Annotated in this window: 47 protein-coding genes and 1 tRNA gene; 45 read left to right on the plus strand and 3 right to left on the minus strand. The window is 31.8% G+C overall.

From position 1 onward, the window contains the following. The 32 genes from B5D16_RS09855 to B5D16_RS10010 form a co-directional block, all read left to right on the plus strand. The coding region (locus B5D16_RS09855; RefSeq protein WP_143405100.1) for a vWA domain-containing protein at positions 1-1,633 on the plus strand (1,633 nt) is incomplete at its 5' end. Between the two features lie 14 nt (positions 1,634-1,647). After that, positions 1,648-2,244 carry a hypothetical protein gene (locus B5D16_RS09860; RefSeq protein WP_078766821.1) on the plus strand — a complete coding sequence of 199 codons (597 nt, stop codon included), beginning with the start codon at positions 1,648-1,650 and terminating at the stop codon, positions 2,242-2,244. Between the two features lie 38 nt (positions 2,245-2,282). Continuing rightward, positions 2,283-2,885 carry a hypothetical protein gene (locus B5D16_RS09865; protein WP_078766822.1) on the plus strand — a complete coding sequence of 201 codons (603 nt, stop codon included), beginning with the start codon at positions 2,283-2,285 and terminating at the stop codon, positions 2,883-2,885. Further along, a complete protein-coding gene (locus tag B5D16_RS09870; protein ID WP_078766823.1) occupies positions 2,878-3,480 on the plus strand; it encodes a hypothetical protein in 603 nt (200 codons plus the stop codon). The genes B5D16_RS09865 and B5D16_RS09870 overlap by 8 nt, the downstream gene beginning before the upstream one ends. A gap of 140 nt (positions 3,481-3,620) precedes the next feature. Beyond that, the gene (locus tag B5D16_RS09875) at positions 3,621-5,099 is read left to right on the plus strand and encodes a nitrogenase component 1 (RefSeq protein ID WP_242943033.1); all 1,479 of its coding nucleotides are present in this window, start codon (positions 3,621-3,623) and stop codon (positions 5,097-5,099) included. 1 nt (position 5,100) lies between these two features. Continuing rightward, positions 5,101-6,387: a nitrogenase component 1 gene (locus B5D16_RS09880; RefSeq protein WP_078766825.1), complete on the plus strand. Its 1,287-nt coding sequence runs from the start codon at positions 5,101-5,103 to the stop codon at positions 6,385-6,387. 180 nt (positions 6,388-6,567) lie between these two features. Next, on the plus strand, positions 6,568-7,020 hold the full coding sequence (locus B5D16_RS09885; protein WP_078766826.1) for a LytTR family DNA-binding domain-containing protein: 453 nt from the start codon (positions 6,568-6,570) through the stop codon (positions 7,018-7,020). A 4-nt stretch (positions 7,021-7,024) separates the two neighbouring features. After that, positions 7,025-7,732: a LiaF transmembrane domain-containing protein gene (locus B5D16_RS09890; RefSeq protein ID WP_078766827.1), complete on the plus strand. Its 708-nt coding sequence runs from the start codon at positions 7,025-7,027 to the stop codon at positions 7,730-7,732. A gap of 118 nt (positions 7,733-7,850) precedes the next feature. Further along, positions 7,851-8,453, plus strand: a complete 603-nt coding sequence (locus B5D16_RS09895; protein ID WP_078766828.1) for a DUF6088 family protein — start codon at positions 7,851-7,853, stop codon at positions 8,451-8,453. Beyond that, entirely contained in the window at positions 8,453-9,454 is a 1,002-nt protein-coding gene (locus B5D16_RS09900) for a nucleotidyl transferase AbiEii/AbiGii toxin family protein (protein WP_078766829.1), read from the plus strand. The genes B5D16_RS09895 and B5D16_RS09900 overlap by 1 nt, the downstream gene beginning before the upstream one ends. A 54-nt stretch (positions 9,455-9,508) precedes the next feature. Continuing rightward, entirely contained in the window at positions 9,509-9,811 is a 303-nt protein-coding gene (locus B5D16_RS09905) for a helix-turn-helix domain-containing protein (protein ID WP_078766830.1), read from the plus strand. 77 nt (positions 9,812-9,888) lie between these two features. Then, complete coding sequence (locus B5D16_RS09910; RefSeq protein ID WP_078766831.1) at positions 9,889-10,182, plus strand: hypothetical protein; 294 nt, start codon at positions 9,889-9,891, stop codon at positions 10,180-10,182. 176 nt (positions 10,183-10,358) lie between these two features. Beyond that, positions 10,359-11,177, plus strand: coding sequence for an Rpn family recombination-promoting nuclease/putative transposase (locus B5D16_RS09915; RefSeq protein WP_078766832.1), 819 nt, complete (start codon positions 10,359-10,361; stop codon positions 11,175-11,177). A gap of 486 nt (positions 11,178-11,663) precedes the next feature. After that, positions 11,664-12,875, plus strand: coding sequence for an HNH endonuclease domain-containing protein (locus tag B5D16_RS12580; protein ID WP_242943034.1), 1,212 nt, complete (start codon positions 11,664-11,666; stop codon positions 12,873-12,875). 199 nt (positions 12,876-13,074) lie between these two features. Then, on the plus strand, positions 13,075-13,293 hold the full coding sequence (locus tag B5D16_RS09930) for a helix-turn-helix domain-containing protein (protein ID WP_078766834.1): 219 nt from the start codon (positions 13,075-13,077) through the stop codon (positions 13,291-13,293). Next, a complete protein-coding gene (locus B5D16_RS09935; RefSeq protein ID WP_078766835.1) occupies positions 13,294-13,902 on the plus strand; it encodes a DUF1819 family protein in 609 nt (202 codons plus the stop codon). It abuts the gene before it with no gap. A 26-nt stretch (positions 13,903-13,928) separates the two neighbouring features. Next, positions 13,929-14,507, plus strand: coding sequence for a DUF1788 domain-containing protein (locus B5D16_RS09940; RefSeq protein ID WP_078766836.1), 579 nt, complete (start codon positions 13,929-13,931; stop codon positions 14,505-14,507). A gap of 24 nt (positions 14,508-14,531) precedes the next feature. Then, positions 14,532-18,143, plus strand: coding sequence for a BREX system P-loop protein BrxC (gene brxC, locus B5D16_RS09945; RefSeq protein WP_078766837.1), 3,612 nt, complete (start codon positions 14,532-14,534; stop codon positions 18,141-18,143). Positions 18,144-18,163: 20 nt separating this feature from the next. Further along, positions 18,164-21,889 (plus strand): BREX-1 system adenine-specific DNA-methyltransferase PglX, encoded by a 3,726-nt coding sequence (gene pglX / locus B5D16_RS09950; protein ID WP_078766838.1) that lies wholly within the window; start codon positions 18,164-18,166, stop codon positions 21,887-21,889. Positions 21,890-21,998: 109 nt separating this feature from the next. Further along, the gene (locus B5D16_RS09955) at positions 21,999-23,444 is read left to right on the plus strand and encodes a hypothetical protein (RefSeq protein ID WP_159444360.1); all 1,446 of its coding nucleotides are present in this window, start codon (positions 21,999-22,001) and stop codon (positions 23,442-23,444) included. Between the two features lie 26 nt (positions 23,445-23,470). Further along, entirely contained in the window at positions 23,471-25,987 is a 2,517-nt protein-coding gene (gene pglZ / locus B5D16_RS09960) for a BREX-1 system phosphatase PglZ type A (RefSeq protein ID WP_078766840.1), read from the plus strand. After that, positions 25,971-26,498, plus strand: a complete 528-nt coding sequence (locus tag B5D16_RS09965) for a hypothetical protein (protein ID WP_078766841.1) — start codon at positions 25,971-25,973, stop codon at positions 26,496-26,498. Before pglZ ends, B5D16_RS09965 begins: the two co-directional genes overlap by 17 nt. Before the next feature lie 2 nt (positions 26,499-26,500). Then, positions 26,501-26,665 carry a hypothetical protein gene (locus tag B5D16_RS12485; RefSeq protein ID WP_159444361.1) on the plus strand — a complete coding sequence of 55 codons (165 nt, stop codon included), beginning with the start codon at positions 26,501-26,503 and terminating at the stop codon, positions 26,663-26,665. Between the two features lie 3 nt (positions 26,666-26,668). Beyond that, the gene (gene brxL, locus B5D16_RS09970) at positions 26,669-28,780 is read left to right on the plus strand and encodes a protease Lon-related BREX system protein BrxL (protein WP_078766842.1); all 2,112 of its coding nucleotides are present in this window, start codon (positions 26,669-26,671) and stop codon (positions 28,778-28,780) included. Between the two features lie 181 nt (positions 28,781-28,961). Beyond that, positions 28,962-31,811 carry a hypothetical protein gene (locus tag B5D16_RS09975; RefSeq protein ID WP_078766843.1) on the plus strand — a complete coding sequence of 950 codons (2,850 nt, stop codon included), beginning with the start codon at positions 28,962-28,964 and terminating at the stop codon, positions 31,809-31,811. Positions 31,812-31,892: 81 nt separating this feature from the next. After that, the gene (locus B5D16_RS09980) at positions 31,893-33,593 is read left to right on the plus strand and encodes an ATP-binding protein (RefSeq protein ID WP_078766844.1); all 1,701 of its coding nucleotides are present in this window, start codon (positions 31,893-31,895) and stop codon (positions 33,591-33,593) included. Positions 33,594-33,758: 165 nt separating this feature from the next. Further along, positions 33,759-34,553 (plus strand): hypothetical protein, encoded by a 795-nt coding sequence (locus B5D16_RS09985; protein ID WP_078766845.1) that lies wholly within the window; start codon positions 33,759-33,761, stop codon positions 34,551-34,553. Positions 34,554-34,611: 58 nt separating this feature from the next. Beyond that, a complete protein-coding gene (locus B5D16_RS09990; RefSeq protein ID WP_078766846.1) occupies positions 34,612-35,286 on the plus strand; it encodes a DUF3267 domain-containing protein in 675 nt (224 codons plus the stop codon). A 97-nt stretch (positions 35,287-35,383) separates the two neighbouring features. Then, a complete protein-coding gene (locus tag B5D16_RS09995) occupies positions 35,384-35,701 on the plus strand; it encodes a DMT family transporter (RefSeq protein WP_078766847.1) in 318 nt (105 codons plus the stop codon). A gap of 157 nt (positions 35,702-35,858) precedes the next feature. Further along, positions 35,859-36,143, plus strand: coding sequence for a hypothetical protein (locus B5D16_RS10000; RefSeq protein WP_078766848.1), 285 nt, complete (start codon positions 35,859-35,861; stop codon positions 36,141-36,143). A gap of 159 nt (positions 36,144-36,302) precedes the next feature. Next, positions 36,303-36,896 (plus strand): type IV toxin-antitoxin system AbiEi family antitoxin domain-containing protein, encoded by a 594-nt coding sequence (locus B5D16_RS10005; protein ID WP_078766849.1) that lies wholly within the window; start codon positions 36,303-36,305, stop codon positions 36,894-36,896. After that, the gene (locus B5D16_RS10010; RefSeq protein WP_078766850.1) at positions 36,887-37,786 is read left to right on the plus strand and encodes a nucleotidyl transferase AbiEii/AbiGii toxin family protein; all 900 of its coding nucleotides are present in this window, start codon (positions 36,887-36,889) and stop codon (positions 37,784-37,786) included. The genes B5D16_RS10005 and B5D16_RS10010 overlap by 10 nt, the downstream gene beginning before the upstream one ends. A gap of 11 nt (positions 37,787-37,797) precedes the next feature. On the opposite strand, the gene B5D16_RS10015 is transcribed toward B5D16_RS10010, so the two are convergent. After that, positions 37,798-38,676, minus strand: coding sequence for a LysR family transcriptional regulator (locus tag B5D16_RS10015; protein WP_078766851.1), 879 nt, complete (start codon positions 38,674-38,676; stop codon positions 37,798-37,800). 192 nt (positions 38,677-38,868) lie between these two features. Here B5D16_RS10015 and B5D16_RS10020 point away from each other — a divergent pair, with 192 nt between their 5' ends. The 4 genes from B5D16_RS10020 to B5D16_RS10035 are packed head-to-tail and all read left to right on the plus strand — an operon-like array spanning position 38,869 to position 41,278. Beyond that, on the plus strand, positions 38,869-39,105 hold the full coding sequence (locus tag B5D16_RS10020; protein WP_078766852.1) for a hypothetical protein: 237 nt from the start codon (positions 38,869-38,871) through the stop codon (positions 39,103-39,105). A 1-nt stretch (position 39,106) separates the two neighbouring features. Next, the gene (locus B5D16_RS10025; RefSeq protein WP_078766853.1) at positions 39,107-40,108 is read left to right on the plus strand and encodes an alpha/beta hydrolase; all 1,002 of its coding nucleotides are present in this window, start codon (positions 39,107-39,109) and stop codon (positions 40,106-40,108) included. A gap of 33 nt (positions 40,109-40,141) precedes the next feature. Beyond that, complete coding sequence (locus tag B5D16_RS10030) at positions 40,142-40,714, plus strand: cyclophilin-like fold protein (protein ID WP_078766854.1); 573 nt, start codon at positions 40,142-40,144, stop codon at positions 40,712-40,714. 12 nt (positions 40,715-40,726) lie between these two features. Beyond that, positions 40,727-41,278: an NAD(P)H-dependent oxidoreductase gene (locus B5D16_RS10035; RefSeq protein ID WP_078766855.1), complete on the plus strand. Its 552-nt coding sequence runs from the start codon at positions 40,727-40,729 to the stop codon at positions 41,276-41,278. Between the two features lie 72 nt (positions 41,279-41,350). On the opposite strand, the gene aroA is transcribed toward B5D16_RS10035, so the two are convergent. Both aroA and B5D16_RS10045 read right to left on the minus strand, forming a co-directional pair. After that, positions 41,351-42,634 (minus strand): 3-phosphoshikimate 1-carboxyvinyltransferase, encoded by a 1,284-nt coding sequence (gene aroA, locus B5D16_RS10040; RefSeq protein WP_078766856.1) that lies wholly within the window; start codon positions 42,632-42,634, stop codon positions 41,351-41,353. Between the two features lie 144 nt (positions 42,635-42,778). Further along, entirely contained in the window at positions 42,779-43,876 is a 1,098-nt protein-coding gene (locus B5D16_RS10045; RefSeq protein ID WP_078766857.1) for a prephenate dehydrogenase, read from the minus strand. A 385-nt stretch (positions 43,877-44,261) separates the two neighbouring features. On the opposite strand from B5D16_RS10045, the gene B5D16_RS10050 reads away from it, so the two are divergent. The 9 genes from B5D16_RS10050 to B5D16_RS10090 all read left to right on the plus strand — a co-directional run bounded on the left by B5D16_RS10050 (position 44,262) and on the right by B5D16_RS10090 (position 57,408). Beyond that, positions 44,262-46,349 (plus strand): elongation factor G, encoded by a 2,088-nt coding sequence (locus tag B5D16_RS10050; RefSeq protein WP_078766858.1) that lies wholly within the window; start codon positions 44,262-44,264, stop codon positions 46,347-46,349. Next, a complete protein-coding gene (locus tag B5D16_RS10055; RefSeq protein ID WP_078766859.1) occupies positions 46,264-47,991 on the plus strand; it encodes a L,D-transpeptidase in 1,728 nt (575 codons plus the stop codon). Before B5D16_RS10050 ends, B5D16_RS10055 begins: the two co-directional genes overlap by 86 nt. Before the next feature lie 78 nt (positions 47,992-48,069). Next, positions 48,070-50,484: a leucine--tRNA ligase gene (leuS, locus tag B5D16_RS10060; protein ID WP_078766860.1), complete on the plus strand. Its 2,415-nt coding sequence runs from the start codon at positions 48,070-48,072 to the stop codon at positions 50,482-50,484. A gap of 266 nt (positions 50,485-50,750) precedes the next feature. After that, positions 50,751-53,129 carry an HAD-IC family P-type ATPase gene (locus tag B5D16_RS10065; RefSeq protein ID WP_159444362.1) on the plus strand — a complete coding sequence of 793 codons (2,379 nt, stop codon included), beginning with the start codon at positions 50,751-50,753 and terminating at the stop codon, positions 53,127-53,129. Between the two features lie 173 nt (positions 53,130-53,302). Beyond that, positions 53,303-54,511, plus strand: a complete 1,209-nt coding sequence (locus B5D16_RS10070) for an NADP-dependent isocitrate dehydrogenase (RefSeq protein WP_078766862.1) — start codon at positions 53,303-53,305, stop codon at positions 54,509-54,511. Positions 54,512-54,728: 217 nt separating this feature from the next. Further along, entirely contained in the window at positions 54,729-55,697 is a 969-nt protein-coding gene (arcC, locus tag B5D16_RS10075) for a carbamate kinase (protein ID WP_078766863.1), read from the plus strand. 137 nt (positions 55,698-55,834) lie between these two features. Further along, positions 55,835-56,332 carry a cysteine hydrolase family protein gene (locus B5D16_RS10080; RefSeq protein ID WP_078766864.1) on the plus strand — a complete coding sequence of 166 codons (498 nt, stop codon included), beginning with the start codon at positions 55,835-55,837 and terminating at the stop codon, positions 56,330-56,332. 21 nt (positions 56,333-56,353) lie between these two features. Next, complete coding sequence (locus B5D16_RS10085) at positions 56,354-57,274, plus strand: magnesium transporter CorA family protein (protein WP_078766865.1); 921 nt, start codon at positions 56,354-56,356, stop codon at positions 57,272-57,274. Between the two features lie 61 nt (positions 57,275-57,335). Then, a tRNA-Thr gene (locus B5D16_RS10090) sits at positions 57,336-57,408 on the plus strand. Positions 57,409-57,671 lie beyond the last annotated feature (263 nt).

Genomic DNA, 57,671 nt, shown 5'->3' on the forward strand with positions numbered 1-57,671 from the left:
TACAGTTTTAACTGTAGATTGTTCAGGTAGTATGCTTTTAAAAGATTGGATTGATTCGGGATATAAATACGGACTTATTCCATTGGATGAATATGTCACGACTCGTGATAAAACATGTAATAGAATTAAGGCTATAACTGGATTTGTTGAAAATATGGGTGATATGGATAAGGCAGCCATAGTATTTTTTAATGATAAGGCATATAAAAAGACAGAAATGACAAATGATAAGGATACCTTGTTAGATGCTATGCAGGAACTTAAAGATGGAGGAAATACAAGTTTCAATAATGCTTTATCTGCATCAATAGAAATATTTAATACAGAAACCTTTAGTGGTAATAACAGAATTATTTTATTATCAGATGGAGAAGCAGCCTATAGTAAAAAGATTCTTGATTCAGCAAATGCTAAAGGAATAGAAATAGATACAGTTGGATTGGGAGAAGAAGCAGGAGATGAATTATTAAAGGAAATCGCAGAGTATTGTAATGGTGATTTTTATAAGGCATATGAGGCAGAAGAATTGATAAATATATATTCCGTCCTTGGCTTCGGAGATGATTTTGATAAGACGGATAATGATCATGATGGCTTATATGATGCAGTAGAAGCGGCAGGTATTAGATTACAGAATGGAAGTATTTTGTATGGCTGTGATCCTACGAAATCAGATACAGATGGAGATGGGATAGAAGATGGAGAAGAAATAAATCCTATGCCTGTATGTAATGATATAACAGAGTATGGAAGTTATGAGGCTGACGATAGAATAAAAGGTTATTATTTTTCAATGAAATCAAATCCATGTAAAAAAGATACAGATGATGATGGATATGAAGATAAAGTTGAGAGAGATGAGTACAATTCATCTCCGTTATATAGTGATGTTATAAAACATAGATGGGGAAAAGATTATATAAATATTTTGGAAAAAAATGGTGATACTGAAAAAATATATTTTGGAGGGAATCAAGATTTTTTTGATGATTCGTATGTATTAACTCCAGAGTATATTATAAATCGTTATGGCTGTGGATTAATATCTGCATGTGATATTATTCTTTATATGACAATAAAAAATCCAGATAAAGCAAGTACTTTTACAAGAATAGCTACAGAGAATTCATCGGGATTAATAATAGATAAGCCTGATTATATGAAATATGTAGAAGAAATGGATAGAAATGTTATTGGAACAGTAAGATGGTTAGGTGTTAACGGATTATCTATGCAAAATTGTGTTAATGCATATTTTAAAGCCTACTCTATAGAGTTAAGAGCTAAGTGGGGGGTGACTTTTTCTAATTTAAAAAAGTCAATAATTAAAATGTTGGATGAAGATATTCCGGTGTGTTTGGCTATAGGAGATTCAAAGAAAAAATTAAAGATGTATATACCTAATGATGAAACTATGTTACATTTTCCTTTGCAGTATGATAAATATTTCGAAACTAATAGTCATTATGTTACTGTAACTGGACTTGTAGAAGATAGAATTTGCAATAAAACATTTTTACAAATATCAACGTGGGGAGTAAAATGTTATATTGATTTTGATGAATATTGTTCATTTGTTGAAGGGAATGGACTGTTAAATACAACTTTAAGTAATATTTTATATATATATTAGGATAAGGTGAAAAAATGAGAAAAAAAATAGGATTGTTATTAATTATATTTTTGTTGATTGGATGTTTTATTTTTAATAGATATAATTCTTTGGAACGTAGGCTTATTTTAGGTAACATTAATCATTTGTTTTATGCTAAAGTAGAACAGGCAAATATAAATAAAAAAACAAAAATAATAAATATAGAATTTAAAGAGTATGCTGTAAAAAAAGAAAGGTATAAAATTATTAAAGATATAGAAAATAATTGTATAAAAACAATACAAAAAAAGAAATCTTACGATGGTTACAAAGTTATACTAAAAGTTATTAAATCGTCATGTATAGAATACGCTGTTACATTTGATGAAAATATGGAGGCGGAATATTTGGATATTACGCCTATGAGTAATCGTGATATTGATGCATTTAATAAAATTATACGAAATCATCCAAATGTTAGGGTGATTAGAATTGATAATTATATTTCTTCGAATAGTGAAGAATGCTGTAAAATAGATAATTATAATGAGTTTGAAAATTTGGAAAAAATACAATTTGTAAAAAAACCAAGTGACGAAATAATAAAGTATTTAAGAGAACAAGTACCACAATGCGAAATTGAATTTTAATTTGTGGAACAGAGTTTTAAATAGCATGGGTGTTTGATATGAAGAAAAAAATATCAATAGTTTTGTTGATAATTTTATCAGTTGTTTTACTAAAAATAATTAGTTATAGTTCCTTAGAACGAAAAATAATTCTAGCAAATATCAATCATTTTGTAGAAATAGATTTTGGTTCAGTTTATGTGAATGAAAAGGAACATGTGATAGAGGTAACTTTTAAAAGATTAGAAGGAAGAGGAAAAGAGAATAAAATTGTAAAAAAATTGGTTAATAACAGTTTTAATATTATTTTTAAAAGAGATAAATATAAAGACTATAAAATGAAGTTTAGAATTACAAAAGCTTCGAGACCTGAGTTTGTTGTTATAAAAGACTCACAAGGACATACAGAGGAAGTATATTTTGCAATTAATAGATATCGAAAACGTATGGCTTTTTCATATATCAGCCAATATTATTCAGATGTAAAAATATTGCGTTTAGATGATATGTATACCATATACGATGAATATTGCGATGTGAATAATTATAAAAAATTTACAAATTTAGAAAAAGTAAGTTTTAGTAAAAAACCAAGTGATGAAGTTATTAATTATATAAAAGAAAAATTTCCAAATTGTTTATTGGAGTATGATAATGAATAAGAAACGAAAAAGATATATCGTTATTTGCATAATAATATTATTACTATTTTCATATTGGATGCTTAGATATAATTCATTAGAAAAGAAAATTATTATAGGAAATATTAATCATTTTTTTGATGTGGACTTTGATAAAATATATGTGGTGGATGATGATAAAGAAGTATGTATATGTTTTAAACATTTAATTGAAACAAAAGATACACATAAAATTATAAAAGATATTGCTAAAAAATGTAAGAAAATAGTATGTGGTAATAAGAATTATGTTGATTATGATGTTTGCGTATACTATACCCATGCACATAGAACTATGTTTTCAATAAGAATTAAACCAGATAATGAAGTATACAGTATATATAGTTCGATTAATATAAATAAAAAAGTTGTAATACCATTTTCGACAATTAGTAAAGATTATCCTGATATAAAAAAATTAGTTCTAGATGATTATTATCCTGAAAGTGAATTGAATGATATAAAGAATTATAAAAATTTTAACGAATTAGAAGTTGTTGAGTATAGTACAAAACCAAGTGATGAAGTTATTAGGTATTTAAAGGAAAAATTCCCAAATTGTAAAATTGAGTATTAGATAAATTTGGTATATAAAAATGTATTATAACGTACAATAAAGAATATGAATTAGAGTTTAAATGCTTAAGATGTTATATTAATTATAATGTTTTATGCAATGAACGGGTAAACTAGAGGTATAAAACCTCTGGTTTTTCTATGTTTATTAGAAAGAGGTATGATATGGCATCTGTTACATATTCAGGTGTGCGTGAAAGCAGACCGGGTAGAATAAATGATTTAGGTACAACAGGTAAGGAAGTAGAAGAAAAGTTTAGAAAAGGCTGTTTAAAAAGAGCAGATAGGAGTTTTGCACAGGGACTTCAGTGTCAGCAGATTAATAGTATGGCAGCTCTAATGTCATTAGAGGATTCTGTTTTTATATCACATTCACCACAAGGTTGTGTTGGATGCTCAATTATGGCTGTTGATATGTACCGTGTTGGACAGATTCATAGAGGTGTTAAGAATATTAAAAATCCAAGACTTATCGTAACAAATATTGATCAGAAAAGTGTTGTGTTTGGTGGAGAAAGTAAACTTCGTGAAGCTGTTAAAAAGGCGGTAGAAAGATATAATCCAAAACTTGCTTTCGTATATGCATCATGTGCATCAGGTATTATTGGTGATGATATAGATGCAATTTGTCAGGATTTACAAGGAGAATATCCTGATACATTAATTATTCCAATTCATTGTGAAGGATTTAAGTCAAAGATTTGTGCATCAGGATTTGATGCAGCATTTATTTCAATTAATAAATATATTTTAAAGAAAGAAAAAGTTGAAAAGCAAAAAGGTCTTGTTAACTTGTTCGCTCCAACAACAATTAGTTATGCTGACCAAAAAGAAATGGAAAGAATGTTATCTTTACTTGGAGCAGAGGTTAATTATATTCCATTTTATAGTTCACTTGAGAAGATAAAGAAGATTCCTGCAGCAGAGGCTTCAACATCAATTTGTAAAGTATTTGCTGATGAGTTTATGAAGACTTTATGGGAAGATTATGATATTCCATATTCACATACTGTTATGCCTATTGGTATTAGAAATACGGATAAGTGGTATAGAGGAATTGCCAAAGTGATTGGCAAGGAAAAGGAAGTTGAAGAGATTATAAGCAAGGAGCATGAAAGAATAGAACCTCTTGTTGCAAGAATAAGAGAAAGACTTCAGGGCAAGAGAGTTTTCATATGTGGCGGAACTGGAAGGTCATTCGCTGCAGCTGCTTTAATTGATGACTTTGGTATGGAACTTGTGGGACTTGAAACACCAACATATGATGATGATGCTCAGATTGATATTGAATATCTTAACGGAATTCATAAGGATTTTATTGTAGATATAGCAAATATGCAACCATTTGAACAGGTTAATTTGGTTAATAAATTAAAACCAGATGCTTTTATCGGTGTGCCTGAATGGGCTGCTAAACTTGGTGTTCCAACAACTCATGTTCTTGATGGAAAGAGACCAACAATGGGATATGATGGTTTGTTATTCTTAGGTAATAAAATTGCAGACCAGTTAGAAAATCCTGGATTTAATAAAAAACTTGCTGAACATGTAAAACTTCCTTATAAGGATTCTTGGTATAAGGAAAATGCATTTAAGTATATTACTGAAGGAGGAAACTAAGATGTCAGAAATTATGGAAAATCCTAAGGGTGGATGTGTGCTTGCGGGCATTAATTCTGTACTTGGTGCTATAGATAAGGTTTGTCCTATATTACACTCTGGACCAGGATGCTGTATGCAAACTACGGCAGCAGATCAAGGTCAGTCAGGACATAAATCTTCATGCTTTGTTAGTAGCGTTTCGATACCATCTAGTAATATGCTTGAAAAAGAAGTAGTTTTTGGAGGCGTTAATAAACTTAGAACAACTATTCAAGGTTCTGTTGATATTATAGATGCAGATGCGTATTTTGTATTAACAGGTTGTACAGCAGGTATAATAGGTGATGATATAGTTAGTGTAACGAATGAATTTGCTCAAAAAGGTATTCCTGTTTATCCTATTGATACTCCGGGATTCGCTGGAGATAGTAACTTAGGTTATGAAACAGTTTGGAATACATTTATAGATCAGGTTATAGAAGAAGCACCTAAGGATGAAAAGTTGGTAAATATATTCGGAATTATTCCCTATCATGATCCATTTTGGAGTGGAACATTAGAAGAGATTGACCGAATTCTTTCAAGACTTGGCCTTAAGGTTAATACTTTTTTCACTAAGGGACAGGGAATTGAAGATATAAAGAAATCTTCAGCAGCAGCACTTAATATCATAATTAACCCATGGCTATTTAAAGGACCTGCTAAAAAGTTTGAACAGAAATTTGGTGTTAAATCAATTAGATTCCCAGGTTTGCCAGTAGGTGCTACTGATACAACAAGATTCGTAAGAGAAGTAGCAAATGCTCTTAACCTAGATAGCAAATTAGTTGATGCTGTAATAGCTGATGAAGAAAGATATGTTTATAATTACCTTGCACAGGCTATTGGTGTGGTTAGTTGGAAGAGATTCGCTGTTGTTGCAGATGCAAATAATGCAGTTGGATTTACAAGATATTTAGCAAATGATTACAGCTTTTCACCAGTACTTGTTATTATTTCTGAACCTATTTTTAGAAAAGAAGATAAGGAAAGAATTATAAATGAAATCCAGAATTTAGAGTATGCTAAACCACCTAAGGTATTATTTATTACTGATCAATATGAAATAAATAAGGCTATTAGGGAAGAAGAGGAAGAGATTACTCTTCTAGTTGGTAGTAGTAATGAAAGAGAAATAGCTCTAGAAAAAGACATACAGTTTATATTAGGCGCATTCCCTATGAGTGAAAGACTTATTTTTAATAGAACATACGCAGGATATAGAGGAAGCTTAACATTTACTGAAGATATATATGATAACAATTAATGTATAATAAAGATAGCAGATTTGAATTGACATTTGCCAATACAAATCTGCTTTTTTGTATGAAAACATAATTATAAATTATAAAATATACCTCTTACATTAAAATATTTACCTGATACTGAAATTGGGTTTACAAATGGATTCATAATAAATATAATGATGGCATAAGGAGTTGATGCAATGAAAATAACTATTGAAATTGATGAAAATTGCATAGAGGATGAAGTGATAATTCGATGTAGAGAAGTCAATGAATCTATTAGTAAGTTAAATAAGATGATTGCGGATGTATCTAAAAAAGATAGAAAACTGACTCTTTATAAACAAGAAAAAGAATTCTACATAGAAGTTTCAGAGATTTTATTCTTTGAATCAGAATCAGATGGTGTTAGGGCCCATACAAAGGATGATGTTTTTATAGCGAAGTACAAGCTATATGAACTGGAGAATATTCTGCCGAGTGAGTTTTGCAGAATTTCAAAATCCACTATTGTAAATGCAATGAAGATATATGCAATTACAAGAAATATTACAGCATCTAGTCTTGTGGAATTCGAGAATACAAATAAAAAAGTTTACGCATCAAGATCATATTACAAAAATTTAAAAGAAATCATGAATGAAAAGAGGTAGAAAAATGAAGAATAAATTCTGGGGATTGTTATTTATATTAGCAGCAGTATATATATTATTTGGTTCAACTGAACTATTTGAAGGAATTGGACTTGGAACTATAATTTTGACAGCAATATTTGCTGGAATGTTAATTAAAGGTTTGATGAATTTAAGTTTTGGTGGAATTTTATTCCCATCAGCATGCCTTTCAATCATATGGGATAAACAGCTTGGAATTGAAGATTTGACACCATGGCCAGTTTTATTTGCTGCATTACTTGGAACGATTGGACTTAATATGATATTTGGCAAATCAAAAAACCATATTAACATAGATAAAAAAATAATAAAGTTTAATAACGAAAGAACAAATTATGCGACAATAGATAGGGAAAGCGGACAGTATGTTACAGCAAATGTAAAGTTTGGGGGCCTTGAAAAATATATTGAATCAGAGGATTTAAGAAGAGTGGATTTGACAGCTCATTTTGGTGGAGCAGAGATTTATTTAAATAATGCAAAAATTCCTAGTGGTGAAGCAATTGTTACACTAGATTGTAAGTGCTCAGGTGTTGAACTTTATGTTCCAAAAGAGTGGAATGTTATTAATAAAGTCGACGTAACTATGGGCGCTGTTAGCTTAAATGGTAAATCAACAGGTGAAAGTGGCGTAAATCTAATACTTATTGGAAATGCTTCATTATGTGGCGTGGATATTAAGTATGTGTAGTTAAAGGAGCACTCCGTGAGGGGTGCTTTTTTGGTGTGGATAGATTTATCAAAAAAGAATGCTACTTGATATTTCGTCAGAAAAAGTGTATAATATATCTGACGAAAGGAGTGGATGTATGAGGGAAAAATATCAAAAAGAAATACAAGAAAAGATAGAAAATTTTGATGATGGATATGTATTTTCGACAATTGATTTTGTAGAGATAGCAGGCACAGACCCGACAAATAAGGCATTATCAAGGCTTAATGAACTGGGAGTAATACGTAGAATAATGCAGGGAGTATATTATAAGCCAGTTTATAGTAAGTTATTGGATGAATATAGTTCTCCTGATATAAGTAAACTTGCAGAAGCTTTGGCTAGAAAATTTAATTGGACGATAGCTCCAGCAGGAGAAACTGCTTTGAATTATTTGCATATGTCCACACAAGTACCAAATTCATGGTGCTATATAAGCGATGGACCTTATAGAAAATATGAAATAGAGTTACATGAGATAGAATTTAAACATTGTGCAAATAAAGAAATTTCTGGAAGAAGCTATTTAACTATTTCTATTATCCAAGCAATAAAGTATATAGGTAAAGGAAAGATACAGAAAGAGGATATAGAGAGGTTGGCTAGCAATTTGTCTGATGGAGATAAAAGTAAAATTCTAGAAGAAGCCAAAACAACGACTTCATGGATATATCAGACTATTAAGGAGGTTTGTGCATAGTGAAGAAAATTATCCAATTAGAAAAAAATGATAGAGAAGTTTTGTTTTCTCGTACATCAGAAAAGAAGGGGTTAAATCTATCAATAGTTGAAAAAGATTTTTGGGTTTGCTTTATGCTTGACCATTTGTTTCATGATTGTAAGTATAAAGATGCATTTGTTTTTAAAGGTGGAACAAGTCTTTCAAAATCTTATCATGTAATAGAAAGATTTTCAGAAGATATTGACCTAATATTTGATTGGAGAAAGATAACTATAGATACGGATCCATGGGAAGAACGTTTAAAAACAAAACAAGATAAGTATAATAAAATGATAAATGAGTATGCTGCAGAGTTCTATAAAAATAGTCTAGTACCAGCTTTGAATGAAGAATTGTCTATAAAACTTGGAAAAGGAAATTGGGTAGAAGTAGACCAATATGATCCAATGGTTGTAAATTTCTTGTATCCAAGGGATTATGATACAGATTATATTGTTCCTGTTGTACGTTTGGAGATTGGACCACTTGCTGAGTGGATGCCTTCACATCTTACAGAGATAGTTCCGTTTGTAGCTGAAGAATACCCAAATGTATTTGAGCAGAGTATGACGGAAGTGTTAACAATAGATGTTGAAAGATCTTTTTGGGAGAAACTAACTATATTACATAAAATGGCTAATTTTCCAAGAAAAAAGAGTTTACCTAGAAGATATGCGCGACATTTGTATGATGTCTATTGTATGGGTAATAGTTGGGTTAAAGATGCAGCGTTTTTAAAAAAGGAATTGCTAGAAAAAGATGTGGTATTTAAACAGAAGTTTTATTATACCCAAAGTGCACATTATGAAACTGCTACCTTAGCAGAAATACAACTTATTCCTGCTGATTATATTATTGAAGCGTTACGAGATGATTATAAAGCGATGCAAGATATGATATATGGAGAATATCCTGTTTTTGAGGATGTAATAAAGTACTTAGAAAAACTACAAATAGAGATTCATAGTTTAGAAAATTAGATTGACAAGATGAGATATATCTCATATACTGTAATCAGAGAGAAGGTGAATAGTATGATTAAGTTAAATGATTATTTAGATGAGCGAAAAAAAGATCCTGAATTTTTAAAAGCTTATGAAGAAATTCAACCTGAAATGAATATTATCAGAGCATTGGTTGATGCAAGAAATTCAAAACAGATAACTCAAAAAGAATTATCCGAAAGAACTGGAATTGCACAAACTGAAATTAGTAAGATTGAAAATGGGACAAGAAATCCGTCTATAAAATTGTTACAAAGATTAGCAGATGGCATGGATATGGTACTTAATATATCATTTACACCAAAGTCATCTTCTACGAATATAAAGAAATAATCGCATTATTATAAGATGATGGCTTTTAAAACATTTAAAGTTGTCATATAATTGCTTTGTGTGAAGGAGGTTTGAGTATGACATTAGGTGAAAAGATTGAGTTGGAAAAAAGATATTATTTTGAAAAAGGATATAAAGAAAGATGTGCTAAAAATAATATAGAATTTTCTGAAGAAGAATGTGAAAAAGCCTATAAGGAATCAGAAGAAAGATCAAAATTGTATTTTGGTACATTACGAAAACTTTGTGAATTGATAAATGAAGGAAAATTAACCAAAGAAGATGTATTGAAAGTCTTTGATTATAGTGAAAAAGAGATAGATGTTTATACTAAAGTGGTAAAATCAGACTTGGATATTTTTAAAGAATAATTGGAGCACTCCGAGTGGGGTGCTATAAAAATTTTTATGCTGTGTCAAAAATATAATGTGGATAAATCCGGTTATAAGTTGTGTATAAAATATATAGACTTCGCTGTTTGTTAAATATATAATGACATTAAATATATGTCGACAATATTAATAACATAGTGGAGGAAACGTAATGTATGGAAATAAAAAATATACGAGATGATAAAGTACTTATAACAAGTGATACAATGTTCGCATATATAATGCAAGATGAAGAAATATGTAAGGGAATTGTAGAAAGAATTCTTGGTAGAGAAATAAATAAAATTAATTATCCTGAAGGTCATAAAGAAATCAGAGAACTGCTAACTGATAAAAGCGTTATTTTAGATGTTTATTTTACCGATGAAGAAGGAGTAAAGTATAACGTTGAGATGCAACGAGCAAATGTTGGAAACATTCCAAAACGTAGTAGATACTACCATTCAAAAATAGATAGCTTAAAAACAAAAATAGGAACTCCGTATAATAAGTTAGAAAAAAGTTATGTGATATTTATATGTGGATTTGATTTGTTTAAGAAGGACAAACCTCTTTATACTTTTAGAAAAACATGTTTGGAAGAACCAGAGTTAATATTACAAGATGATCAGATTACTATATTTGTAAATCTAACTTCGATGGAGCTGGATTCAGTTGATATTAGTTTAAAAAATATGATATTATATATGCGAGAGGAAGTGTTGAATGATGATTTCACAAGACTTCTTGATTCAAAAGTTGAAGAAGCTAATATCAAAGATAAGGCTGAAGGAGGTAATCTTATGACCCTGGAAGAAAAGATAAATGAAGAATTAAAGCAAAAGGAAGAAGAAACTAGAGAAGAAGTTAAAGCAGAAGAACGTATGAATTTTTTAGTTAAAGTAGTTAATTCAATAAAAAAAGGAACCTTATCAAAAGAAGTGGCAATTGAAGAATTAGGTTTTACTGAAGAAGAAATAAACAAATTTCTATAAATTATTTAAGTTAGAAAGAAGTAGAAAACTATTATGAGTTTTCTACTTCTTTTTGTGAGCAGTGCAAATTCGCCAAAACGTAAATTCACCCGTAAATCTAACTTGCTTTTGTAGGTGGTGGGCAGTGTAAAAGAAGGATATGGCCAAATGCACTGCTGGGAAGCAACTTGTGGTGGACGGAAGAGCAGTGCAAATCCGCCAAAACGTAAATTCACCCGTAAATCCAACTTGCTTTTGTGGGTGGATGGCAGTGCAAAAGAAGGATATGGCCGAATGCACTGCCGGGAAGCAACTTGTGGTGGATGAAAAGGCAGTGCAAATCCGCCAAAACGCAAATCCACCCGTAAATCCCAAAAACAACAAATCCCCAAACCAATAAATCCGCAAAATCACCCAAAAGTAAATCCCCAAACCAAAACCTAATTAGTGCATTTCCCCACCCCAAAGTGCTATAATATACTTAAATCCTAAAAGGAGCGGAATAATATGGAGAGTGAGGTACCGCCCATGCAAAATGATTTCACAACAAACCTAACCAACCAAACCGATTTCACACTAAACCTATCGGGGCATTATCACAACACACTAGACATCGAAGGCTTCTCTAGTATGATGAAAGATCCATCATATTGCTACAAGTTTTACTGGCTGGAAGCCATAGTAAAGCTAATAGCCGAAGATGTAAGCGAAGCAACTTTTGGAGATGTGATAGATGAGATGATAGCAAATGCCTGGTATTCAGTCAGAGAATTCCATATACATCTTAGTGGAATGCAAGCGGATGGGCAGGTTAGGGACGGCCTGGAGCGAGCAGTGCTAAAACTTACAGAAATAAGCAACCTTGCAGCTCATGCATCAAAGGTCGAAATAAAGAACGCAATCAAAGAACATGAAAGAGAGCTAAAAACATATAAAGTACAATTAACCAATATGGTACCATATAGAGCACTTGCAGGATTCTTCAGAAATGCAACGCAGGCCAGACCGTGGGAAAGTGCAAAACGAATGACAGCATATATCGAAATGATAAACAAAGACGTAGTATTGCTGCCATACACACTGGGAGAATCAAGCAATATAAACAAGGAAATCTACTTCAATGAATCATGGCGACGCATGATCCAGGAGAATACAGTAGCAATCCTAGGCTGGATACAGTATGAAAAGATAAAATGGCTACAGAACAACAATCCAGAAGTTCCAGGACTAGTATATAAGTTAGCGCCAATGGACGAGAAGATGCGCAAACTAGCAAATGTCCGCAACCTTTGGAATGAAGTCCTTGTGCTTACAGAAGTAAGAGATGTATTCACTGGAAAAATAGTCGACCCTAAAAAGTATGAAGTTGATCACTTTATACCATGGTCATATGTCATGAATGACGAACTATGGAATCTAATGCCAATGGATTCATCACTTAATTCAGCAAAGAGTAACAAGCTGCCGATATGGGATAGGTTTTTCGGAGCATTTGCTGAGAATCAATATATGATGTATGAGTTTATATATGAGAATGAAAAGGTTCATATGCAATTTGAAAAATGCTATAAGGATAACCTTCATTCGATCTGGGCAGGACAGGAATTATACCGCAGGGGAAACACGAAGGATGAGTTCGTTGGGATTCTTATGAAGAACATGCAACCAGTGTATGATTCGGCGAAAAGACAGGGTTATGAGGTATGGAGGAACATATAGCGTGAACGCAGCAAATGCTATATAAAATATGAGAGGTGAACTGTAAAAAGTTTGCCTCTTTTTTGATGAAGTTGAATGTCGATTTTTTAAAGAAAAAATACAAGAAACTGTAGTTTGTTTATTGTAAGGTTAGGGCAAATTATGGTAAAATATAAGTGTCGTTTTTTAGTGTTTTTTCAAAGAAAAAAGAGGTAAATTAATGATAATAAGTTATAACAAATTATGGAAAAAACTCATAGATAATAAAATGAATAAAAAAGATATTATTGACTCTACGGGAATGAGTCCGAGTACTATGGCCAAAATGGGGAGAGATGAGTTTGTTTCATTGGATGTATTGGTCAGGATATGCGAGATATTTAATTGCGATATAGGGGACATTATGGAAGTAATTAACGAGAAAGTTGAGGAAAAATAGTTGAAAAGAAATACATACAGTGCAGCAGCAGTTTCATCGTTATTATGGTTTATGGAATTTAAAAAAGAGATAATGCTTCTTAATGATGGTAAGTCTTTTGATGAAATAAAGTCAATGAGTGAAAAAGAGAATATATTTGGAGCAGCTACACCAGCACGAGCGAAAAATATTTATTCAAAAACAACATCAAGAATAAAGTCATTGGATGAGAGTATTTATGGAGTGTTTTGTAATGCAGATATTTCAAATCAAAAGTTGATTACGCTTATTGCAACTATGGCACAAGATACATTGTTCTTTGATTTTATGTATGAAGTATTTAGAGAAAAATTAATAATTGGAAGTAATGAAATTAGTAAGACAGATATAAGAGTGTTTTTCAAGAATAAAGCTTCTCAAGATGATAATGTTGCTAAATGGACAGATGAAACATTAAAAAGACTTGAAAGAACATATATCGGGTATATGTCTGATGCGGGAATAATAGATAATAAAAAGAGAGCAGAAAAAAGGAAAATTACAAGACCTATTCTTGATTATGATTTGAAGAATTGGCTTGAATTATATGGATACGAAGTTATAGTGAAGATTCTTGAAGGAGTTAGATAGAAATTTATAGTATTACAGGAGGTAATATGCAAACATTAAGTGAAAGGCTTGATAAGATGGAGGAAGCAATAAAGAATCCATCTTTTAGACAAAGTATAGGAAAAGCTAACGAAGTAAATTATTGGATATTTGATTATGAGCCAGAAGGGGAATTAGAAGTAAGAGAACGAATCAATTATCTTAAGAATAAAAATAGTAAAGGTCATGAAGATTTTACGTTAGTTGTATTTGATTTATATGATATTATTATTGATTTTTTGAAGGAAAATAACTTCTTAGAAAAATGTTTTCAATTTGAAGAGAAGAAAGGGATTTCAAAGATTACAACTGCGGTTAATAACGCAATGAAAATAAATGATGATGATAGTTATATTGTTGAATACATAAAAAAGAATACTCCAGATAATGCTGTTGTATTTTTGACTGGTGTTGGAAAATGTTATCCGATTTTAAGATCGCATAAAGTGTTGAATAATCTTCATCAGGCGTTTGTTAAATCGCCTGTAGTTATGTTTTTCCCAGGAGTTTACAATGAACAGGAATTAATTCTTTTTGGAGAAATAAAGGATGATAACTATTATAGAGCGTTTAGATTAGTAAAGTGATAATAGGTGTTTTGGAGGTGCGGTATGTTATTAAAAGATATGTTTGTAAAACCTATTGATAGAGAAATTCAAGGTGTTATTATTGTTGGTCAGGGCGAGGAAACAAAGGTTTCTCAAGAATTAGAAGAGTATGTAGTAACAAGAGAACTTCAGAAGAGATTCGCTGAGTTTTTTGAAGCATATAAAAAAGGAATTGTTGGAAATACAAATGAAGTTGGTGTTTGGATTTCGGGCTTTTTTGGAAGTGGTAAATCACATCTTTTAAAAATATTATCATATATTTTAGCTAATGAAACTATAGATGGTAAAAAAGCTATTGACTATTTTATTGATGATAATAAGATTGCAGATGCTATGGTTTTAGCAGATATGAAGCTTGCAGCAGAAACACCTACGGATGTAATTTTATTCAATATAGATTCAAAGAGTGATGCTACTAGTAAACAAAATAAAGATGCAATTATAGAAGTGTTTTTAAAAGTGTTTAACGAAATGCAAGGATTATGTGGTAAGTATCCATACCTTGCTGATTTAGAAAAAGAACTCATTGATGCTGGAAAGTATGATGCTTTTAAGGAAAAGTTTAAGGAAAACTATGGAAGCGAATGGGAAGAATCCAGACATATGTTTGATTTCATATATGATGATGCTGTGGATTCTCTTGTTGAAATAGGTTTTATGAGTGAAGATGCAGTTAGAAAGTATTGTGAAAAAGCAACTGATCCATACAAGATAAGTATTGAGGAATTCGCTAAGAGAGTAAAGAAATATATTGATGATAAGGGAAACAATCATCATGTTGTATTTATGGTAGACGAAGTTGGTCAGTATATAGGAGCTGATCCTAATCTTATGCTAAATCTTCAAACAGTTAGAGAAGAATTAGGTAAGGAATGTAAAGGTAAAGCTTGGGTGATAGTAACTAGTCAGCAGGATATTGATAAAGTTACAAAGGTTATTGGTAATGATTTTTCAAAAATTCAAGGACGTTTTGCGACAAGAATTTCTTTATCATCTGCAAATGTTGATGAAGTTATAAAGAAAAGAGTTTTGGAAAAGAATGAAACCGGAGCGCAGACGCTTCGAGTACTTTATGAACAAAATGAAACATCTATAAAAAATCTTGTTGATTTTAAAGAAGGTGGAGCTGAAAAGAAAAAGTATTCTAGTGCTGAAAACTTTGCAGTAGTTTATCCTTTTGTACCATATCAGTTTGATTTGTTAGCAAGTGTTTTGACATCTATACGTACGCATGGAGCTTCTGGAAAACATCTTTCAGAAGGTGAACGTTCAATGTTAGCGCTTTTTAAGGAATCGGCGGTTAAACTTATGAATGAAACAGAAGGAGCTATCGTTCCTTTTTATATGTTTTATGATGCGTTAGAAAGTTTTTTGGATCATAGTCATAGTAGTGTTATTATTCGAGCATATGATAATAGTGAAATTAATCCAGAAAAAAAGACAGATGATGTTCTAGCAATAAATGTATTAAAAGTACTTTTCTTGATTAAGTATGTTAAAGAAGTTGATGCAACTATAGACAATATTACAACTCTTATGGTTAGTAATATTGATGATGACAGAATTAAATTAAAAAATGATGTAGAAGAAGCATTAAAGATTCTTGAGAGACAGACACTTATTCAGAAAAATGGAGAGTTATATATTTTCCTTACAAATGAGGAACAGGAAATAAGTAATGAGATTAATAATATAAATGTTGAAATTGGTGAAGTTATAAATAAAGTATCAGAAATGGTATTTGAAGATATATATCAAGATAAGAGATATAGATATCCTGAATTTAATGGAAGATATACATTTGCGTTTAATCAGGTAGTTGATGATAGACCTTATAAAGTAAATCAAGCCAATTCGTTTGGCCTTAGAATAATAACACCATGGTATGAGGGTGGAACAGATGATACTACTTTAAAACTTTTATCAGGACAAAATAACGAAGTGGTAGTTTTACTTCCTAATGATGCTGCGTTTTTAGATGAGTTATTAGTTTATCTTAAAATAGAGCGATTCTTACGTTTGAATACAAATAATAGCGTATCTAAGTATGAAGAGATTAAAAATGCCAAGCGTAAAGAAATGTTAGATCGTGGGAAAAATGCAAAGCTTTATTTAACAGAAGCTTTAAAGGATTCGACTATATATGTAAATGGTGACATTCCAAAATTATCATCTAAGGATGAAACATCAAGGATAAATGAAGCGTTAGGAAAAGTGGTTCAAACAGTATATAACAAACTTTGTTATATCGAATTTGCTGCTACAGAAGCTCATATTAAAAAGCTTTTTACAAAAACAAATCAGATTGGATTAGACTTATCTGGGGTTGAGACTTCAAATAGTCATGCGCTTGATGATGTTTTACAATACATAAAAGGTAATACAAATATCCATATGAAGACTTCTATGAAAACAATAAAAGACAGATTTATGAGCGCTCCATATGGTTTTGTAGAGGATGATATTTATTGGTTAGTTGCATATTTATTTAAGAATGGTGATTTGAGTTTTACAGTAAACGGTGAGTCAGTGACATTACTCAATAGAAATGAATCAGAGTTGTTTGATTACATTACTAAGAAGCAATTTGTTGAAAAACTATTAATGGAAGTTAGACTAAAAGTTTCAGATAATGAAAAGAAGACACTTCATAAAATAACAAAAGAACTCTTTGGAAATTCTCTTGTAAATGATGACGAAGATTATGGAATGAAAGAGTTTGTAAGATGTGCTGATAATAGAATTCGTGAGATGGAAAAGTTATCATACAAATATACAACGTATGCTTATCCAGGGAAAAATATAATTGAGAATGGTAAAAAACTTTTAGACGAAATTGTAAAGATAAAAGAACCTAGAGAGTTTTATGCAAGAGTGTATAAAAAACAGGATGAGCTTCTCGATTATGCTGATGATTATGAACCTGTAAAAAAATTTTTTGATGGCGAACAAGCTACTATTTTTTCTAGAGCATTAGATATGTTGGAGATATATGATGATAGTAAAACGTATATAGTAAATAAGAAATTAGAGGAAATAGTTGCTAATATGAGAAGTATAGTTAAGAGTAACAATCCTTATAAAGATATTCCTAAGTTACCAGATTTGCGTCAAAGGTTTATTAATTCTTATCATAATATATTAGTTCAGGAAGCTGAACCTGTTCAAGAGGCTATTAATCAAGCTAAAGAACGTGTTGTGGAAGTGGTTGAAAACAAAGAATATGCAGAAGAAAAGAAGCCCGTTTATATAAGATTATTTATAGAGATTATAGATAGTGCGAAGGAATGTAATAATATTTCGGTGTTAAGGAGTTACGCTGATAAGGCAGAAGCACTTAAAATGAGACTTTTAAATGAAATGGATGATCTTGATGCTGAGTTGGCGAAGAAAAAAGTAGAAGAAGAAGCTAAAAAAACTAATGGTGGTTCAGAGGTTGAGATTGTTATAGATATACCAGTTAAGAAAACTAAAAATGTGACTATAAAAAACATCACGCATACATCATCATGGAGAATTGAAAGTAAAGATGATGTTGAAAAATGCATATCAAATTTAAGGAATTCTTTAATTAAAGAATTGGAAGATAATGATATTGTAAATGTTGAGTTTTAAAAATGTAAGGAGAAGTGCACATGAATAAAATTGCAATAAAAAACTTTTCGGTATGGGCAAGAAATAAGCTTATATCTGACATAACATATAGAACGGGACTTTTGGGAATAACGGAAGAAGGTATAGCGAATCCACTTCCGCAGTCTACAAATGACACAGCATTTTTTGATATAGGTACAAAGGAACCATATGCAATAAATGCGTATCAGATGAAACAGAGAGAAAGTCTTGTTAATGAGATAAATCAAAAAGCGGAAGAAGTTGATTATATAAAAGCTTATAAATATGTTATTGAAAATGTTGCATATACATGGTTTAACAGATTAATAGCCATAAGGTTTATGGAGGTAAATGATTATTTACCTTCACATATTCGTGTGCTCTCATCTCATACAGGTAAAGCAGAACCAGACATGGTTACAAATCCATTCGATATGGATGTAGATTTTTCTGATGAGGAAAAAGAAAGAATCATATCATTAAAAAATGATAATCAAACAGATGAATTATTTCAGTTTTTATTTATTAAAGAATGTAATGCATTAAATCAATATTTGCCAGAACTTTTTGAAAAGACAGCAGACTATACAGAATTGCTTTTAAACTTATCGATTATAGATAAGGATGGGGTTATCTCTCGATTAGTAAATGAGATACCAGAAGAAGATTTTGATATAGAAAAAGGCGGACAGGTAGAAATTATAGGCTGGTTATATCAGTACTATAATACAGAACCCAAAGATGCTGCTTTTGCAAAGAAAGGGAAAATTACCAAAGAAGAGATCCCAGCTGTAACTCAGTTATTTACGCCAGACTGGATTGTAAGATATATGGTTGAAAACAGCTTAGGAAGACTCTGGCTTGAAAGAAATGCTGGAAAGGCAGACAAGGAAGTAAATGAAGTATTCGAAAATACATCTATAAAAGCAAACTGGAAATATTATCTTGATGAAGCGGAACAGGAAGAAGACGTAAAAAAACAGCTAAAAAGTATACGAAAAGAGTATGCCAGTTTAAATCCAGAAGACATACATTTCATAGATCCGTGTATGGGAAGTGGACACATACTTGTGTATGCTTTTGATTTGCTAATGCAGATATATACATCAGTAGGATGGACAGAAAGAGATGCAGCTAAAAGTATAGTAGAAAATAATCTTTATGGATTAGACATAGATGATAGAGCATATCAGCTTGCTTATTTTGCAGTAATGATGAAGGCAAGACAGTATAACAGAAGAATACTATCATCAGAGGTAAAATGTTATCTTTATTCCATAAAGGAAAGTAATAGAATTAATAGAAATCAGATAAAGTATCTTGGAGCTGGACTAAGTGACATAGAAAGAAATCTTGCACAGGGACAGTTAGAAGGATTGTTAGATACATTTATTGATGCAAAGGAATATGGCTCAATCTTAAACGTAGAAAAATGTGATTGGAATTTACTACGTTTTTTTGTGATGGATGATAACACAAGTGGACAACAGATGTCACTTGAAGCAGTAGGAATCGATGAAACAAAGGAAAAGATTCTTGAACTCATAGATATCGGAGAAGTAATGGCGAATAAATATGAGGTTGTTGTTACTAATCCGCCATATATGGGTGGTAATGGAATGAGTGCTAGATTAGTTTATTTCCTTAAAAATAAATATCCTAATAGTAAATATGATTTGTACTCTGTATTTATTGAAAAATGTGGGAAAATGGCCAAACAATATTATGCAATGATAACACAACATTCTTGGATGTTTTTGGCAACATTTGAAATATTAAGAAGTATTATTTTAAGAGATACGATTGCAAATATGGCTCATTTAGGAGCTAGAGCTTTTGATGAAATAGGTGGAGAAGTAGTGCAAACTACTACTTTTGTGGTTAATAAACATTTGATTGATGGATATAGTGGAAACTATGTTAGATTACTCAATGTAAATGGAGAAAGAGAAAAAGAGAAAAAATTCTTATCTGGTGTAGATAGATATTCAGCGAATCAGTTTTCTTATGATAATATTCCTGGCAAAACGTTTGCATATTGGGTAAGCAAAGATATGTTTAAAATATTTGCAAATAATAATAAGCTTACATCATACGCATATACAAAAGGAGGAATGGGAACATCTGATAATGATAGGTTTCTAAGACTTTGGTATGAAGTGGAATTAAATAATATTGCTTTTGGAGTGAAAAATCATTCTGATGCTGACAATCGTCGTGAAAAATGGTTTCCATATAATAAGGGTGGTTCTTATAGAAAATGGTATGGAAATAATGATTATTTAGTTAATTGGCAGAATAATGGAAAAGAAATTAAAGAATACGCTGCAAAATTATATAAATCATATTCAAGAACAGTAAAAAATATAGATAGCTTTTTTTTAGAAGGAGCTACGTGGAGTTCTCTTGCAAATAAGTTTTCTTTGAGGTATTCGGAAAGTGGTTTCATTTTTGACTCTAAAGGATCAATGCTTTTTACATATAAAAAAGAAGATTTGTTTCCTATTATTGGATTCTTAAACAGTAAAGTGTCGGATAACTTTTTGGCAATACTTTCGCCTACATTAGATTTTTCAGGTGGTTCTTTATCAAAGTTAACTGTATTACCAGAAATCTTCAAAAAAGAAGTCAGCGAGTTGGTGGCTGAAAATATTAAATTAGCTAAGGAAGATTGGGACGATTTCGAAAAATCATGGAACTTTAAATATCATCCATTTTTTAAGTTTACAAAAGCTATAATGAATTATTCAGATTTACTAGAGAGTATAAGGGAAGAATGTGGAGAAAACATTGAAGATTTTTGCCCAATCAAGGTGAATTATTTGATGTGGAAAAAATATTGCAATAAACGTTTTGTTAAAATGAAAGCAAATGAAGAAAGATTAAATAGCATCTTTATTGGATTATATAAATTAGAATATGAAATAGATTTTACACTCGAAGATGATGATATATCGGTATATAAGGCAGACATGGAACGTGATATTAAAAGTTTTATTTCATATGCAGTAGGTTGTATGTTTGGACGATATTCTTTAGATGTTGAAGGCTTAGTCTATGTTGGTGGAGAATGGGATAGTAGTAAGTATACAACATACATTCCTGATTATGATAGTATTATCCCTATAACGGATGAAGAGTATTTTAAGGATGATATAGTAGGATTATTATGTGATTGGCTTAAAAAAGTATATGGAGAAGATACTCTTGAACAGAATCTGGATTTTATTGCATCAGCTTTATCAAATAAAGGTAATACATCGAGAGAAATAATTAGAAATTATTTTGTAAATGATTTCTATAAAGATCATTGTATGACATATTCAGTAGCAGGATCAGGTAAAAGACCAATTTACTGGTTGTTTGATAGTGGTAAGCAGAATGGTTTTAAAGCATTGATTTATTTACATCGATACAATGCAGATACAATTGGGAATTTAAGAGTAGATTATTTGCATAGAATGCAGAAAGTGTATGAATCAGAAATTGATAGGATGCATGATGTAGTGAATCATAGTACTAATAATCGCGAGGTAGGTGTGGCTAGAAAGCGTATTGAAAAGCTCCAAAAGCAGCTTAAAGAATGTAAAGATTATGATGAAAAGATAGGTCATCTTGCATTATCAAGAATTGAGTTGGATTTAGATGATGGTGTGAAGGTTAATTATCGTAAAATTCAAACAGCAAATGATGGAAAATTTTACGAGGTTCTTTCAGATTCAAAGAAAATTATGAGTAAAGAATAGTACTATATATTGGAAAGTGTGATATGAATATAATTTTGGAAAAAATTTCAATATGGAAAAAATGAGATTTATGTGAGATTTCTTGGGATTATAAGAAACATCTATTGAAATGGATAAATTAGGAGGAGAAGAGATGTTTATAAAGAAACCAAAAAAATTATTAGGATACTTAAAATACGATGATATGGATTATCCTTTTGAATTTATAGAAGAAGATTTTTCTATTGTTTTATATCCGCCCACAAAAGAAAAATGGGATGATGCGGCAGATTTTTTTCGTTTTTTTGAAGATTTGAAAAAACCAAAACCAGACGGATGGGTAAAAAGTATAAAATTAGAAGGAGTAACTTCTGAACATTATAAAATAATATTTTCGGTAAAGGATACTCCATCTAATTATCATGGATTTAAAAGTTATGAGGTTGATTGGTTTTATTATTGCAGACAGGAGTATGATTGGGAAAAAATTGATGGATTAAAGGTTTCGGGTAGAGAAATTAATTACTTTTTTCCACCACAAATAGCACTTCAAAATGAAGTTAAATTTAGTGAGGATAATATAATAGAAAAAATGATAGTATCCACTACTGATGAAGAAACAAAGAGAATGTGTGGTAGTTATTCTGTGAGAAGAGGATTAAATGCAGTAATAGAATTAAATGCCTATGCGACTATTCATTATAATACTGCTCTTAATCCAATAGATGCAACTAGCTATTTATATTATATCTTTTCAAAACCGACTGGAATTGATGATATTATAATAGCTGTTTATCATTTGAAATGTTTTATTAAATATATAACTTATAGAAGTAATATATATATCGATGCTATAGAAACATTTTATGAAAGAGAGGGAAAGCGTGACTATGCTGGCACTATAGTTTTTCCAAATCGAATGAATGGTGAAGATAATAAAAAGGCATCAGATCGAATTATTGGGTATGATGTTTTAGGAAATAAAACAGCTAATATTTTTAAGGCAATTAGGAATGGGAAAATGGGATATGCTCATATTTGTAAATCTATTGATGGTCGTAGGCATTATTCTTCGGGAAGGATGATTATGATTATGTCTGAATTTGAACGTGAGTTTAGAGATATATATGGACAAGATTTTGGACGTTCTGAAATCTATATTTCAACAAAACAAGAGATAGTGGATTTGATTGAGAATTATCGAGAAACTCATACAGGAGATGTAAAGAAATATGCTTCAAGTATAAAAAGAACAATACAGAATCTAGATAATAGTTATGCACAAAATGTAGAAAAAGCGATACTGGATTGTGAAACTATTATGAAACCATTTATTTGTAGGAATTATAAAGGATATACAGATGAAATAGTGAAAGGAATATGCGATAGAGTTGGAGAAATAAGAAATGGGATAGCGCATAGTAAGATGGATTTCACATTAGATGCTGTCCATCTAACGGATACCAAGATAATCGAAGAACTAACATATGCGATACGTCTCAAAAAGGCTAGGATTTCCAATGAACTAATTAAAAAGGGAATAAATGCATTATTTAACGAAAATATAGCTTTATAGAATTACATAATAAGGATGGATTAGAAATGGTAGAATTAAATTTAAAACAAATAATAGATAGGTTAAACCAAGAATTTACAGGAGAGGTACGAAAACTAATATTTTGGTATGATGATAATGCAGACTTTAAAGATGATATATCTTCAGTAGAATTGGAAAATGCAAAAATTTATTATCTTAAAGAAGATAATCAGTTTTATACAAAGTATTATTTGGAAAAAGAGGATACTATAACAAATTATTTGATTTATGCTCCTTTTTCCAAACCTGATGTTAAGGATAATCATTTAGAAGATATTCTTTTATATTCTAAGCGCTTTTATGCAGATAGAGCATCTCTTTTATCAGTAGATTTAGGAATAGATGAAAAAAATAAACATGTAATAGAAAAGCATATTAAATTTTTTGCCAATAAAGAAAGAACACAAAGATTTTATGACCTTGAAATAGAAAACTTTAATAGAAAAAATATACTTGTAGGTTTACTTAGTGCTATATGTAAAACTAAAATTTGTTCATTTGAAGAAGTTTTAAGAATTGTTTTAACTGATGGAGAAATTGAGGATAACAAATTCCTTAAAGAAATGGCTAAGTATGATTTAGTAGAAGATTTTTGGAGACTTTGTGAACAACAATTTGGTTATGTAGATGATAATCCTACATTAGAAAAACTAATAGTTACTTTATTTATTACATATACAGATAGGTTTATTGATGGTGAAGTTCCAGTTCCATGGAGAAGTTTTGTTTCGTCAAAACAAGGTAATATAATAGCGTTCTTAGATGGATTAATGAATAATATTATGTATCACGATTATTATAATAGTCTTTCAGAAAAAATATCTGTTGGTTTAAAAGTAGAAAATAGCTTTTCTAAGAATGAAGCTGAAAGATTAGTTAAATGTGATACGTTTAAGCATTTTGACAAAATCATAATAAGTTGGATCATTGGTAGATTAATAAACGAGGATGTTGGGGCTAAATTAAATGATTTATCTATACCAGAATTATGTGATGTAAGAAAAAAGATGCATTTTGGTGATTGCTTTAAAAATGATTATGAAATGCTTGAAAATGCATATTATATAATTAGTAATGTGAATTATAATGTATCAGATAGTTTAGATAAAATTATTGAACAGTATAAGGAAAGTGATTACATAATAGATAGTTGTTATAGAAGATTTTATTATTCTTTAGATATGATTGAAGATACGACTGAGTATGAATCATTACAATCATTGATTGAAAATATATATACAAATGAATACTTAAATGAATTATTACCTAAGTGGAATAAATGCTTTAGTGGAAAAGATGGATTAAATGTAATAAAATTACAACGAAACTTTTATAGAAATTTTGTTAATAATACAAAGGAAAAGACAGTTGTTATTATTTCAGATGCTATGAGGTATGAGGTTGGAAAGGAATTGTTTGATATTATGTCTGATGATCCAAAGTGTAAGGCGTCAATAGATATGATGATGAGTGTATTACCATCTTATACAAGATTAGGTATGGCAGCATTACTTCCTCACAGTGAACTGGAAATGACTAATGATTATAAAGTATTAGCAGATAATGTATTATGTAATGATTTAGCTGGTAGAGCACAGGTTTTAAAGAAATATGATCCAGAGTCTGCTTGTGTACAGTTTGATGATATAAAGTCATTAAAGAAACAAGATTTAAGAGATATATTTACTGGTAAACAGGTTGTATATGTTTATCATAATCAAATTGATGCTAGAGGTGATGAATCTAAGACAGAGGACGAGGTGTTTAATGCTTGTAGAGAAGCGGTAGATGAAATAAAAACATTAATTAATAGAATTTCAACTAATGCGAATACTTATAGATTCATTATAACTGCTGATCATGGTTTTATATATAAGAGAGACAAAATAACAGAGAGTGATAAGATTAGTGGAGTAAATGGCAAGGAGGCATGGATTAATAGAAGATTTATCGTTTCAAATGATGCGATAAATGATACTGGAGTATGCAATATAGGTTTGGGATATATTTTAGGAAATGATGATCAAAAAGTAATATCATATCCTCTAAGCAGTAATGTATTTAAAGTAGCAGGTGGAGGACAAAATTACGTTCATGGTGGATCTTCACCGCAGGAGATGCTTATACCAGTTATTGATATTAAGATGGAAAAAGGACATATGGAAACAAAATCCGTGTCTATTTCACTTGTAAGTATGATTCAGAAAATAACAAATCTTATTACAAGCATGGATTTTATACAGTCGGAACCTGTTACTGATACTATGAAGTCCACAACATATAGAATATATTTTTGTTCAGAGGATGGAGAAAGCATTTCTAATGAATGTACATATGTTGCAGATAGTCGTGAACTTGATTCGCAAAAAAGAATATTTAGATTAAGATTTAATTTTAAAAATATGAAGTATGATAAGGACAAGCAATATTATTTAATTATTAAAGATGATAAAAATGAAATTGAAATATTTAGACATGCAGTAATAATGGATATTGCATTTGCTGATGATTTTGATTTTTAGAATGAGAGGATTTGATTTGGAAGAGAAATATTGGACAATGATGACACAAAAGAAGTTCGATTTAATATATTTAGGTCATCATCTTCATAGAAATATTCTAATAGAAAGGTATATAAATGTGTTTTTAGCAATCACTTCGGTTGGAGCATTATCAGGATTAGTTATTCTTAATGATTATAAGAAAATTATATCTATAATTCTTGCTTTGAGTCAAATAATTACAGCGGCTAAGCCATATTTACCTTATTCTAATAGAGTTAAAGACTTAGATAAGTCAATTATTGGTTTGACAACGGTGTATAATGAGATTGAAGATTATTGGGATAGAATAGTTATTGAAAAAATATGTGAATCTGATATCAACAAAATGTATAGGAAATTACAAAATAAATGGAATGATATAGATAATAAATTTTTAAATGGGGATTCACTTCCAAGAATACAAAAGTACATAGAGTTATCAGAAAAAGAAAGAAATATATATTTTAAGAATTATTATGGAGAAAAATAAAAATGACTGATGAAAAAATACAAAAACACCCCAATACATATAGTCAGAGAGGAAGTAATATTCCTACTCAACCTAGTGTACCTAAGATGCCTAAAACAAAATCAAATTCACAATTAAGTGGAAATCAAAATTCTTTAAATAAGAATAATAACGGTGATAGGAGATAATAAATGGATATTATAACTGAGAATAATGAAAATGTCCAAGATAGTGATAATACTTATATTATAAATCGTAAATTAAGAAATATTTTTGATGGAAAGATAGTTAGAAAAGACTTAACAAAACATATTAAAGAGGGTGCTAATGTACCTGTATATGTATTGGAATATTTGTTAGGTCAGTATTGTAATTCAGAAGATGAAGATATAATCGAGGATGGCGTAAAGAATGTAAAAAGAATATTAAGTGAAAATTTTGTACGTCCAGATGAATCTGAAAAAGTCTTATCAAGATTACGTCAAAGAGGAACTATGAGCATCATTGATAGAGTAACGGTTAGTTTGAATCTTAGATATGATGAGTATGAAGCACAGTTTTCTAATTTAGGATTAGCTGGCATCCCAATATCAGAAGAATATCCGGAAAAATATGATAGGCTTTTGTGTGGAGGAATTTGGTGTATTATTAATCTTGAGTATAATCAGGAACAATTTGATTCGGGTATTATTGTAGAGAATAAAAAGAAAAGTAAAGATGTACCGCTTATAACAATTAGTAAATTGAAACCTATTCAGATGCCTTCAGTAGATATTAATGAACTTAAGGAAGGAAGAAAAGAGTTTACAAAAGATGAATGGATTAGTATAATGCTTCGTTCTATAGGAATGGAACCAGATAAGCTATCAGAACGTGAAAAATGGTTATTGTTACTTCGTATGGTTCCGTTAGTAGAAAATAACTTTAATCTTTGCGAACTGGGGCCAAGAAGTACTGGAAAATCTCATATTTATAAAGAGGTTTCTCCTAATAGTATTTTAGTGTCAGGTGGACAGACTACAGTAGCAAATCTTTTCTATAACATGGGACGAAATACTATGGGCTTAGTTGGAATGTGGGATTGCGTAGCATTTGATGAAGTTGCAGGTATAAAATTTAAAGATAAAGATGGTGTTCAGATAATGAAAGATTATATGGCATCAGGTTCATTTGCTAGAGGTAAAGAAGAGAAAGCTGCTTCAGCATCAATGGTGTTTGTAGGAAATATTAATCAAAGCGTTGATGTATTATTGAAGACTAGTAGTTTATTTGATCCATTTCCACCAGAAATGGGGACAGATACTGCATTCTTAGATAGAATGCATTGTTATATTCCTGGATGGGAAATTCCAAAATTTAGACCAGAGCACTTTACTAATGATTATGGTTTTATTACTGATTACATGGCGGAATTTATAAGAGAATTACGTAAAGAACAGTATGGAGATGTGATTGATAAGTATTTTAAATTAGGAAAAAACCTTAATCAGAGAGATACTATTGCGGTTCGAAAGATTGTTGGAGGATTAGTTAAGGTAATATATCCTGGAGGAGACTTTACTAAAGAAGAATTAGAAGAAATACTTCAAGTAGCACTTGAAATGAGAAGAAGAGTTAAAGAGCAACTTAAGAAACTTGGTGGTATGGAATTTTATGATGTTAATTTTTCATACATAGATAATGAAACATTTGAAGAAAAATATGTTTCAGTACCTGAACAAGGTGGAGGAAAACTTATTCCTGAAGGTATGTTAAATCCAGGACAGGTTTATAGTGTTTCTCATGGAAAGAGTGGAATGATTGGTGTGTTTAGACTGGAATCACAGATGTTACCTGGAAACGGAAAATTTAATTGTACAGGTTTAGGCTCTGATCGGGATTGTAAAGAGGCTACAAACACTGCTTACAGTTATTTAAAGGCAAATGGAAATCATATAAGTGGAAGTATAGGTTTAAGTACAAAAGACTATATGATAAATTATCAGGATCTTCAGGGAATAGGTCTGACAAGTAAGCTTGCTTTGCCTACTTTAATCGCATTATGTTCAATTGCATTAGGTAAACCAATTCTAAGTTCTATGGTTGTATTGGGTGAAATTAGTATAAGTGGAACGCTCATAAAGGAAGATAATCTTGCGGATACTTTGCAAGTATGCTTGGATAGTGGGGCAAAGAAAGTACTTTTACCTCAAACAGCTGCAACTGACCTTGGAACTGTTCCACCGGAATTGATAAGTGGTTTTAATTTAGTGTTTTATAGTAGTGCTGAGGATGCTGTGTTTAAAGCGTTAGGGGTTGAATGAAAAAGTCTAGAAACAACGATAATGATTTTTGAATTAATATTTGGAAATAATATGACCATATGAAAAGACATGAGTAGATATAGAATTAAATAAGCTTTGTTATTAAAAACAAGTGAGGGATTTATAATTGAAACGTGATTTATTAGATGAAGCATACAGAAAATTAAAAGGAAGTGTATTTATGGATAAAACTTTACCATATATACGATATGAAATCGCAAAGTTTGAAAATGAAAAATTCGAAACTAAATTAAATAGATTATTAGAAGCTATAAATGATGAGAAAAAGTGGGGTTTATTGGAATGTGAGATTTTGGATTCCATAAAAGCATATACTTTTCCTAAAAAAATATGCTCTGAGAAAACTGAGAGATGTGAACCAATTGTAATTTCAAATGTATGTTCAGACTCTGTATGCGTTGAAAAATATAATAATTTTATAGATTTATCAATAGAAGGTCACATTTTAAGTGTTCTTTGGATTTTGCTTGTCGGATATAAGATAGATAAAAATTTACCAGATAATTGTTTCGGTAAACGCTTATGTGATAAATTAATATTTTCTGAAGGAAGAGTTTCTGAATCGCCTAGCTTGTTTAAACCATATTATAGACAGTATGTAACATGGAGAAATCAAGGGTTAATAAGTGCAGATAATGTTGTAAACCAAGAGAATCAGAGTGTTATTATTACTATGCTTGATTTGAATAGGTATTACTATAATATTGACTATACTGATTCAAAATTTAAACGAGTGACAAACGTGGGTGATAATTCAAGTGATGAAATAATAAAAATTAATAATTTGATGTATAAAATAATGCAAAGATATTCAGAAATTTTAGGAATAAAAAATAGAATTATATTACCTATAGGTTTTTTACCGTCTAATATTTTATCTAATTCATATTTGATTGATTTTGATGATAAAGCAAATAAGTGTAAAAATACTGTATATTATGGTAGATATGTAGATGATATGATTCTTGTTTCACGTGTTGAACCACATGATAAACTTAAAAGTAAAATTACAAAGAATGGTGTAAGTGAAGTTAGTTCTTATATATTAAAAAAATTAGAAACTTTTGGACTTATAGAATGTAAAGACAAAGAGACTATAAGTTTGAGTGAATATGATGGGCTAGATATTCAGAAGGATAAAATTAGATTCTTTTATGTTGATAAAAGTGGATATGATACTATTATTAAAAAAATAGAAAAAGATATTGCTCAAAATACAAGTGAATTTAATTACTTACCAGAAGACTCAAATTCTATGACAAAAGAAGATATATTACAATTTGAAAGAGTAGATACGGTTAATAAATTAAGGTCACTAAATGGAGTTTCGATTGACAAGTATGTTTTATCAAAGGCAATAGGGAAAAATGTTATGATGGCTCCTTTTGTAGAAAAAGAGACTGTAGATTCATTTGTTAATAGTATTGATCAACTTCTAGATTATAAGGAGATTTTGAATAATTATACTCAATGGGAGGGTGTACTAAACTATTATATTATTAATAGAAAATGGGTAAAAGTAATAGATTTTACTGCTAAGGTTGTTTCGGCACTTAGTGAGTTAGATGAAGAGTCATCAAAAATAGGAGAATACTCATATTTAAATAATAGAGGAATTTATTCTGTTGGAGATACACTTGTTAAGTACTATATTGCTTGTCTTACTAGGTCTATGGCTATTGTTTGGGGAAAGAATATACAGGAGATACTTGAAAAGATTTCATTACTATTAATGAAATTAGAGTCATATAGTGTATTTGAAAATGAATTATCAATAAGGTCTATTAATAAATTACGTAGATATTACTGTAATTCTAGAATGGTGAATAGCAACTTGCTTCCTATAAGCTTAGAGGAATGTATGAATGCTTTTGAACTAAATGATAATGCTGAAAAAGAAATTTGTTTTTATGAAATAGACGAATATTTTAATTCGGACTGTTATCAAAAATATTTAAAAAAGAATAAAAAATATAAGCCTTATATATCATCGCCATTTGAAATATTATATACATCAATTATTAAATCAATCAAAGAAAACAAGATTGATCTATTAGATGATAATTATTGGGTAGATTATATGTGTAAGAAATATGTTGAAAACTTTAATAAATCAGATCAATTATATTTAAAAAAATATATTGAGGGTAAAAGAATAGATTCTGAAGGCAATATTATTATTAATGAAAAAAATGAGGAGAATAATGTTAAGAATGGGAAATATCGCATTGCAGTTGCTAATGTGAGAATGCAAGAAAGCGATTTTCAAGATATTTTATCAGGGAAAAAAAGAAATATTTCAAAAAGATGTAATGAAATAAGCAAGATTGTGAATGAGGCAATTCGTTATAGTAGTGATGTGCTTGTATTTCCTGAAGCGTATATACCAATAACATTTTTGCCTGTTATTCAAAAAAAGGCGGCTTTGCATAACATGATTGTAATTGGAGGAATTGAGCATATTAGAAATGGAGATTATGTATATAATTTGACTGTAACCTTATTGCCTATTGTAAATAGTGATATGAGATATATAGTTCCGTTTTTCCATCCTAAGGTATATTATTCTCCAGAAGAAGAAAGTATGATTAAAAAGTATAAGTGTATTCCGATTGAAGGAAAGGGACATACGTTGTTTAGGTGGAAGAATCTTTCTTTTGTAACCTTTTGTTGTTATGAACTTACTTCTCTTGAGGAACGATGTAAGTTTAAAAGAGAGGCGGATATTGTGTTTGGAGTGGAGTGGAATAAAGATACAAAATATTTTAGCAATATAATCGAAGCCTTAAGTAGAGATCGTTGTTGCTTTTGTGCACAATCAAATATGTCAGAATATGGAGATAGTAGAATTGTACAACCTACTAAAAACGAAATAATGAATATTGCAAGAGTAAAAGGTGGAATTAATGGTACGGTAATAATAGATGAAATCGATGTTGCTGGATTAAGAAAACATATAAAATCACCTTCTAAAAATGGAGGTTTTAAACCATTGCCTGCAGGGTATTAATTATGAAAAAAAATAGATGGATATGTATCAAATAACAATTCTTTCAATATTTTTTATATAAAAAGAAAGGAAAACGTTAGTATGTGTAAGATAAAGGGAATAACAATTTCACACTTTCGAGGTGTTCCTAATGACATAAATTTGAATTTTACTCGAAATAAAGTGCCGACATCTTTGATGATATTTGGTGATAATGGTTCAGGTAAATCAAGCATAATTGATGCAATTGAGTTATCAACGCAGGGAACAATACAGTCAGTTCCTTCTTTTCAATCAGATAAGTGGATTTATAATTCTATTTCTTTAAAGAATGAAAAGTCGGTTTCTTCGGAAATTATTCTATCGTTAACTGATGATAGAATTAATAAGGTTTATATTCATAAAAACGAGGAAGTTGGAAGAGTTACTGGACAAGTAAGTGTTTTATCTGAATTTAGAAATGCACCCTTTGTATTACGTAGACAAGATATTCTAAATTTTTGGAGTCTTCCCAGCCAGCAAAAATTAAATGTTTTCAGAAGTTATGTAATGACAGAAACTCCTATAATGGAAACACCAGTTTCAGAAAAAATGGATTCAGTTGAAAAGGATAGATTAACCTTAAAACATGAAAAGAGAGAGATTATAGATAGATTATCCAAATATTACGGATTTGATTCTAAAGATATGTCTATGAAATCTAAAGAAGAAGTTTATTCATATATAAGATTATTTGAAAACGTTAAGCAGCTAAATCAAATAAAAATAAATAATCCTCGATATAATGATATTAATAGACTTAAAGAAGTGTATTTAGAGATTCAAAAATTAAATAAAAAACACAAAGAATTGAGAAAGAGTCAAGAAAGAACGGTAAAAAGTAATCAACTTCAGAATATTATGACTGAAATTGCACCGATAGTAACGGATACATTTAAAATAATATCAAGAACAAATGATTACGTAAAAAGTATACGTATTTATGTAGGATCAATTTCTGCTCTTTCAATGAATTTTACAGTACAACTTGATAATGGCAGCGAGGTTGATCCAATAATGTTATTTTCTGAGGCAAATTGTGATCTTTTGGCATTGCTTATTTATTTTGAGTTTATTCACCAATCAGTAGAACGAGGACAGGCCAAAGTGCTTGTTTTAGATGATGTATTTCAAAGTATTGATTCAAATATTAGATATAGAATTATGCAATATGTAATAGATCGTTTCTTTGATTGGCAGATTATAATTACTACTCATGATAGATTGTGGAAAGAGCAGTTGACTCAATTATTCAGAAATCATTCAAAGGATATTCAACAGATAGAAATAACGAATTGGTCGTTTGATGTAGGACCAAGAGTAGTAAGTGCATTAAATAATTACGATGAAAAATTGCTATCATCAATGGAAAATGGAAGTACAGCCGATATTTGTGCAAGTGCAGGATATATGCTTGAGTATATGTGTGAGAAATTAAGTTGTATTTTTTCGATAAGTATACATAGACGTTTTGGAGATAAATATACTATTGGGGATTTATGGCCGGGTATTTATAAAATTTTAAAAAAAAGTAAAGCTAAAAATGTATTTAGTGAACTTAATGATTTGGTTTACCTAAGAAATATGGCTGGAAGTCATTACAATGAATGGAGTATTTCACTTTCGAGATCAGAAGCTGAAGATTTTGGTAAGGCGGTACTTGACGCATATTATCATATTTGCTGCAAAAAATGCGGTCGATGGATAAAAAACATAGATGATATATCTGAAATTGATTATAGTAAGATATGTTGTGAAAAATAATAGATTAATTTTTGATGAATTAGTTGGTTGAAAGATAAAACAGTTAATCATATTGATAATATAAAGGGTAGTATCATAACACCACTAACTCTTTTGGGGTAAATAATTAAGCATAATAAATAATAGGAAAAAGGAAGAGAAATGATTTAATAGGTGAAGAATAGAGTGAAGGATAAAGTAAAAGAAAGAATATTACTTGATTTAGTACAACAAAATAAAGATATTATTAATTTTTATTCAGTTTCTAAGGAAGAAAAACAAAAAATATTGGAAATAATAAGTACTGCTGAAGATAATAAAACAGAATATGTTTTTCCGGATTTCGTGTTTGATAATGGTTTTATTGAACATTTTCAGATTACGTCATCACATACTAATAGAAATGGATCCTATATGGAAAGGAAGAATGCTGAAGTTTATCGTGAGTTTAAAAAGAAAATGAAAGAGGCCGATGAAAAACTGTCTAATGGAGAAAAATGGATTGAATCATTTTCTGTAGAACCAGTTTTACAAGATAAACAATCGTATTCTTATTTAATAAAATCCTTCAAGGATGGTTTTGAAAAGCATTTGGAAAGTTTAGAAAAATATGAGGGGATCAAAGAGGTAGGTATTTTTTTGATAGAATATTCAGATTCTGTATTGAGGAAAAATATTAAAAATATAGAGGATTTAAGAAGTATTTTTTCATATGGAGATGTTTCAAAAAATGATAAAAAGGTTTATATGCTATCTAAAGATATTGATTTGTTAAAGTATGTTTTTACAAAAAAAGAGAAAGTAGATTATATAATCTTTGTTAATAGAAGTTGTGTTGATGGATTATATATAGAAGTGATAAAAACAGAGAAGATAATTGAATTAGTGGATATTTTGAAAGATGGATATATTTTTTATCCAATAAATTTATATACGGGTAAGTTTTCTATAGGAGTAAAACGATTTGGTGATTTATGTTGACAACTTAGTATCATCTCGCTACTAACTATTTAACACCAACATTTAGGAGGGTATAAGAATGAACGAAAATCAAAACGCCAAGCGTACGCTTACGCAGGCTGAGATTAGAAGGGCGGAACTTTTAAAGGAGAGAGAAGAAAAACTATTTGCTGATGGATATGAAAGGCATGATTTGACTACCACTGTTGAAAAGGCTAATTCGACTGGTTACTTATTGCCGCTTCCATTTGCTGTGGTGATATTTATTTTATTTATTGGATTGCATGGATTTAAAGATACGATTGATATTCTTAAGAATCATACGGGTCTATGGATAGCGGGTGTATTTGCTTTTTTGATTTCTAATATTGTGCTTGCATTTGTTCACGAATGTATACATGCTATCTTTTGGGCGATGGGTACAGAACATGGTTTTAAGGACATTGAACTTGGTTTTATTAAGGAGCAAATAACTCCTTATTGCACGAGTAAGGCGCCTCTTTCTAAAGGCAGGTATATACTTGGTTCTCTTATGCCAGCGACGATTCTTGGATTGGGATTTGGTATTACTGGTGTTATTACGGGGAATTTCCTTTTTTTGATGATTGGCGTTTGCCAGATTTTAGCTGGTGCGGGAGATTTATTGGTAAGTAGTATGTTGCTTCGTTATAAGACAGCTGGAAAGGATGTAGTTCTTATGGATCATCCGACAGAAGTGGGATTGATTGTGTATGATAAAAATTTAAATATTTAGGCGCCAGCTGCCACCGGGTAGCTAGGAATAACGTCATTTCTTTATCGTTAGGTCTTAGAAGATAAAGAAGTGGCGTTTTATTTTTGGAGGTAGAAAAATGGAATGGATAATGTTGTTATTTGCTGGTATTTTGGAAGTGACATGGGCATGTGCTATGAAAGCATCGGATGGATTTAAGATTCTTGTTCCATCGATAGTTACGGTTGTTGGGTATATATTTAGTGCGGTTTTTTTGGCATTTGCTCTAAAGAAGTTGCCGCTTGGTACGGCTTATGCCATGTGGACTGGGTTTGGTATTATTGGAACTTCAATTTTAGGCATTATGCTTTTTAATGAAAAACTATCATTGATGCAGATGGTTTGTGTCTTAATGATTGCTGTGGGAATTGTTGGATTGAAGTTGCTGGGGGATTAAATGTAGATAAGAAATCTTCTTGCTGTTTTAAAACTATATTGACAAATGGAATTAAGGTTCGTATAATTGATAATGAAATAGAACGTATGTTCGTTAGACGATTTTGGCTTTTGCAAAATATTTCTCTATTAAATTACTATGTAGGTAGGTGAATGTTATGGAAGCGAAAAGATACGATGTGGATATAATCTGCCAGTATTCGAAGGAGGGAAACATAATTCCTCTTCGAATTCGTGTGGTTGGTGATGATGGTGAGCCACGAGTATTTAAGATAGATTCGTATAAGGAGTTATCAGGTAATGGCACATATACAACTAATGACGGTGTATATGTTACTAATCGAACTATATTTTTTGAATGTAAGATTGATGTTGATGGTTCTACGCGAGAAATAAGGCTTTATTACAGAGAGTGTGAGAATAATTGGTTTATAACGGCGTAGGGGGAGATATGCTTTATTTTCAAATTTTAGAGATAGTGGTCTGTATACAAGTTCACTGTCTTTTCTTGACTTTTTTTATGCCAGACGATATAATGGATTTATTAAACTATACAAAAAGTATTAAGAAATTGTATAATATAGTAAAGCGAGGGGGATGACATGAGTGAAAGTATTAGAACTGTTTTTGAACAATATGGTGGTCTGATGAGAACAATAGAACTAAAAAAAGAAGGATTTTATTATAAAAAAATCCAGCATTTGCTAGAAGAAGGCAAGATAGAGCAAGTTAGGCGTGGTTACTATCAGTATTCAGGAGAGGATTCTTTTTCAGATATTCCGACAATTAAAAAATTATTTCCAGATGGAGTAATCTGTATGGAGAGTGCTCTGGATTATTATGGTTATACGGATAAAACTCCAGCAGCGTGGCATCTGGCGGTAGATAATAAAAGCACAAGAACCAGATTTTATATTGATTATCCTATTGTAAAGCCACACTTTATTCAAAGTGATCGTTATCAGGTGGGGATTGAAGAGGCTGAAATTGACGGCAAATCAGTTATGATTTACGACAGAGAAAGAACAATTTGTGACTTGCTTCTACATAGAAATAAAGTGGATGGAGAAGTTTTCAATATAGCTATTCAGCGATATGTACAAGACCCCAAAAAAGTTGAGGCGAGACTTATGAAATATGCGAAACTACTTCATGTGGAAAAAAAGGTAAGGGAGATACTTGGAGTATGGCTATAAAGAACATGGAGGCATCGGTGCTGACAAGATTAAAGATTCAGTCAAAAGAAGAAGGAATTCCATTTCAGATGGTACTTCAGCTTTTTGCACAGGAAGAATTTCTGAGAAAACTATCTCTTTCTAAGTATGCTGAAAATTTAATTTTAAAGGGTGGTATGTTTATTTATACGCTTACGGAATTTGATTCAAGGCCAACGAGGGATATTGATTTTTTGATAAAGAATTTTCATGGAAGTTTGGAGAACATAGAACAGACTATGAGGAACATATGCAATATAAGTACAGGGAATGATTTTATAACATTGGAGATTCTGGGGACAGAGACTATTTCAATAGATAAAAAATATCCAGGTGTAAAAACTTCTTTTATGGGACGTATAGGAAGGGTGAAGATTCCGTTTTCTATTGATGTTGGAATTGATGATATCATTGTACCTAATCCAATAAAGAGGATGATTGTTACAAGGTTACCTGATTTCGTTTCTCCAGAGGTTTTCACATATTCACTTGAAAGTACTATTGCAGAAAAATTTGATGCAATTCTTCAAAGAATGTCTGGAACAAGTAGAATGAAAGATTTTTATGATATTTATTATTTGTCAGGAATTTTTGATTTTGAAGGAGGGATTCTTATGGAAGCTGTAAAAAGAACTTTGGCTCATCGAAATAGAGAATTGCCAACGGATGTTTTTGAGGAAATTGATGATTTTAAGAATAATGACGCGTTAAATATCCAGTGGAATGCTTTTAATCCAGCAAAAGAATCTAGATTATTATTTGATGATGTGTTAGACCGGTTAGTAGTCTTTCTTGAACCAATTTATCAGAATATACTAACAGATTCAAATTATAACAAACGATGGAATTGTGAGAGTAAGATGTGGATATAATCAGTCAGTACTCAAATTTGAAAAGCTTCTTTTAAATGAGTTAAAAATCTTTCAGCAATAGGAGTGAATGCTTGATATCTATTCCATGCGATATATATTTTATTCTCAAGCTTTGGAGAGAGTGGTCTGAATACAAGACCGCTGTTTTTTGAAGTATTAACAAGATGTTCATAGGTGAGTAGGTAGCCTAAGCCTTCCATGGCAAAAAGAGAACCATTATAGGATAGGCGAAATGAACCTTCTAATTGAAGTTCTTTAAATCTGCTACCAGCCCAGTTTTTTATATCACCAGTCCAAGCCTGGTCAGAACAGAATAATGGCAAATCGATAAGGTCATCCAAATGGATGGCTTTTTTCTTCGCTAGAGGATCGGTGGCTGGAATAATAAGGCCCCATGTGTCTGCCTGAGGGAATTCGATATAATCGTATTTGCGGCTATCTGGTTGTTCTACTAGCACAACAAAATCAAGTAGACCTTTGTCTACTTTTTCAGAAAGTTGTTCCGTATCGCCACTTGTGATGTGATAATGAAGCTTAGGATAGTTCTGTTTAAAATCTTTTATTGACCTTGCGAGGTGTCGAAGCTGGTATGATTCAGCAAGGCCAAGATAGAGCTCTCCACCGTCTATATCATCTAATGATACAAATTCTTGTTCGATTTTATCAGCCATGCTTACTAAATCTTCTGCGCGGTTGCGAAGTAGGATGCCTTCTTCGGTAAGCTTGATGCTAAATGAGTGTCTTGTGAATAATTTTTTACCTAGTTCTTCTTCTAATGATTTAAGCTGCTTTGATAGTGTAGGTTGGGTTACGTGTAGAAGTTTGGCGGCTCTACTCATATTTTCTTCTCTTGCTACGGCTAAAAAGTATCTTAATGTTCTAATTTCCATAATAACCTCCTTGTATATTCGCAGTATAAACTTAAAATACTATGTATTTTTCGTTCTTCGGCATTTGCTGAAGAGATATATGATATTCCAAATATGCATATCATGATATTCATTATAACCATTAGCGCATGAATATGCAAGGGAGTATAATTAAGATGTAAATTAAATTGGTCTGATAAGTGAGGTGATCACATGGACAGAAAAAAACTGAAGCAATGTCTTTCGGATATAGGATGTAAAGAAGATGCATCGGAGTATATTCTTAGGAGATTTGAATCTGGAAGCATGGAAGATATGTTTCAACTTTTAAAAAGAGAACGTTGCCGCATAATGGATGAATATCATGAATGTGGGAAAAAACTAGATTGCATGGATTTTATACTTAGGGAATGTGAAAAAGAAATAAAAATTAAAAATGGAGGTGTCTAATATGATTAGAAAAGAAGAACTTAGTATGGTAACAGAGTGGGATAAGACTTTTAAAAAGAGTGATAAAGTGGAGCATAGCAAGGTGACATTCGTTAATCGTTATGGAATAACACTTGTAGCTGATATGTATGTACCGAAAGATGCGAAGGGTAAGCTTCCTGCTATAGCGGTATCGGGACCATTTGGTGCGGTTAAGGAACAGTGCTCTGGGCTTTATGCACAAAATATGGCGGAAAGAGGATTCCTTACAATTGCTTTTGATCCATCTTTTACAGGCGAAAGCGGCGGACAGCCTAGATACATGGCATCTCCAGATATCAATACAGAAGATTTTATGGCCGCTGTGGACTTTTTATCACTAAATGATAAAGTTGATCCAGACAGAATCGGGATTTTAGGCATATGCGGTTGGGGTGGCATGGCTATTAATGCAGCTGCTCTTGATACAAGAATTAAAGCCACAGTTGCATCTACCATGTATGACATGACTAGGGTAAATGCAAATGGATATTTCGACTCTGAGGATAGTGAAGAAGAGCGTTTCAAAAAGAAGAAAGCTATGTGCGCTCAGAGACTAGAAGATCTTAAAAATGGTGAATATAAGCTTGGCGGTGGTGTGGTTGATCCACTTCCAGAGGATGCACCTTACTTTGTAAAGGATTATTATGATTATTATAAGACAAATCGTGGATATCACGCTCGTTCTTTAAACTCTAATGGCGGTTGGAATGTAATAGGATGTGAGTCATTCATAAACCAGCCTATTTTAAAATATAGCAATGAAATTAGAAGTGCAGTTCTTGTTATGCACGGCGAGAAGGCACATTCATGCTACTTTGGAAAAGATGCATATGCAAATATGGTAAAAGACAGCAAATACGCTGATAACAAAGAACTTTTGATTATACCAGAAGCATCTCACACAGATCTTTATGATGGTGGCGACAAGGATTATATTCCATTTGATAAGTTAGAGAGTTTCTTTAATGAGTATTTGAAGTAAAAGTTGTAGTTGTTAATTGCAAGTAGGTGTAATATGATTTCTAAGAAAATTATAGTAATAGTGGCGTTAATTATGGTGTTTTTAACGGGATGTAGTGCGGATAATTCTAGTGATAATCAAAAAGATATTAAGGTAGAACATAAGGAATCTAGCACTACGATAAATACAAATGAATCTAGTACTAGGATGAATACGAATGAATCTAAGGAGACGGCTGAAATGAAAAAAACGGATAAAAGCACACTAGCAGATGATCAAATTCGTGTAACAGTAGGGACTAGTTCATTTATTGTGAACTTAGAAGATAATGAAACAGCTAAAGAATTAAGAGAAATGCTTACAGATAAGGACTTGACTATTTCAGCAGAAAATTACGGTGGATTTGAAAAAGTCTGTCAGCTAGGTAAAACTCTACCTCGTAAAGATGAAGATATTACAACTGAAGCTGGAGATGTAATGTTATATAGTGGAAATCAGATTGTATTCTTTTATGGTACTAATTCATGGGCATATACTAAACTTGGTAAAGTGGAAGAGTCGAGTTTAGAGGAATTGGAAAGGGTTTTAAGTGGTTCGGAGACAGAGGTTACGTTGAGTGTGAAATGAGGAGGTACTCGTATGATTTTATTTATAAATGCGTGTGTTCGTAAAGAGTCGAGAACTTTACGATTAGCTAAGAATCTTTTGGATACTCTTGAAGGAGAGATTAAAGAAGTTCAATTGGAAAAGGTTGAATTTCCTATTGTTGATGAGGAGTTTATAAATCATCGCGAGGATTTAAAGAATTCCAGCAAATACGATGATCCAATGTTTGATCTTGCAAGAGATTTCGCAAATGCGGATTTGATTGTGGTAGCAGCGCCTTACTATGATTTGTCATTTCCTGCGATGGTAAAGCAGTATTTTGAGCAAATAAATGTTTTAGGATTAACATTTACTTATTCAGAATCTGGTGCACCAGTAGGACTTTGTAAGGCTAAAAGTTTATATTACGTAACAACTGCAGGAGGTCCAATTATATCGGATGATTATGGCTTTGGTTATGTAAAAGCACTTGCTAATGCATTCTATGGAATTAATGATGTAAAGCAAATTAAGGCTGAGGGTCTTGATATAATAGGAGCTGATGTAGAGGCGATACTTGCGGAAGCTAATTTGAAGTTTGTATAGGGTGAGTATTGTTTTGAGAGAAGTATTGTATGGTAAAAGGTGAGCCGTGATGCTCACCTTTTTTCGTATTTTTTACCCCAAACTCTCCAAATCCTCATAAAAGTTCGGATATGAAATTTTTACAACATCACTATCTGGGATATCTGTTTCGCCATCGGCATTAAGGCCACATATAGCGAATGACATTGCGATACGGTGATCTAGAGCACTATCGATTTTACAACCTATTAGTTTATTAGGTGTTTCGACATTTTCATTTATAATCATGCCATCATCGGTAGCTTTAATATCACATCCCATTGCTTTTAAGTGTGAAACCATGATGTCGATACGATTTGATTCTTTTACTTTAAGTTCAGCTGCATCTTTTATAATTGTTTTTCCTTTTGCGTATGCAGCTATAACAGCTATTACTGGGATTTCATCTATTAAAGTTGGAATTATATCACCACCGATAGTACAACCGTGAAGTTCACTTGTTTTAACAGTAATATCAGCTGTCTTTTCGCCAGTATTATTTACATTTGCTAGAGTGATATTTCCACCCATCATTTCAATTACTTTTATGATGCCATCTCTTGTTGGGTTTATACCAACATTCTTAACTGTGATTTCTGAATTTGGTGTTATAAGTCCTAATACTAAAAAGTATGCAGCGGATGATATATCACCAGGAACGTTAATATCTATTCCATTAAAATCTGAAGCTGTTTTAACTGTAGCAGTAGTACCTTCTGATTTACAATCTATACCAAATTGGTTAAACATTATTTCACTATGGTTTCTACTAAGACTAGGTTCAGTAACTGAAGTTTCACCATCAGCGTATAATCCTGCAAGTAATATTGATGATTTAATCTGAGCTGAAGCAACAGGTGAATCATAATGAATTCCTTTTAATTTTTTACCATTTATAATAAGTGGAACACATCCATTATCTTTTTCACTTTTAATGTCAGCACCCATTTGCGACAGAGGAGTGATAATTCTTTTCATAGGTCTCTTTCTAAGAGAATCATCTCCATCAAGTCTACAAGAAAAGTTCTGCGCTGCAAGTATACCACTAATAAGTCTTGTAGTTGTTCCGCTATTTCCAACATCAAGTGTTTCACTAGGCTCTTTAAGACCATGAAGTCCAACACCTTGTATTGTAACTTTATCATCCTTAACGTCAATATCAACGCCCATTTTTCTAAAACAGTCTATAGTTGATAAACAATCAGCACCCATTAGAAAGTTTGTTATTGTAGTAGTACCATTAGCTAAACTTCCAAGCATTATTGCTCTATGTGAAATTGATTTGTCGCCTGGTACTGTAATAGTACCAGTAAGATTAGTTTTTCTTTTAAAAATCATAATAAAACCTTTCGTAAAATTTTGATGAATTTTCCTCACTGGTTAAATCGTTGTAAAGGATACAACGATTTAATCCCTACGGGACACAAAGTCCTTCGGACTTTGCACAGTTACGCTCGGAAAAATTTTGATAATTTTTCCTCACTACTTCCTCTTAATAACTGTAATTCCGCCTGTTTGTAGGACTGATACTGCGTGATCTCTATCTGAATCATCATAAAGTTCAAGTAAAAGTACGCCTTCTTCAAACATACGATTATGTATAATACCAATATTTTTAATTGAAATGTCATTCTTAGCAAGAAGCGTAGCGATTCTAGCAATAACGCCGGCTTCATCTTCAACATCGCAGTATATCATGGATGGTTTAAAGATAGCGCCACCCTTATCAGGGAATGAATCTCTATACTCACGGCTAGATGCAAACATTTCATTAATCGCCTGACCGTTTTTGGTATCAACATACTCTTTAGCTTTTTGCATTTCTTTTATAAATTTATCAAGCATAATTGAAATGCTCTTTGAATTACTTGTACAAATCTGCTCCCACATCTCAGGGGATGAAGAAGCAATTCTTGTAATATCCTTAAAACCGCCAGCGGCGATAGTTTTCATCGTACCTTCTTCGTTATCTGAATTCTTAACAACATTAACAAGTGAAGAAGCAATCAAATGTGGCATATGACTAATTGCAGCCACAACCATGTCGTGTTCATTATGATCAAGTACAATTGGAATAGCCCCAATCTCCGCAGCAAATGCTTTATATTCCTCAACCTTATCCATAGGAGATAAAGGAGAAGTACTAATTACATAGTATGCATTTTCAAAAAGATGATTATTTGAATTTTCATAACCAGTTTTTTCTGAGCCTGCCATAGGATGTCCACCTATGAAATTACGTTCAAGTCCAACCTTTTCAATGGCTTCATGAATTGGAGTTTTAACACTTCCAACATCTGTAATAATCGCATCTTTCTTTATAATGTTTTTTAATGTTTCAAGATATGTATTATTCTGTTCAACAGGAGTACATAAGAATATGTAATCACATTCAGAAAATTTTTCGTCTATATCATCTGCAATTTCATCAACCATACCTTCAGAGTATGCAAGCTCAAGTCTTGATTTAGTTCTGTTGTAGGCGATGATCTTTACATCTGGATTTACTCTTTTTACTGATTTGGCAATTGAACCCCCTATTAGTCCAAGGCCAATAAAACCTAGTGTTAAATCTTTCATATTTTTTCCTCTTTATCATAAAATAATTTAGCGGTTTAAATCACCATAGTATTATATAATATAAGCTCTAAAAAAACAACAAAGAATAATAAATAAATGCTTAAAAATGAAAATATAAGAGGAATAAATACATTTGGAAACTAAAATTCTGATTTTGTTATAAAAATCTTCTAATTTTTTAAGCAAATGCAACAAACATACTTGTATTTTGTTTAAAAAATTGGTAATATTTAATAAAGCCGAAGGAAAATCATAAAGATTTTCCTGAGCGTATATGTGCAAAGTCCGAAGGACTTTGTGTCCCGAAGGAAAATTATAAAAAAGGTATTTAGATTTTAGGAGGTAAATCGTCATGATTTAAATATATAGTATGGAGGTAAAAACTATGAATGTTTACAAGACAGAAGACATTAGGAACGTAGTACTTATGGGCCATGGGGGGGCCGGAAAGACAACAGTAGTTGAAGCATTAGCTTTTTGTACTGGTGCCATAAGCAGAATGGGAAGTGTAGATGACGGAAGTACCATTAGTGATTATGACAAGGAAGAGATTAAGAGAAAGTTTTCAATTAATTCTTCAGTAGTACCAATCGAATGGGAAGGTATTAAGATTAATCTTCTCGATGCACCTGGTTACTTCGATTTTGTTGGACAGATGGAAGAAGCCATGAGTGTAGCGGATGCAGCGATTATTGTTGTCAATGGTAAAGCAGGTGTTGAAGTTGGAACAAAGAAAGCTTGGGATATATGTGAACGTAGAAAGATTCCTAGATTGTTCTTTGTTACAGGAATGGATGATCCTAATGCAGATTATTTAAAGATTTGTGAGGAACTTAAGAGTTTGTACGGAAAGAAAGTTGCTCCTTTCCATCTTCCATTTTGGGAGAATGATAAATTATCAGGATTTGTTAATGTCGTAAAGATGGGCGGTAGAAGATTCCTTGAAAAGGGATTATATGAAGATTGCGACATTCCATCAGATGTAAGAGGTGATCTTGATCAGGCAAGAGATATGATTTTAGAAGCTGTTGCTGAATCTGATGAGGAACTTATGGAGAAATATTTTGCTGGAGAAGAATTCACACAGGAAGAGATTTCAAAAGCACTTAGAACTAGTGTTATAGAGTGTGATATTGTTCCAGTTCAAATTGGTTCGGGTGTTGATGCACATGGTATGAACATGTTGCTTCAGTCTATTGAAAAATATTTCCCATCACCTGAGAAGGCAGAAGTATTTAAAAAGGGTACTAATACAGCAACAGGTGAGGAGATAGAAGCTGATAAGGATATTAATAAGGATGTATCAGCGTACGTATTTAAAACCATAATGGATCCGTTTATTGGTAAATATTCATTAGTTAAGGTTTGTACAGGTATCTTAAAAGAAGGTACAACAGTTTATAATCCAACGAAAGATGTTGAAGAAAAACTTAGTAAGTTATATGTGATTAGTGGTAAGAAGGTTACAGAAGTATCTGAACTTTATGCAGGTGATATTGGTGCTATTGGAAAACTTAATTCCACTAGAACAGGTGATACACTTGCTACAAAGAAAACACCAATTGCATATCATCCAACAACTATGTCAAAGCCATATACATATAAGGCTTACAGAGCTGTTAATAAGGGTGAAGAAGATAAAATCTCACAGGCACTTACTAAGTGTTGTATAGAAGATTTAACACTTAAAGTTGTTAATGATGAAGAGAATCGCCAGAGTTTAATTTATGGTATTGGTGATCAACAATTAGATATTTTAGTAAGCAAACTTGAGGAAAAATTCAAGGTTAAGATAGAACTTGATAAACCAAAGATTGCATTTAGAGAAACGGTTAAAAAGAAAGCAGCCGATGTTCAGGGAAGACATAAAAAGCAGTCAGGCGGAGCAGGTCAGTTCGGTGAAATCGTAATTGACTTCGAGCCATCAGGGGATTTAGAGAAACCATATGTTTTTGAAGAAGTTGTAGTAGGTGGTTCAGTACCTAAGAACTTCTTCCCAGCAATTGAGAAGGGAATTGCTGAAAGTGTATTAAAGGGTCCTTTAGCTGGATACCCAGTAGTAGGTGTAAAGATTACACTTAAGGATGGTAAATATCATCCGGTTGATTCAAATGAAATGGCATTCAAGATGGCTTCAATTAAAGCATTTAAGGAAGCTATGATGCAGGCGGGTCCAATCTTACTTGAACCAATCGCATCAGTTAAGGTTACTGTTCCAGATTCATTTACTGGAGATGTAATGGGTGACTTTAACAAGAGAAGAGGAAGAGTACTTGGTATGAATCCAGATGATAATGGTAACACAGTTGTTGAAGCTGATGTTCCAATGTCAGAACTTTACGGATACTCAACAACTCTTCGTTCAATGACAGGTGGTATTGGTACATATGAGTATGAATTTGCTAGATATGAACAAGCACCTTCAGATGTACAGGCCAGAGAAGTTGAAAAGTATCAAAATAAAGACGAATAAGAATATAACTGAGTTTGAAAAGAAACAAGCCTGGTATTACTTCGGTGATACTGGGCTTGTTCTTTTGTATAAAGGGTTTTCAATGTTCACAAAGTATAATTTTTGTAGTATAATGTGCGTTGTAACTTTGAAATTTAAGAAGAGAGAATCTTGGAGTATTGTTATGTTTGAAGATGAAGAGAAAAAATTAAATAATGATACAACAGAAAAAGAGAATAATGAAATTAGTGGTTCGGCGTTAATGGATAGCTTGAATTCAAATGATAACAAAGAAGTTGACCCAAGTACAAGGGGTAGGCTTATGGTTGAGGAAGGCAGAAAGCGAAGAAGAAAAAGAAAGAATCTCTTTGATTTTGGACTTAACCTTTTACAACTTGCCATAGTTGCAGTTTTTGTTATTGGCGTTCTTTCATTTGCTAAGAATAAGCTTGATGCTGAAAGAGATGTTACTTCAATTGATAAGAAGAATGAAGAAACTGTAACAGGTGAAGATGAAACGGAGACAGGTGCAGGAGCACAATCAGAAGAAAGTTTTAAATTCGAATTAGTTCTTAATATTAAAAAATATGCACTTATTGTAAATAAAAAGTATAAGGGTAAGGATCCTGAGGTTTTCAAAGTTATGAAGTGTAACATAGGTAATGATGTTAAGAAGGGTGAATATAAGATAAAAGATAGGTATTCATGGACTCAGACAGGTGACCTTGAAAAGACTAAGGGTAGCACGGCGACTCATCCAGGTAAGGATAAGATTGGTTTTTCTACTTATTTTGGTGGGAAGAGTGATGCATATTGGTCACAGTATACTTGCAGATATGCAGAGAATCTTTGGATAGGTTCAGTTTATTACACAAATCCATATAAGTATTATATGGTAAAGGAATCCTACGATAAACTTGGTAAGTATGACTTGGATGGTGGATGTATTCAGCTTTGCGTACGAGATGCTAAGTGGATTTATAAGAATTGTCCGGATGGTACAAAGTTTACAGTTGAAAAGGGCAAGAAGTCTGATAAACTTTCCATGAAGTTTGAGGATATTCCTGAAAGATATAAGAAGTGTGGTTGGGACCCTACTGATAGTTCTAAACAAAATCCATATAACAAGGCGTCTAATGGTAATTTAGTTGTTAATGAAAATAAGATTATTGTAGAGCGTGGTTCTAAAATTGATTATTTAGCAAATGTTTTATTACTTTCGGATAAGGGTAAAGATATCACAAGGAAAGTTAAGTATGATGAAACTACTTCAGCAGCAGAGGATGAACATGTTGTTGAGTATTCTTACAAGAAGAAAGATGGAACTAAGCTTAAGGCTAAGATAAAATATAAGATTGTTGATACAACACCGCCTATAGTTAGATTTACAAGTGAAAAGAAAGATGACTATGTGGTTAAGACTAAAGAAAAGTACGAAGATAAATTAACTAATGATAAGTTAAAGAAGGAAATAGAAGATAAACTTAAGAAAGTTATTAATGCATCTGATCTTGGATCAAAAGAAGATAACAAAAAAATTGAGTTTAATTATCCAAAGAAAATTAAGTTTGGAGATAACATAATTAGAATGTCAATTAAGGATTATTATGGCAATGAAACCTGCTTTAATGCAGTAATAAACATAGAATACGAGCCTAAATAATATTTACACTTGATATTTGCTAATATTTGGTTAAAATATTATCTAGTGATAAAAATATTTTTACAGGAGGATAAAGTTATGTCAGTACCTTATAATCATAAGGAAATTGAAAAAAAGTGGCGTCTTAATTGGGAAAAGAAACCAGTTAATGTGCAAGATGGAAGTAAGAAGGAATATTACTGTCTAGATATGTTCCCATATCCATCAGGCAGCGGACTACATGTAGGTCACTGGAGAGGATATGTTATTAGTGATGTATGGAGCCGTTATAAGATGCTAAATGGCTATCATGTAATTCACCCTATGGGATGGGATGCATTTGGTCTTCCTGCAGAAAATTACGCAATCAAGATGGGTGTACATCCTAGAGTTTCTACAGCTGAAAATGTAGCTAACATTAAAAGACAGATTAAGGAAATCTCAGCAGTTTATGACTGGGATTTAGAAGTTAATACAACTGATCCAAATTATTATAAGTGGACTCAGTGGATTTTCGTTAAGATGTTTAAGGAAGGTCTTGCTTATCAGAAGGAGATGCCTATTAACTGGTGTCCTTCATGTAAGACTGGTCTTGCTAACGAAGAAGTTGTTAACGGTAAGTGCGAAAGATGTGGCGCTGAAGTTACAAAGAAAAACTTAAATCAGTGGATGCTTAAGATTACTAAGTATGCAGATAGATTACTTAATGATTTAGATAAATTAGATTGGCCTGAAAAGGTTAAGAAGATGCAGACTGACTGGATTGGTAAGTCATACGGTGCAGAGGTTGATTTTAAGTTAGAAAATAGTGATGAAAAGATTACTGTTTATACAACAAGACCTGATACACTTTATGGTGCAACATTTATGGTACTTGCACCAGAGCATGAGATGGCTAAGAAACTTGCAACTGCTGAAACAGAGAAGGCAGTAGAAGAATATATTACAATGGCTGCTAATAAGTCATCAGTAGATAGACTTCAGGGTAAGGAAAAGACTGGTGTATTCACTGGTAGCTATGCTATTAACCCACTTAATGGAGCTAAGGTACCTATCTGGTTATCAGATTATGTACTTGCTGATTATGGTACAGGTGCTATTATGTGTGTACCTGCTCATGATGACAGAGACTTTGAATTTGCTACAAAGTTCAATATTCCTATTATTCAGGTTATAGCTAAAGACGGTAAAGAAATTGAAAACATGACAGAAGCTTATACAGATGCTGTTGGAACAATGATTAATTCAGGAGACTGGAATGGTATGGAATCAGCCGTACTTAAGAAGGAAGCTCCACATATCATTGAAGAAAAGGGATTTGGTAAGGCAACTGTTAATTATAAACTTCGTGACTGGGTATTCTCAAGACAGAGATATTGGGGTGAACCAATTCCTATTATTCACTGTCCTGATTGTGGCGCAGTTCCAGTACCAGAGGAAGAACTTCCATTATTACTTCCTGAGGTAGATAGTTATCAGCCTACAGGTACAGGTGAATCACCACTTGCAGATATCGAAGAATGGGTTAATACAACATGTCCATGTTGTGGTAAGCCAGCTAAGAGAGAAACAAATACAATGCCACAGTGGGCTGGTTCATCATGGTATTTCTTAAGATATGTTGATAATAAGAATGATAAAGAATTAGTTAATAAACAGAAAGCTCATGATTTATTACCAGTTGATATGTATATCGGTGGTGTAGAGCATGCAGTTCTTCACTTACTTTACTCAAGATTCTATACTAAGTTCTTATATGATATTGGTGTAGTTGATTTTGAGGAACCATTTGCTAAGTTATTCAACCAGGGTATGATTACTGGTAAGAACGGTATCAAGATGAGTAAGTCAAAGGGTAATGTAGTTTCACCTGATGATCTTGTTCGTGATTATGGTTGTGATTCACTTAGAATTTATGAACTCTTTGTAGGACCACCTGAACTTGATTCAGAATGGGATGAAAGAGGTATTGATGGTGTTTACAGATTCATCAATAGATTCTGGCATCTTGTTGAAGATAACAAGGATTGTGGTATTGCTGCTACAAAGGAAATGGAAAAGACAAGACATAAACTTGTTTATGATATTACAACAAGACTTGAAGGATTCAGTCTTAACACTGTAGTTAGTGGATTTATGGAATATAACAACAAACTTCTTGAAATTGCTAAGAAGGAAGGCGGTATTGATAAGGAAACATTAGAAACAATGACAATTCTTATCGCACCATTTGCTCCACATATTGCAGAAGAACTTTGGGAAAGACTTGGTCATGAAAATTCAGTATTTGACAATAAGTGGCCAGAGTATGATAAAGCTAAGATGGTAGATGATGAGGTTAAGGTTGCTGTTCAGATTAATGGTAAGACAAAGACTGTTATTGAAGTTGCAGCAGATATCTCAAAAGACGATGTTATCGCAAAAGCTAAGGAAGCACTTGGCGATAAATTATCAGGTAACATCATCAAAGAAATTTACGTACCAAAGAAGATTGTTAATTTGGTAGTGAAGTAAATTCATTAAGAATTTACTGAACGTACTTGTGCAAAGTCCAAAGGACTTTGTGTCCCGAAGGGATTAAATCGTTGTATCCTTTACAACGATTTAACGGATGAAGTAAATTCATTAAGAATTTACTGAGCGTACTTGTGCAAAGTCCAAAGGACTTTGTGTCCCGTAAGGGATTAAAATTCGGCCAACCGATGCCGAATTTTAACCAGTGAAATAGGTTTTTTAGGTATAGTCTGCAACGTATGTTGCAGACTAGCCTTTATTTTTTGATGGGGTTAGAGAAGGATATGGGACTTACAACTGAGCAAGCCCTAAAACTAAAAGAAGAGGGCAAATATAACGGAAATGTTAAAGCAGGCACAAAGACAGTGGGTGAAATACTATTTGATAATATCTTCACCTTTTTTAATGCTGTCAATTTAGTGGCTGCTATTTTTGTATTTACAACTGGTTCATACAAAAACATGACTTTTATGTTTGTATGTTTTTGGAATGCAATAGTTGGTATTTTTCAAGAGATGAAAGCTAGAAGAACGCTTACAAAACTAAAGATATTACTTAATCCAGTGGCTTTCGTTATTAGAGATGATAAAGAGATTCAAATAAAAAGTGATGATATAGTATACGGTGATACTTGTGTTTTTTATGCAGGTGATCAGGTATGTGTTGATGGTAAAGTAATTGAAGGTGAAGGCTTTGTTAATGAAAGTCTACTAACAGGTGAAAGTATTCCTGTTCCTAAAAAGAAAGATGATAATGTTCTTGCTGGTACATTTGTTGCAGAAGGAAAACTTATAGTTGAAGCAACAGGTGTTGGTGAGGAAAGTTATACATATAAAATTATTAAAAGAGCTAAGAAATTTAAGAAGAATCGTTCGGAAATAATGTATTCTATTAACTATGTTATTAGGCTTGTAACATTATTTGTTATTCCGGTTGCAACTGGTTTAATATTAAAGCAGCATTTTGTAAGTCATGATTCATATAATGAAATTGTTTTAAGTACTGTTGCTGCAACCATTGGTTTTATTCCAAGTGGTTTTGTCCTTTTAACTAGTTTGGTTATGTTTAAGGGTGCGATTAAGTTATCATTTTATAATACATTAGTTCAGGATTTGTATAGTACAGAGAAACTAGCTAGAGTTGATACGATTTGTTTTGACAAAACAGGTACACTTACTAAGGGTAGATTTGATGTAACTAAAATTGTTGAAATAAATTGTAGCAGGGATGAGTTTGAAAAAGCTCTTAAAGAGTATTCGAATACTGGATTTGATAGGAATTCAACCATTCTTTCAATTAGAGCATATTATTCTGGGAAAGATTATAACTGGAATTTTATTGATGGAATACCTTTTTCATCAGCTAGGAAGTGGAGTCTTCTTGAATTTAAGGAAGGAACTTATGTACTTGGTGCACCTGATGTGTTGCTTTCAGATAAAGAGAAATTTAACAGCAAATACAACCAAGAAATGGTTCATGGTGCAAGAATCATAGCATTTGGCAAATGCGAAAGTTATGATAAGGATAAAGAAACATTTGAGGGCTTTAGCCTTATGGGATTAGTTATTCTTAAGGATACACTTAGGGATAATGCAAAAGAAACTATAGAGTTTTTGGATTCTCAAAAACTTAATATAAAAGTTATTTCTGGCGATAATCCGCTTACTGCTTCAATTGTTGCAACGGAAGCAGGTATTAAGGATGCTGATAAATATATTGATGCATCAAGTATTGATAGTATTGAAGATATAAAGGAAGCAGTTGATAAATACACTGTATTTGGTAGAGTTACACCTGAATTTAAACTAAAATTTGTTCGTGCGCTTCAAGAACAGGAACACATAGTTGCAATGACAGGTGATGGCGTTAATGACGTTATGGCGCTAAAGGAAGCTGATTGTAGTATTGCAATGCAGTCGGGAAGTAGTGCCGCAAGAGATATTTCAAGTGTTGTTTTACTTGATTCGGATTTTGCTCACATTCCAGAAATCATAAGAGAAGGACGACGTTCAATTAACAACCTTGAGCGAAGTGGTGTATTATATTTAACTAAAACAGTTTATGCGATTTTATTAGCATTACTCTTTATTGTTATTCCATATAGTTACCCATTTAAGCCAATTCAGTATACACTTCTTGGAACTCTTACAATTGGATACCCATCATTCTTCCTTGCGTTTGAACCAAATGATGAAAGAGTAAGGACGGGATTCCTGTATAATATTTTATTTAAGGCTATACCGAATGGTGCATTAGTTGCAACAAATGTCTGTCTTTCAGCATTAATGGTTTATATCTGGCTACGCTCAGATCTTACATTATCAACAATGGCTACACTTACAACTGGTCTTGTATCAATGTTTATTTTTACAGATCTTTGTAGACCATTTACAAGACTTAGATTTTGGGTTACTGTTTTAGTCCCTATAGTATTTTGGACAGTTTTATTAATACTTCCAGATGTATTTGATGTTATGGGAATTACACTTATGAGATTTTATGGTTCGGTAGTTATTTTAAGTATTGATTTTGTGATTTACTTATTCTACAGAATGCTCACCAGAAAATTCTTCAATAAGGATAAGTTTAGAGCAAGAATTACGAACTGGCTTAATAAAAAGGCGAGAAAACAGGCTAAAATGTAAGATATTCATTGAAATATAAGGATAAATATGATATAAATATAGCGATGTAAATTTATCAAGAATTTACAGAGCGTATATGTGCAAAGTCCAAAGGACTTTGTGTCCCGAAGGGATTAAATCGTTGTATCCTTTACAGCGATTTAACTAATGACGATTTAGCAGGAGGAATTGCAATGGAAAAAATTAAGATGACCACTCCACTTGTAGAGATGGATGGCGACGAGATGACAAGAATCCTTTGGAAGATGATTAAAGATGAGTTATTGCTTCCATTTGTTGACTTAAAGACAGAGTATTATGACTTAGGTCTTGTTTATAGAAATGAGACAAACGATCAGGTTACTATTGATTCAGCAAATGCTACAAAGAAATACGGTGTAGCAGTTAAGTGTGCAACTATCACACCTAATGCAGCAAGAATGCCTGAATATAATTTAAAAGAAATGTATAAGAGCCCTAATGGTACAATCAGAGCAATGCTTGATGGTACAGTATTTAGAGCACCAATTATCGTTAAAGGTGTTGAACCATATGTAAAGACATGGAAGAAACCTATTACAATTGCTAGACATGCATATGGTGATGTATATAAAGCTACAGAAATGAAGATTCCTGGAGCAGGTAAAGCAGAACTTGTTTATACAGCTGCTGATGGTAGTGAAACACGTGAACTTATTCATGATTTCACAGGCGCTGGTATTATTCAGGGTCAGCATAACTTAGAAGATTCAATCGAAAGCTTTGCAAGAAGTTGCTTTAACTATGCACTTGATACAAAGCAGGATTTATGGTTTGCTACTAAGGATACTATTTCTAAGAAGTATGACCATACATTTAAGGATATATTCGCTGAAATCTTTGAAAAAGAATATAAAGAAAAATTTGAAGCAGCTGGCATTGAGTATTTCTATACTTTAATTGATGATGCTGTTGCTAGAGTTATTCGTTCAGAAGGTGGTTACATCTGGGCTTGTAAGAACTATGATGGTGACGTTATGTCAGACATGGTTGCTACAGCTTTCGGTTCACTTTCAATGATGACATCTGTATTAGTTTCACCTCATGGATATTATGAGTATGAAGCTGCACATGGTACAGTTCAGAGACATTATTACAGATACTTAAAGGGTGAGAAGACATCTACTAATCCAATTGCAACAATCTTTGCTTGGACAGGTGCTCTTCGTAAGCGTGGTGAGATGGATAACATTCCTGAACTTGGAGTATTTGCTGATAAGCTTGAAAAGGCTTGTATCGATACAATCGAAGCAGGTAAGATGACAGGTGACCTCGCTCTTATTTCTACACTTGAGAATAAAGAAGTTCTTAATAGTGAAGAATTTATTAAAGCAATTAGAGAGACTCTTGAAAAGAGTTTATAAGATAGGCTAAAAGCCGAATACAAAAGGATGTTTATTAATGCAAAGTGGCATTATTTAGACATCCTTTTTGCATTGATTTATATGTCAGTATATAGTGGTCAAACAGAGTCTATTGTGATATACTATAAGGGTAATGCTAATTAGAAAATAGCGAGTGATAAAATGATTTTGATTATTGAATATTAAATCTATTCTATTAGATTTGGAGGTATACATTATGGCAAACAAGAAATGTGTTGTTGCCCTTGGAAGAAATAGTTTTAGTAGTTCATTTCCAAAGCAGCAAGAAAGAGTTAAGACAGCAGCGAAAGCTATTGCAGATTTAGTTGAAGAAGGAAGAGATATTGTTATTACTCACAGTAACGGACCACAGGTAGGTATGATATGGTCAGCTCTTTCAGAATATAGTAGAAATCACAAGGAAAGAACTAATGCACCTATGTCAATTTGTGGTGCTATGAGCCAGGGATATATAGGTTATGATTTGCAGAATGCAATCAGAACAGAACTTTTAAATAGAGGTATTTATAAACCAGTTTCAACTATTATTACACAGGTACGTGTTGATCCTTTTGATAAGGCATTTAATAATCCTACAAAGGTTATAGGAAAAGTACTTACTGAGGATGAAGCTAATCTTGAAGAAAAGAAAGGTAATCATATTGTAGAAATTTCTGATGAAGAGGCAAGGGAAGCTGGTATTCCAGAAGGTGAAAAAGGATATAGAAGAATTATTGCTTCACCACATCCTATTGATATTTATGAAATTGATGCAATCAAGACTTTATTTGATAATGGTCAGCTTGTAATTGCTGCAGGTGGTGGTGGTATTCCAGTATTACAGCAGTATTCAAATCTTAAAGGCGCAAGTGCTATTATTGAAAAAGATTATACAGCTGCAGCTCTTGCAAATATGCTTGATGCAGATGAATTACTTATTCTTTCATCTTGTGACTACTTAACAGTTAAGGATGAAGATGGTAGTGAGGTTGAACTTAAAGAGATTTCAAAAGAAGAAGCTGAACAGATGGTTGCAGATGATAAATTTGATGCAATTACTTCACTTCCAAAGATAGAAGCAGCACTTGATTTCGTAGGTGTTAAAGATGGAAGAAGTGCTTGTATTTCAAATCTTGAAAAAGTGAAAGAAACACTTGATAAAAAAGTTGGTACATGGATTAATTAATGAATTTATTGATTTGTTGATTTGTTAATTGTATTAATACTTTTAGTTTTGAAATAAAAATAGATTTATGAAATTTAGATATCTAAGTAGCGATTTGCTACTTAGATATTCTTTTATGATTTGGATTGGAGGTTATTATGAAAACACTAATAGTTGTTGATATGCAAAAGGATTTTGTTGATGGCGCTTTAGGAACAGCTGAAGCAGTTGGTATTTTAACTAATGTTAAAAACAAAATTAAAGAATATATTGATAATGGTGATGAAGTTATTTTTACAAGAGATACTCATCATGAAAACTATTTAGATACTAACGAAGGAAAGCACCTACCAGTTGTTCATTGTATAGAAGGTAGTGACGGCTGGCAGATATATGAAGGCTTATATGTTGATGGTTGTAAAATTATAGATAAACCATCATTTGGATATACAGGTTGGAATGAGTTTAAATTTGAAGAAGTTGAACTTATAGGATTATGTACAGATATTTGTGTAGTTAGTAACGCTTTGATACTAAAGGCATTATTCCCTGAAATCAAGGTTTCGGTTGATAGTAAGTGTTGTGCTGGTGTAACAGTTGAAAGTCATGAAGCAGCACTTAAAACTATGAGTATGTGTCAGGTAGAAGTAAAATAAATTTATTCAAGGAGGTTTTTTATGTCAAAGTATTATAACATAAAAGAATTACTTGATGATTGCGAGAAACGTGATTTGGTAAAAGGAACTCCTTATGTTGCAATTCTTTCGTATGAAGAATGGTGTAACGATATGGAGTCATATGATTTTGGAATTGACTTGGATTTAAGCATAATAGATATTCATAATACAAAGGCTGAAGTAAACTATGATTCATTGACAGGTAACTTTTTAATACCGGATAGAAGTAAGCTAGGTGAAGAAGAAAGCAAGTTTGCATTTGCTCTAGATGAAAAAGGAATTGTATTTATTGATGAAAGTGGAAAGGCACTTTCCATAATAGAAGAAATAAAAAGAACTAAGAGATGGAAGAGTCCAAGTTTAGAAAGATTTCTATATGATTTTCTTGAAGGAATAATAAGAGGAGATCTTTTAGTTATTGAAAAATATGAAAAAGAATTAAATCAAATAGAAGATGTTATAGAGTCAGGTAACACAGATATTTCACTTGATAGAGTGAATGAAATACGAGGTGAAATTAGAGAATTATCAGTTCATTATGAACAGCTTATAGACCTTACTCAGGAACTTGAAGAGAATGAAAATAATTTCTTTAATGAGAAAAACGTCAGATATTTTAGAAACTTTTTAAATCGTCTTGCAAGACATAATGATATGATTAATGCTCTTAAAGATTATACCGTACAGGTAAAAGATCTTTATCATACACAACTTGATGTAAAGCAGAATAGAATAATGACATTGCTTACAGTTGTAACAACTGTATTTATGCCATTAACACTTATAACAGGTTGGTATGGAATGAACTTTAAGTATATGCCAGAACTTGAAATGAGATATTCATATTTTGTTGTTATTTTAGTATGTTTAACAATTGCAATTGGAAGTTTAGTGTTTTTCAAAAAGAAAAAGTGGCTATGATTTTGTTGTAAATATGCTAAATATATGATATTATTTAGGAGTTGTATTTAATACAATTAATGCTTCCGTGGCGCAGTCGGTAGCGCGCATCCTTGGTAAGGATGAGGTCTCGGGTTCAAGTCCCGTCGGAAGCTGTGCGAACTGCAAAACATTGCATAAAAGGTAAAAAGAGAATCAGTTCAAGCTCGCTTGAAAACTGATTCTCTTTTTGCGTTTTATATGATGCGCGCAGCGCATCATGAATATTTTCATACAAAGTATGAAAATATGAATGCAATGTGTTTGCAGTTCGCACAAGTAATGTGTGATAAGCGCGCAGCGCATCATGAATATTTTGCAAAGCAAAATATGAATGCAATGTTTTGCAGTTCGCACAGTGCTGTGAGCATATATTTTT

The sequence above is a fragment of the Eubacterium uniforme genome, assembly GCF_900167115.1.
Taxonomy (GTDB): Bacteria; Bacillota; Clostridia; order Lachnospirales; family Lachnospiraceae; genus Eubacterium_S; species Eubacterium_S uniforme.

Excerpts from the sequence above, each read along its gene's own strand:
- B5D16_RS10045 (WP_078766857.1), bottom strand. The coding sequence starts at position 43,876 with ATGAAAGATTTAACACTAGGTTTTATTGGCCTTGGACTAATAGGGGGT.
- B5D16_RS09915 (WP_078766832.1), top strand. The coding sequence starts at position 10,359 with ATGGAAATAAAAAATATACGAGATGATAAAGTACTTATAACAAGTGAT.
- B5D16_RS09995 (WP_078766847.1), top strand. The coding sequence starts at position 35,384 with ATGGAATGGATAATGTTGTTATTTGCTGGTATTTTGGAAGTGACATGG.
- B5D16_RS10025 (WP_078766853.1), top strand. The coding sequence starts at position 39,107 with ATGATTAGAAAAGAAGAACTTAGTATGGTAACAGAGTGGGATAAGACT.
- B5D16_RS10020 (WP_078766852.1), top strand. The coding sequence starts at position 38,869 with ATGGACAGAAAAAAACTGAAGCAATGTCTTTCGGATATAGGATGTAAA.
- B5D16_RS09890 (WP_078766827.1), top strand. The coding sequence starts at position 7,025 with ATGAAGAATAAATTCTGGGGATTGTTATTTATATTAGCAGCAGTATAT.
- B5D16_RS10065 (WP_159444362.1), top strand. The coding sequence starts at position 50,751 with ATGGGGTTAGAGAAGGATATGGGACTTACAACTGAGCAAGCCCTAAAA.
- B5D16_RS09910 (WP_078766831.1), top strand. The coding sequence starts at position 9,889 with ATGACATTAGGTGAAAAGATTGAGTTGGAAAAAAGATATTATTTTGAA.
- aroA (WP_078766856.1), bottom strand. The coding sequence starts at position 42,634 with ATGATTTTTAAAAGAAAAACTAATCTTACTGGTACTATTACAGTACCA.
- B5D16_RS09895 (WP_078766828.1), top strand. The coding sequence starts at position 7,851 with ATGAGGGAAAAATATCAAAAAGAAATACAAGAAAAGATAGAAAATTTT.
- B5D16_RS09905 (WP_078766830.1), top strand. The coding sequence starts at position 9,509 with ATGATTAAGTTAAATGATTATTTAGATGAGCGAAAAAAAGATCCTGAA.
- brxL (WP_078766842.1), top strand. The coding sequence starts at position 26,669 with ATGGATATTATAACTGAGAATAATGAAAATGTCCAAGATAGTGATAAT.
- B5D16_RS10085 (WP_078766865.1), top strand. The coding sequence starts at position 56,354 with ATGTCAAAGTATTATAACATAAAAGAATTACTTGATGATTGCGAGAAA.
- B5D16_RS09865 (WP_078766822.1), top strand. The coding sequence starts at position 2,283 with ATGAAGAAAAAAATATCAATAGTTTTGTTGATAATTTTATCAGTTGTT.
- B5D16_RS09860 (WP_078766821.1), top strand. The coding sequence starts at position 1,648 with ATGAGAAAAAAAATAGGATTGTTATTAATTATATTTTTGTTGATTGGA.
- B5D16_RS10015 (WP_078766851.1), bottom strand. The coding sequence starts at position 38,676 with ATGGAAATTAGAACATTAAGATACTTTTTAGCCGTAGCAAGAGAAGAA.
- pglZ (WP_078766840.1), top strand. The coding sequence starts at position 23,471 with ATGGTAGAATTAAATTTAAAACAAATAATAGATAGGTTAAACCAAGAA.
- brxC (WP_078766837.1), top strand. The coding sequence starts at position 14,532 with ATGTTATTAAAAGATATGTTTGTAAAACCTATTGATAGAGAAATTCAA.
- leuS (WP_078766860.1), top strand. The coding sequence starts at position 48,070 with ATGTCAGTACCTTATAATCATAAGGAAATTGAAAAAAAGTGGCGTCTT.
- arcC (WP_078766863.1), top strand. The coding sequence starts at position 54,729 with ATGGCAAACAAGAAATGTGTTGTTGCCCTTGGAAGAAATAGTTTTAGT.
- B5D16_RS09870 (WP_078766823.1), top strand. The coding sequence starts at position 2,878 with ATGAATAAGAAACGAAAAAGATATATCGTTATTTGCATAATAATATTA.
- B5D16_RS10055 (WP_078766859.1), top strand. The coding sequence starts at position 46,264 with ATGAGTATGAATTTGCTAGATATGAACAAGCACCTTCAGATGTACAGG.
- B5D16_RS12485 (WP_159444361.1), top strand. The coding sequence starts at position 26,501 with ATGACTGATGAAAAAATACAAAAACACCCCAATACATATAGTCAGAGA.
- B5D16_RS10010 (WP_078766850.1), top strand. The coding sequence starts at position 36,887 with ATGGCTATAAAGAACATGGAGGCATCGGTGCTGACAAGATTAAAGATT.
- B5D16_RS09880 (WP_078766825.1), top strand. The coding sequence starts at position 5,101 with ATGTCAGAAATTATGGAAAATCCTAAGGGTGGATGTGTGCTTGCGGGC.
- B5D16_RS10080 (WP_078766864.1), top strand. The coding sequence starts at position 55,835 with ATGAAAACACTAATAGTTGTTGATATGCAAAAGGATTTTGTTGATGGC.
- B5D16_RS12580 (WP_242943034.1), top strand. The coding sequence starts at position 11,664 with ATGGAGAGTGAGGTACCGCCCATGCAAAATGATTTCACAACAAACCTA.
- B5D16_RS09965 (WP_078766841.1), top strand. The coding sequence starts at position 25,971 with ATGATTTTGATTTTTAGAATGAGAGGATTTGATTTGGAAGAGAAATAT.
- B5D16_RS10070 (WP_078766862.1), top strand. The coding sequence starts at position 53,303 with ATGGAAAAAATTAAGATGACCACTCCACTTGTAGAGATGGATGGCGAC.
- B5D16_RS10035 (WP_078766855.1), top strand. The coding sequence starts at position 40,727 with ATGATTTTATTTATAAATGCGTGTGTTCGTAAAGAGTCGAGAACTTTA.
- B5D16_RS09885 (WP_078766826.1), top strand. The coding sequence starts at position 6,568 with ATGAAAATAACTATTGAAATTGATGAAAATTGCATAGAGGATGAAGTG.
- B5D16_RS09990 (WP_078766846.1), top strand. The coding sequence starts at position 34,612 with ATGAACGAAAATCAAAACGCCAAGCGTACGCTTACGCAGGCTGAGATT.
- B5D16_RS10005 (WP_078766849.1), top strand. The coding sequence starts at position 36,303 with ATGAGTGAAAGTATTAGAACTGTTTTTGAACAATATGGTGGTCTGATG.
- B5D16_RS09975 (WP_078766843.1), top strand. The coding sequence starts at position 28,962 with ATGGATAAAACTTTACCATATATACGATATGAAATCGCAAAGTTTGAA.
- pglX (WP_078766838.1), top strand. The coding sequence starts at position 18,164 with ATGAATAAAATTGCAATAAAAAACTTTTCGGTATGGGCAAGAAATAAG.
- B5D16_RS09940 (WP_078766836.1), top strand. The coding sequence starts at position 13,929 with ATGCAAACATTAAGTGAAAGGCTTGATAAGATGGAGGAAGCAATAAAG.
- B5D16_RS09955 (WP_159444360.1), top strand. The coding sequence starts at position 21,999 with ATGGATAAATTAGGAGGAGAAGAGATGTTTATAAAGAAACCAAAAAAA.
- B5D16_RS10000 (WP_078766848.1), top strand. The coding sequence starts at position 35,859 with ATGGAAGCGAAAAGATACGATGTGGATATAATCTGCCAGTATTCGAAG.
- B5D16_RS10050 (WP_078766858.1), top strand. The coding sequence starts at position 44,262 with ATGAATGTTTACAAGACAGAAGACATTAGGAACGTAGTACTTATGGGC.
- B5D16_RS10030 (WP_078766854.1), top strand. The coding sequence starts at position 40,142 with ATGATTTCTAAGAAAATTATAGTAATAGTGGCGTTAATTATGGTGTTT.
- B5D16_RS09875 (WP_242943033.1), top strand. The coding sequence starts at position 3,621 with ATGTTTATTAGAAAGAGGTATGATATGGCATCTGTTACATATTCAGGT.
- B5D16_RS09930 (WP_078766834.1), top strand. The coding sequence starts at position 13,075 with ATGATAATAAGTTATAACAAATTATGGAAAAAACTCATAGATAATAAA.
- B5D16_RS09980 (WP_078766844.1), top strand. The coding sequence starts at position 31,893 with ATGTGTAAGATAAAGGGAATAACAATTTCACACTTTCGAGGTGTTCCT.